This is a genomic window from Limnohabitans sp. 2KL-3 (assembly GCF_001269405.1).
Lineage (GTDB): Bacteria > Pseudomonadota > Gammaproteobacteria > Burkholderiales > Burkholderiaceae_C > Limnohabitans_A.
Map to the genome: position 1 here is coordinate 456408 of NZ_CXON01000003.1, position 40682 is coordinate 497089.

At 59.1% G+C, this 40682-nt stretch carries 40 protein-coding genes (1 of these 40 only partly in view); 15 read left to right on the forward strand and 25 right to left on the reverse strand.

Translation table 11 applies throughout. The annotated features are described in order from the left end of the window. Positions 1-244, reverse strand: partial view of a type II toxin-antitoxin system ParD family antitoxin gene (locus AMM41_RS06865; RefSeq protein WP_089955050.1) — the 5' portion only. It extends 20 nt beyond the left edge of the window; the window shows 244 of its 264 coding nt (coding positions 1-244); the start codon lies at positions 242-244; its stop codon lies off the left edge, out of view. 60 nt (positions 245-304) lie between these two features. After that, on the reverse strand, positions 305-1027 hold the full coding sequence (locus tag AMM41_RS06870) for an SOS response-associated peptidase family protein (RefSeq protein ID WP_089955054.1): 723 nt from the start codon (positions 1025-1027) through the stop codon (positions 305-307). 122 nt (positions 1028-1149) lie between these two features. On the opposite strand from AMM41_RS06870, the gene AMM41_RS06875 reads away from it, so the two are divergent. The 3 genes from AMM41_RS06875 (at position 1150) to AMM41_RS06885 (ending at position 3393) form a co-directional block, all read left to right on the forward strand. Continuing rightward, positions 1150-1680, forward strand: a complete 531-nt coding sequence (locus tag AMM41_RS06875) for a pseudouridine synthase (protein ID WP_089955058.1) — start codon at positions 1150-1152, stop codon at positions 1678-1680. Between the two features lie 89 nt (positions 1681-1769). Then, positions 1770-2408, forward strand: a complete 639-nt coding sequence (locus AMM41_RS06880; RefSeq protein ID WP_089955062.1) for a nitroreductase family protein — start codon at positions 1770-1772, stop codon at positions 2406-2408. A 298-nt stretch (positions 2409-2706) separates the two neighbouring features. Then, complete coding sequence (locus AMM41_RS06885) at positions 2707-3393, forward strand: RluA family pseudouridine synthase (protein ID WP_089955065.1); 687 nt, start codon at positions 2707-2709, stop codon at positions 3391-3393. 4 nt (positions 3394-3397) lie between these two features. On the opposite strand, the gene AMM41_RS06890 is transcribed toward AMM41_RS06885, so the two are convergent. After that, complete coding sequence (locus tag AMM41_RS06890) at positions 3398-4288, reverse strand: DMT family transporter (RefSeq protein ID WP_194944639.1); 891 nt, start codon at positions 4286-4288, stop codon at positions 3398-3400. Positions 4289-4559: 271 nt separating this feature from the next. Between AMM41_RS06890 and AMM41_RS06895 the strand changes: the two genes are divergently transcribed. From AMM41_RS06895 to AMM41_RS06905, 3 genes are all read left to right on the forward strand, one after another. Further along, entirely contained in the window at positions 4560-5756 is a 1197-nt protein-coding gene (locus AMM41_RS06895) for a nuclear transport factor 2 family protein (RefSeq protein WP_228769130.1), read from the forward strand. 164 nt (positions 5757-5920) lie between these two features. Next, positions 5921-7111 (forward strand): L,D-transpeptidase family protein, encoded by a 1191-nt coding sequence (locus tag AMM41_RS06900; protein WP_228769131.1) that lies wholly within the window; start codon positions 5921-5923, stop codon positions 7109-7111. A 67-nt stretch (positions 7112-7178) separates the two neighbouring features. After that, on the forward strand, positions 7179-7439 hold the full coding sequence (locus AMM41_RS06905) for a 2Fe-2S iron-sulfur cluster-binding protein (RefSeq protein ID WP_228769132.1): 261 nt from the start codon (positions 7179-7181) through the stop codon (positions 7437-7439). A 9-nt stretch (positions 7440-7448) separates the two neighbouring features. Here the strand turns inward: AMM41_RS06905 and ntrC are convergent, their stop codons facing one another. The 9 genes from ntrC to AMM41_RS06950 all read right to left on the reverse strand — a co-directional run bounded on the left by ntrC (position 7449) and on the right by AMM41_RS06950 (position 17064). After that, positions 7449-8960, reverse strand: coding sequence for a nitrogen regulation protein NR(I) (ntrC, locus tag AMM41_RS06910; RefSeq protein ID WP_089955316.1), 1512 nt, complete (start codon positions 8958-8960; stop codon positions 7449-7451). 35 nt (positions 8961-8995) lie between these two features. After that, positions 8996-10060, reverse strand: a complete 1065-nt coding sequence (glnL, locus tag AMM41_RS06915; RefSeq protein ID WP_089955086.1) for a nitrogen regulation protein NR(II) — start codon at positions 10058-10060, stop codon at positions 8996-8998. Further along, positions 10057-10623, reverse strand: a complete 567-nt coding sequence (locus AMM41_RS06920) for a hypothetical protein (RefSeq protein WP_146186288.1) — start codon at positions 10621-10623, stop codon at positions 10057-10059. The genes glnL and AMM41_RS06920 overlap by 4 nt, the downstream gene beginning before the upstream one ends. A 119-nt stretch (positions 10624-10742) precedes the next feature. Next, entirely contained in the window at positions 10743-12158 is a 1416-nt protein-coding gene (gene glnA, locus AMM41_RS06925) for a type I glutamate--ammonia ligase (protein ID WP_089955094.1), read from the reverse strand. A 287-nt stretch (positions 12159-12445) separates the two neighbouring features. Further along, positions 12446-13270 carry a competence/damage-inducible protein A gene (locus tag AMM41_RS06930; RefSeq protein ID WP_089955097.1) on the reverse strand — a complete coding sequence of 275 codons (825 nt, stop codon included), beginning with the start codon at positions 13268-13270 and terminating at the stop codon, positions 12446-12448. 22 nt (positions 13271-13292) lie between these two features. Continuing rightward, a complete protein-coding gene (locus AMM41_RS06935; RefSeq protein ID WP_089955105.1) occupies positions 13293-14216 on the reverse strand; it encodes an EI24 domain-containing protein in 924 nt (307 codons plus the stop codon). 48 nt (positions 14217-14264) lie between these two features. After that, positions 14265-15227 (reverse strand): sterol desaturase family protein, encoded by a 963-nt coding sequence (locus AMM41_RS06940; RefSeq protein WP_089955108.1) that lies wholly within the window; start codon positions 15225-15227, stop codon positions 14265-14267. A 3-nt stretch (positions 15228-15230) separates the two neighbouring features. Further along, positions 15231-16067, reverse strand: a complete 837-nt coding sequence (locus AMM41_RS06945; protein WP_089955111.1) for a polysaccharide deacetylase family protein — start codon at positions 16065-16067, stop codon at positions 15231-15233. Further along, complete coding sequence (locus AMM41_RS06950; RefSeq protein WP_089955114.1) at positions 16051-17064, reverse strand: YncE family protein; 1014 nt, start codon at positions 17062-17064, stop codon at positions 16051-16053. Before AMM41_RS06950 ends, AMM41_RS06945 begins: the two co-directional genes overlap by 17 nt. Positions 17065-17191: 127 nt before the next feature. Here AMM41_RS06950 and AMM41_RS06955 point away from each other — a divergent pair, with 127 nt between their 5' ends. Beyond that, positions 17192-17914: an alpha/beta fold hydrolase gene (locus AMM41_RS06955; protein ID WP_228769133.1), complete on the forward strand. Its 723-nt coding sequence runs from the start codon at positions 17192-17194 to the stop codon at positions 17912-17914. Positions 17915-18244: 330 nt separating this feature from the next. Here AMM41_RS06955 and AMM41_RS06965 read toward each other — a convergent pair whose 3' ends face one another. Further along, complete coding sequence (locus AMM41_RS06965) at positions 18245-18964, reverse strand: pseudouridine synthase (protein WP_089955319.1); 720 nt, start codon at positions 18962-18964, stop codon at positions 18245-18247. A gap of 167 nt (positions 18965-19131) precedes the next feature. Here AMM41_RS06965 and AMM41_RS06970 point away from each other — a divergent pair, with 167 nt between their 5' ends. Continuing rightward, complete coding sequence (locus AMM41_RS06970; protein WP_228769140.1) at positions 19132-19329, forward strand: hypothetical protein; 198 nt, start codon at positions 19132-19134, stop codon at positions 19327-19329. A gap of 541 nt (positions 19330-19870) precedes the next feature. Here AMM41_RS06970 and ettA read toward each other — a convergent pair. The 3 genes from ettA to AMM41_RS06985 form a co-directional block, all read right to left on the reverse strand. Beyond that, a complete protein-coding gene (gene ettA, locus AMM41_RS06975; protein ID WP_089955127.1) occupies positions 19871-21532 on the reverse strand; it encodes an energy-dependent translational throttle protein EttA in 1662 nt (553 codons plus the stop codon). A gap of 201 nt (positions 21533-21733) precedes the next feature. Beyond that, entirely contained in the window at positions 21734-22906 is a 1173-nt protein-coding gene (locus tag AMM41_RS06980; RefSeq protein ID WP_194944641.1) for a 3'-5' exonuclease, read from the reverse strand. A 196-nt stretch (positions 22907-23102) separates the two neighbouring features. Continuing rightward, on the reverse strand, positions 23103-24104 hold the full coding sequence (locus AMM41_RS06985; RefSeq protein ID WP_089955131.1) for a Bug family tripartite tricarboxylate transporter substrate binding protein: 1002 nt from the start codon (positions 24102-24104) through the stop codon (positions 23103-23105). A 436-nt stretch (positions 24105-24540) separates the two neighbouring features. Between AMM41_RS06985 and AMM41_RS06990 the strand changes: the two genes are divergently transcribed. Further along, positions 24541-26388, forward strand: a complete 1848-nt coding sequence (locus tag AMM41_RS06990) for a DEAD/DEAH box helicase (protein ID WP_089955134.1) — start codon at positions 24541-24543, stop codon at positions 26386-26388. A 95-nt stretch (positions 26389-26483) separates the two neighbouring features. On the opposite strand, the gene AMM41_RS06995 is transcribed toward AMM41_RS06990, so the two are convergent. After that, positions 26484-26876, reverse strand: coding sequence for a cupin domain-containing protein (locus AMM41_RS06995; RefSeq protein ID WP_089955137.1), 393 nt, complete (start codon positions 26874-26876; stop codon positions 26484-26486). A gap of 135 nt (positions 26877-27011) precedes the next feature. Between AMM41_RS06995 and AMM41_RS07000 the strand changes: the two genes are divergently transcribed. Further along, positions 27012-28001, forward strand: a complete 990-nt coding sequence (locus tag AMM41_RS07000) for a 2-hydroxyacid dehydrogenase (protein ID WP_089955140.1) — start codon at positions 27012-27014, stop codon at positions 27999-28001. Positions 28002-28049: 48 nt separating this feature from the next. Here the strand turns inward: AMM41_RS07000 and AMM41_RS07005 are convergent, their stop codons facing one another. Then, entirely contained in the window at positions 28050-28874 is an 825-nt protein-coding gene (locus tag AMM41_RS07005) for an undecaprenyl-diphosphate phosphatase (protein ID WP_089955144.1), read from the reverse strand. 206 nt (positions 28875-29080) lie between these two features. Between AMM41_RS07005 and AMM41_RS07010 the strand changes: the two genes are divergently transcribed. The 5 genes from AMM41_RS07010 (at position 29081) to AMM41_RS07030 (ending at position 33360) form a co-directional block, all read left to right on the forward strand. Next, positions 29081-29506 (forward strand): DUF2306 domain-containing protein, encoded by a 426-nt coding sequence (locus tag AMM41_RS07010; protein WP_228769134.1) that lies wholly within the window; start codon positions 29081-29083, stop codon positions 29504-29506. Positions 29507-29528: 22 nt separating this feature from the next. Next, positions 29529-30047, forward strand: coding sequence for a DUF6622 family protein (locus AMM41_RS07015; protein WP_089955148.1), 519 nt, complete (start codon positions 29529-29531; stop codon positions 30045-30047). Positions 30048-30167: 120 nt separating this feature from the next. Beyond that, positions 30168-31280, forward strand: coding sequence for an alpha/beta hydrolase family protein (locus tag AMM41_RS07020; RefSeq protein ID WP_194944642.1), 1113 nt, complete (start codon positions 30168-30170; stop codon positions 31278-31280). A gap of 47 nt (positions 31281-31327) precedes the next feature. Next, a complete protein-coding gene (locus AMM41_RS07025) occupies positions 31328-32410 on the forward strand; it encodes a sensor histidine kinase (RefSeq protein ID WP_228769135.1) in 1083 nt (360 codons plus the stop codon). Between the two features lie 113 nt (positions 32411-32523). Continuing rightward, positions 32524-33360 carry a LytR/AlgR family response regulator transcription factor gene (locus tag AMM41_RS07030; protein ID WP_089955158.1) on the forward strand — a complete coding sequence of 279 codons (837 nt, stop codon included), beginning with the start codon at positions 32524-32526 and terminating at the stop codon, positions 33358-33360. A 744-nt stretch (positions 33361-34104) separates the two neighbouring features. Here the strand turns inward: AMM41_RS07030 and AMM41_RS07035 are convergent. From AMM41_RS07035 to AMM41_RS07065, 7 genes are all read right to left on the reverse strand, one after another. Then, positions 34105-34356 (reverse strand): BrnA antitoxin family protein, encoded by a 252-nt coding sequence (locus AMM41_RS07035; RefSeq protein ID WP_089955161.1) that lies wholly within the window; start codon positions 34354-34356, stop codon positions 34105-34107. Continuing rightward, positions 34349-34663 (reverse strand): BrnT family toxin, encoded by a 315-nt coding sequence (locus AMM41_RS22360; protein ID WP_368664965.1) that lies wholly within the window; start codon positions 34661-34663, stop codon positions 34349-34351. Before AMM41_RS22360 ends, AMM41_RS07035 begins: the two co-directional genes overlap by 8 nt. Positions 34664-34674: 11 nt before the next feature. Continuing rightward, positions 34675-35007 carry a helix-turn-helix domain-containing protein gene (locus AMM41_RS07045; protein ID WP_089955166.1) on the reverse strand — a complete coding sequence of 111 codons (333 nt, stop codon included), beginning with the start codon at positions 35005-35007 and terminating at the stop codon, positions 34675-34677. After that, positions 35004-35252, reverse strand: a complete 249-nt coding sequence (locus AMM41_RS07050) for a type II toxin-antitoxin system RelE/ParE family toxin (protein ID WP_089955169.1) — start codon at positions 35250-35252, stop codon at positions 35004-35006. The genes AMM41_RS07045 and AMM41_RS07050 overlap by 4 nt, the downstream gene beginning before the upstream one ends. A 245-nt stretch (positions 35253-35497) precedes the next feature. Then, positions 35498-35995: a hypothetical protein gene (locus AMM41_RS07055; protein ID WP_089955172.1), complete on the reverse strand. Its 498-nt coding sequence runs from the start codon at positions 35993-35995 to the stop codon at positions 35498-35500. 50 nt (positions 35996-36045) lie between these two features. After that, positions 36046-36981, reverse strand: coding sequence for an Rpn family recombination-promoting nuclease/putative transposase (locus AMM41_RS07060; RefSeq protein WP_089955175.1), 936 nt, complete (start codon positions 36979-36981; stop codon positions 36046-36048). Positions 36982-37440: 459 nt separating this feature from the next. Beyond that, the coding region (locus AMM41_RS07065) for an FG-GAP repeat domain-containing protein (protein WP_194944643.1) at positions 37441-40682 on the reverse strand (3242 nt) is incomplete at its 5' end.

The window sequence follows — 40682 nt, forward strand, 5'->3', positions numbered from 1 at the left end:
CACGGCCTCGCGCCTTGATGGTGGCCATGTCCATCGGCTTGACGCGTCCTGCTTTGACGTCCTCCATGCCACGCTCAATGTCAGACTTGAGGGCCACCAGACTGGACTGCTGAACAGACTGATACGCCTCAAAGAGCCTGAGCGCCTCTCGTATGACTTCGCTGGCGGAACCATACATGCCCGAAGCAACATGCTGGCGAACCCGGGCCTCGAGCTCCATGGGCAAAGATACATTGAGCGCCATTTGCTTCCCCTTTGATGCCAAAGATTGCCATATTACGGCATTTGCCAACAGCGCAACGGGTCAGCGTTTCTGCACCGGATTGGCCAACAGCAAGTGGGCCGGGTAGGCCCGCATGAACTCGCGGGCTTTGTCGATGGGGGCGTTGAGCCACGCGCCATACGCGCCTTCGTTCAAGATGGCGGGCATGCGTTTTTCGTTGCCGTTTTGACCGTAGCGGTTCATCAGGGCGTGGCTGTTGGCGTTCACCGTGAGCAGGGTGAAGCTGACGATCTCTTCTTCGCCTTGCGACCAGCGCTCCCACAAACCGGCCACCCCCATGGGCTGGCCATCTACGCGGGCGATGCGGGTGGGCACGGCTTTGCGGCTGCGCCAGTCGTCTTCCAAAAATGCCTGCATGGGGATGATGCAGCGCTGGCCTTTGAGCCAGGTTTCACGCGTGGCCGTGGCGGTGCTCATGGTTTCATAACGGGTCACGGCCAATTTGGTGGACCGCAGTTTGGCGTCTGACGCCGACTTGACCCAGGTGGGCACCAGACCGAATTGGCCTTGGACCAGTTCCATCACCAAGGGGCTGGCGGGGGCTGACGGGGAGGTGACTTCGGTTTCAGGGGTGGTTTCAGAGACAGACGCCAAGGTTTGCTCTGCCGCCACAAACGCTTTGCGGATGAAAAAACCCGGTTGGCGCGGCCAGACTTCTTTGCCCATCAGGGCTTGGGGCGGGGCGATGCCAAAGGCCTCGGCGTACAGGTCAGGGCTTTTCAGACATTCGTATTGGGTGCTCATGCGGTCGATGCTAACCGACAGGTGTGGGCCAGTCAGCTCTTGTCGGACCTGAAGGTGCCGACCTACAAATCCGGACCACCGACCTGATACGCTCAGCGCTCGATTACAAGACGTGCTGGCCCATGCTGATCCGCTTCAACAAACCTTATGGCGTGCTCAGCCAGTTCACCCCCGAGGGGCGCTGGCAGGGGCTCAAGGACCACATCGACCTGCCCGGCGTGTATGTGGCCGGGCGCCTGGACGCCGACAGCGAGGGATTGCTGCTGCTCACCGACGATGGGAAGGAGCAGGCCCGCATTGCCGACCCGCGTTTCAAGATGGAAAAAACCTATCTGGTGCAGGTGGAGGGCGTGGTGAGCGACCAAGCCCTGACCGCCTTGGCCCGGGGCGTGACGCTGAACGACGGCCCCACCCTGCCCGCACGCGCCCGCGCTGTGGAGCCGCCTGCCGACCTGTGGCCACGCAACCCGCCCATCCGCGAGCGGCAAAGCATTCCCACCTCGTGGCTGGAGTTGTGCATACGCGAGGGCCGCAACCGACAAGTGCGGCGCATGACCGCGGCGGTGGGCTTGCCCACGCTGCGCCTGATCCGCACCGCGATTGGCCCTTACACCCTCGACACGCTGCCCACGGGCACTTGGCAGCAAGTCTGAGCCTTTCACGGTGTCTTGCGCCAAGGCGACGCGAGAGCCCGGCGTCTTCCTGCACAATCGCGCATCTTTCAACCCCTGAGGTAACCCGCATGTCTGACTTGCTGAACAAACTCGAATGGCGCTATGCCTGCAAAAAAATGGACCCGACCAAGGTCGTGCCGCAAGACAAAGTCGACCGCATCGTCGAAGCCGCTCGCTTGGCACCGACCTCCAGCGGTCTGCAGCCTTTCGAAATCTTCGTGGTGACCAACCCCGGCGTGCGCGAGCAAATCAAACCCAAGGCCTGGGGCCAGGCGCAGATCACCGACGGCTCGCACCTGCTGGTGTTTGCCGCTTGGGACAACTACACGGCCGAGCGCATCAACATGATGTTTGACCTGACCAACGCCGAGCGCGGCGGCACCAACGAAGGCTGGGAAAACTACCGCCAGATGTTGCTCAAGAACTATCCCGCCCGCACACCCGAGGTGAACTTCGAGCACGCCGCTCGCCAGGCCTACATCGGCTTGGGCGCTGCCTTGATCGCCGCCGCTTTCGAAGAAGTGGACGCCACGCCCATGGAAGGTTTTGACCCCAAAGCCGTCGACGAAATCTTGGGCCTGAGCGCACGCGGTCTGCGCAGCGTGGTGATTGTGCCCCTAGGCTACCGTGCAGCAGAAGGCGATTGGCTGGCGAACCTGAAAAAAGTGCGCCGCCCCACTGCCCAGTTTGTGACCGAAGTCAAATAAGGGCCGCGCCCGCTGCAAGCGGGGCCGCTTGATACCGCCACAAAGCCGCAGATTCTGCGGCTTTGTGCTTTAACATCAAGGGCTTCCCAAACCGGGATGTCTATCCAAGGAACCAACATGGCCAAAGGCGAACAACGCAGCAACAAAATGGCCAAGAAGCCAAAGAAAGACACGTCACCCCCAAAGACGTTTACTTCCGACCGTCCCATGGCCCCGTCCACCTTTGTGGCGCCTCGCGGCAAAGTCAAAGACAAGTGATTTTTTTGGCCAAGCGCCCTGCTCGCCTGGCCCGCCCTGCATGATCCCGATCCACGAAGACGAGCACCTGCTGGTGCTGGAAAAACCCAGCGGCTTGTTGTCGGTGCCCGGTCGCGGCCCGGAAAAGCAAGATTGCCTGTCCAAACGGGTGCAGGACCGCTACCCCGAAGCCCTGATCGTTCACCGCTTGGACCAAGACACCTCGGGCCTGCTGCTCATGGCCCGGGGCATCGAAGCGCAGCGCCGCCTGAGCAAGCTGTTTGAAACACGCCAGGTCAAAAAACGCTACGTGGCGGTGGTGGCGGGCCAGCCTTCGCAATCCCAGGCGGCCATGGAGACTGACGAAGACGGTTGGCGCACCATCGACGGCCCCATCCTGCTCGACTGGGAACGCCGCCCGCTGCACATCATTCACCCCGACGGCAAAGCCAGCCGCAGCCGCTGGCGTGCCCTGCAAACCAGTGACAGCGCCAGCCTGATCGAGCTCGAACCCGTCACGGGCCGCACGCACCAGCTGCGCGTGCACATGCAAAGCATTGGCCACCCGATGCTGGGTGACTCGCTGTACGCGCCACCCGACATCAAGGCGCTCAGCCCCCGCTTGCTGTTGCATGCGCAAGAGCTGGCCTTTGTGCACCCCTTCACCGAACAAGCTTTGGCATTCAAGGCCTCGGTCGAGTGGTCTGCCCTATCGCCATACTTGGCCGTTCATCACCCCCAGCCCTGAGCGATCAGGTCTTGGCCGCGCCCTTGATGCGGCCCGCGACCACACCACACAGAACAACCAGGCCCATCCCCGTGAAGGCCAGTGCATCGGGAATGTGGTCAAACAGCCACCAGCCCATCAGCGTGGAAAAGCCGACCCCGGTGTAGAGAAAAGGCGAGACCACCGAGGCCGGGGCTTTGGAAAAGGCCACGATCAGCAAGTATTGGCCCAGCGTGGCGGCCAGGCCCACCATGAGCAACAGCCCCCATTCGTGCAGGCTTTGCGGGGTGACCCAGGCATTGAACACCAGCAGCGTGCTCACCGCCCAGCCCACCCACCCTGTGTACAGCTGCATCACGGCCGGGTCTTCGGTGCGCGTCATGTGGCTGGTCACGGCCTGGAACACGGCATAAGTCACCACCACCGTGAGCGCCATCCAGCCCACCGTGCTGTCGACCTGGCCACCCGGGCGGATGACCAGCAAAGCCCCGATCAGCCCGCCCACCACCATGAGCCAGCGCAGCGCAGAGACTTGTTCTTTCATGACAAAGCGGGCCAATGCCGTGAGCACCAAGGGTGTGAGCATGACGGTGGCGGTGAACTCGGCCACCGGCATGCGCTGCAGGCAATAAAAAGCCAACAAGCTGCAAGACACCATGAGCAAGCCGCGCAGCAACTGCCAGCGCAGGCTGTGTGTGCGCCACATGGCACGCCCACGCAATGGGGCCAGCACCAGCGCGGTGCCCACGGCCTGCACCGCGTAACGGAACCACAGCACCATCACGGGCGTGACGCTGAGCATGACCCATTTGCTGGTGGCGTCGCTGAAGCTCAGGCTGGCCATGGCTGCCACAGCCAAAGCAATGCCCACACCCCTTCGCGCGGGATCATGAAACTCAAAAGGGGAAGTGGACATGGATTTCAAACGACTTCGTGTTGAAGAACTATTTTTGCATGCGGCTTTCAAAGGAGATGTCACGCATTCACGGTGACCCCATCCATCGCCACACCCAATCCAGTCACATTCCGGTGCGAATTCTGACCAAGACATCCATCCTCAATCGATCAACCGATAAAATAGATAAGTTCGAACTTTTTAGCAGGCCATGTCGTTTTTTGAATCTCTGCGGTGGCGAGCTGCACCCAAGTCTTTATTCCATCAAATGGTTTCTGGGTGGACCATTGCCATGGTCGCAGCGCTGTGCAGCACGGTGATGGCCCAATCGAGTCCGAACGCCCAAGAATCCATCAAAAAAGCCCTGCAATCAGGACAACTTGATTTGGCGGCCAAACTGGTCCAACAAGAGCGCGAACGCAGCCCCAAAGATGTCCAAATGCGCTTCATGGAAGGGGTGATCCAAGCCCAGCAAGGTCAAACCGACAAGGCCATCGACACCTTCAAAAACATCACCCAATCACACCCTGAGTTGTCAGAGGCTTACAACAACCTCGGTGTTCTCTACGCTGCCAAAGGCCAACTCGAAGAATCCCGCAGCTACCTCGAAAAAGCCCTTCAGACCCACCCCAGTTACGCAGCAGCTCACCGCAACTTGTCTGACGTCCACAGCCAACTGGCCAAGCAAAGCTATGCCAAGGCCTTGCAAGTGGACCCCAAAGTCAAAAGCAGCCCCCCCCAATTGACTTTGCTGGGCAGCATCGGTCCTGAAAAACGCAGCCAAGCTGCGTCATCACCCGTGGCCGCCAAAACACCGCCCACAACCACTGTGGCCGTTGCCTCCACGCCCACCACCGCTTCTGCGGTTCCTGCTGCCAAAACAAGCGCCCCCACACCGGCACCTGCGTCCTCAGCACCTGCCCCCTCTAAAACACAGACGCCCGGCACACCACCGGTGGTCAGCAGCAGTGCAAGCCCCACCGCCAAGCCAGCTTCTCAGACCTCGGCATCGGCATCGGCATCGGCATCGGGCAGCATGACCCAAGCCAGTGCGTCCGCGCCTGCCGAGAAAAAACCACTGGTCCCAGAAGCCGCCCAGCCCAAGGCCCAAGCCCCAACGGCGAACAAAGTCGTCCCAGCTGCCAACAAAGCAGAAGAAGCGGCCATCCAAAGTGCGATTGCGATTTGGGCAAAAGCCTGGAGTCAAAAAGACATGCCGCGTTATTTGTCAGCCTATGCTGACAATTTTGTGCCGTCCGAAAAAATGTCGCGTGCCAAGTGGGAAAGCGACCGCCGTCTTCGGATCGTTTCCAAAAAGTCCATTTCGGTCGGGGTCAGCCAAGTTCAGATCACTCTCCAGGGCCAAAAGGCCACTGTCCGCTTTCAGCAAATTTACGAATCGGACAACTTCAAGGGCAACAGCCGTAAAACGCTGGAAATGTCCAAGCAAGGGCCACGCTGGCTCATTGTGCGCGAGACCGTGAATTGAACCTCAAAGAAGCTCCCCCCTTTGATGCACTGAACCACGCCCAACAAAAAACACCCCCAAGCCGACGTTGGGCATGGGTCGCACTGGGCATGACCTTACTGGCCATGTGTGCTTGGTTTTTTTCGGCCCCCTTGGTGAGCAGCGTTCGAGAACAAGCACAAGACTTGAACTCGAAGCAAGCGATGCCTTTCCGCCTGGAATTTGAACTCAATGATGAACAAGTCGTTGCGGCCTCGCATGATCCGGAACATCTGGTCAGGCAAATCTATGCTGCATTGGGCGATGGTGACCGCGCCAAAGCTTTGGCACTGGCTGGCGTACTGGCACGACAGTTTCCAACATTTCAGCTGGGGCAGTTGCTGTATGCCGACTTGCTCAACATCAGCACCAACGCCCCGGTGGCCTTGCCCGAAGTCGAGGAACAAGACAAGCCATCTTTGACCCGTCGTTTGAATGAGTTGATTTTGGAATCCAAACGACGACTCAATCGTCCCAATGCCCACAGTTTGCAAGGGCGTGTTCCCTCGGCGCTGCTGAATTTGAGCCCTCAACAAGCTTATGTGGCCGCAGTTGATGCCTCTCAGTCACGCCTTTACTGGTTCGAAAACCAAAGCTCAGGGCATGGGCCAGTTCAACTCAAACTGGTTCGAGAGTCGTACATTTCAGTCGGCCTCAACGGCGTCGGAAAACAGCTCGAAGGTGATGGCAAAACACCCACCGGGATTTATTTTGTTCAGAAAAATCTCCCGGGCGAAACCCTTCCAGATCTTTTTGGTATCGGCGCTCTCACCTTGAATTACCCCAATGCGCTGGATTTGATGAACAAAAAAACAGGTTCTGGAATTTGGTTGCATGGCACGCCCAGCGCCCAATACGCGCGAGCGCCAGAATCGACCGATGGCTGTGTCGTGCTGGCCAATCCCGAAATGGGTCAATTGCTCAATTTATCCGGTCTGCGCATGACGCCCGTGATCATTTCTGAAAAAATCGACTGGGTCACCCCGGTTGAATCGGCCGAGGCCTTCAATGCATTCAAACCCAGTCTCGATGCCTGGTTGGCTGCACGCAATGGCACCGATGCCGACGCCTTGAAACGTCACTACAGCGAACGCTTTGAGCGCGATGACATGGGTTTGAACCAGTGGTGGCCCAGACTGGCACAAACCACCTTGGGTCACCATGTCAGCAAACCACTGGAATTGATCTCTGCCCTGCAATGGAAAGACTCCGCTCAAACCATGGTCGTGACCCTGAAAGACCCCAACCACAAAGCCTCAGTCCCCCCTCAGTACCTGCGAACCTATTGGCAAAAAGAGGCAGGCCAATGGAAACTGGTGTTTCAGGGGCCGACCTGATCAATCGGGTCTTTTGTCAAGCCAAGCAAGGACCATGCAACAAGCCTTTTCTTGTTCCATCTTCAACATGACACCAGAGGGTGAGCATTGGGTTGTGAGCCCCAAGCTCACACTGCTGCAATCCCTCGAGCAGCACGGTGTGACATGGCCCAGTTCTTGCCGCTCTGGCACTTGCCGCACATGCACAGGTCAATTGCTGTCGGGCCAAGTTCGTTATGACATGGCCTGGCCTGGGCTGAGCGCTGAAGAAAAGGCCGATGGATTTATCTTGCCCTGTGTGGCCTTTCCTGCCTCGGACCTCGTGCTCAAAGACCCGCTTGCGGACTGATCCGCCGCTTCAGTCGTCCAAGCCCAACTCTTGGATTTTTCGGGTGATGGTGTTGCGCCCAATGCCTAATTTTTGAGCGGCCTCAATACGTCGACCCCGGGTGATCGCCAAAGCCGCCTGAATCAAACTGCTTTCAAAACGCCGGGTCAACACATCCCAAACATCGGTGCGGCCTGATGCCAACAAACTCAGCGCCTCCTCCTCCAAGCCAGGCTCCCAGGTTTTGACAACCGCAGGGGCCACCCAACCCACCGGGCTTGAAGAAACACCCACAGTGTCATCGACACCCTGCACGGCATGGGCCCCGGGCAATGGGTTGGCCGTGACAAGGCCAAGGGCGGCCTGTGGCGGTGTCTGGGTGTCCAAAACTTCCGGGGGCAGGTCTTTTTCCTCCACCACCTGAGCTGGCGCCATGACGGTCAACCAATGGCAGATGTTTTCCAGCTGACGCACATTGCCCGGAAATTGAAAAGAAGACAGGCGCTCCAAAGCTGCCTCAGAAATCCGCTTGGCTTCTACCCCCAACTGCTGTGCACTGCGCTGCAAAAAATAGCGGGCCAGCACAGGCACATCTTCGCGGCGCTCTCTCAATGCGGGCAGGCGCAATCGAATGACGTTCAAGCGGTGAAACAAGTCCTCGCGAAAAAAGCCTTCTTTGACACGTTGCTCCAAGTCCTGATGCGTCGCAGCAATCACGCGCACATTGGCCTTGACGGCACTGTGTCCACCCACGCGGTAGAAATGGCCATCGGACAACACACGCAGCAGCCGGGTCTGCAGGTCAAAAGGCATGTCTCCAATTTCATCCAGAAACAGTGTGCCGCCATCGGCCTGCTCAAACCGTCCACGCCGCGAAGCTTGTGCCCCCGTGAAAGCACCCCGCTCATGACCAAAAAGTTCACTCTCCAGCAAGTCCTTGGGAATGGCTGCCGTATTGATGGCCACAAAGGGTTGATGGGCACGCGGCGAATGTTTGTGCAAGGCGTGCGCCACCAACTCTTTGCCCGAACCCGACTCGCCCGTGATGAGCACCGTGACATGGCTTTGCGCCAAGCGACCGATGCCGCGAAACACATCCTGCATGGCAGGGGCCTGGCCCAACATCTCCGGGGCATCGACCATTTTTTCTTCGGCCACATCCTCGCGTTGACTCTCGCCCACTGCACGGCGAATCAACTCAACCGCCTTGGGCAGATCAAATGGCTTGGGCAGGTATTCAAACGCACCGCTTTGAAAAGCCGACACAGCACTGTCCAGATCGGAAAAGGCGGTCATGATGATGACGGGCAAGCCGGGCATGCGCTGCTTGATGGCCGCCAGCAAATCCAGGCCAGAGCCGCCTGGCATGCGAATGTCACTGACCAGGACTTGAGGCCCGGCACTGTCGCCTTCAGACTCCAGGGCCTTCATGACCTCTCGTGGATTGGTAAAACTGCGCGTGGGCAAACCCTCTCGCAAGAGTGCTTTTTCAAGCACAAAGCGAATGGATTGGTCATCGTCTACGATCCAGATTGGCTTCATCAACGTGGCGCTTTCATTGTTCACAGGCATGAGCTTCAGGGCAACGGAATCAAAATTTTGAAATCCGTACGACCGGGCTCGCTGTCACACTCGATCATGCCGTGGTGTTGCTGAACAAAGGTTTGCGCCAATGTGAGCCCCAAGCCAGACCCCCCTTCACGCCCCGAGATCAACGGGAAGAAAATTCGGTCCTTGATCGAGTCTGGTACACCAGGCCCGTTGTCAATCACATGCAATTCCAATGCCAGGCGATAACGCTGCTTGCCAAACGTGACTTGCCTCAAGATCCGGCTCTTGAGCGTGATTTGCGCATCGCCTTGCAAAATGCGCTCATGCAAAGCTTGCGCCGCGTTGTGAGAAATGTTGAGGACCGCCTGAATCAACTGCTCACGGTCGCCGCGAAACTCGGGAATCGAGATGTCGTAGTCCCGCAGCACTTTCAAACCCCTTGGAAACTCGGCCAAGATCAAGGTTCGGACCCGTTCGCACACTTCGTGAATGTTGACATCACTGACCACATGAGGGCGGCGGTGAGGTGCCAACAGACGGTCCACCAGCGTTTGCAGCCGATCGGCTTCTCGGATGATGACCTGGGTGTACTCCGACAACTCTTTGCTGTCGAGCTCCATCTCCAGCAATTGGGCAGAGCCACGAATCCCCCCCAAGGGATTTTTGATCTCATGGGCCAAATTGCGAATCAACTCCTTGTTGGCCTGCGCTTGCTCCAACAAGCGCTCCTCACGCTCTTGACGGGTTTGCTGCTCCACGGGCAGCAACTCCACAATCACTTCATCGGTTTGATCTGACGGCGCCAAAATCACATGCACGGGCAAAGCGTCGTTGTGCAAAATTCGCCGCAACTGCGCCTCGTATCGCAAGGCTGCAAACTCATTGGACTGCGCCCCCACCAAGGCCGTCACCATGGGCTGGGGATCCACAAAGTAATCGGGCAAATAAACCCCAAACAAAGAGCGCCGCGACAAACCCATCGCGTCTTCCAAAGCGGCATTGACAAAGCGAACCATGCCTTGACCGTCCAGCACGGCCACGGGCGTGGCCAGCAGGTCCAAAGCCAGAAATCGGGACACAGGACTGTTCATGGCGTGGTGGTCCTGGCCAACAGGGGGCGACGGGCCAGTTCACGTTGCAAGCTGTCGATATCGCGTTCTGTTCGCGCCATGGCCGCTTTGAGTGAGGCCACACGGTCCAGGTATTTTTGATGGTTGCGAGCCTCTGCAGCCCATTTGACAGGCTCACCCTCGTTGTACTCCTGCGTCAGTTGCTGAAGCTGCTGCCGGGCTTTTTCCAACTCCTGAACCACCAGGGTGCGGGCTTGCGCATCGCGCTCAGCTTGCTCCGGTGGCACGGCCCGCGCAGGCTCTGATTTGGTGCGCTCAGGCTGAACTGGGGCGACATCGGGCACCACAGGGCGGCGTGCGGCCAAGGCGGTGCCTGACGGCTGTGTTCCGGGAACCACCATGATGGCCTGTGTGGACAAGGGTTCACATTGGGTGGTGCTGCGTGGTGCATTGGTGTATTCCTGGCCACACCGGTAAATCACCGCTTGAGCTTGAGCTGAAGCGCCCACCATGCTCAACACCCAAGCCAAGCACAGCGTTACCCACTTGACCCGATGTCCCTCAAGAAAACGCCAATGCATCATGGACAAACTCCTGCAAGCAAAACCGGCCATCTTGGCCACTGTCATTTTGAATCAAAAAAAAGGACGGCCTCAGCCGTCCTTTTTTTGCACTGCGCTGTGCAATCCGTGCATGAGCCGGATTACAGCGAGTAGTACATGTCGTACTCGACGGGAGACACTTCCACACGAGCGCGGTTGACTTCTTGCATCTTCAAGTCGATGTAAGCGTCGATCCACGAATCGGTGAACACGCCGCCTTTGGTCAAGAAAGCGCGGTCAGCGTTGAGGGCTTCCAGAGCTTGGTCCAAGCTAGAGCACACAGTGGGCACCAACTTGTCTTCTTCTGGAGGCAGGTGGTACAGGTCTTTGGTCGCTGCTTCGCCGGGATGGATCTTGTTTTCCACGCCGTCCAGGCCCGCCATCAACAAGGCAGCAAAGCCGAGATATGGGTTGCACAATGGATCGGGGAAGCGGGCTTCCACGCGGCGGCCCTTGTCGCTGGCGACGTTGGGGATGCGGATCGAAGCGGAGCGGTTCTTGGCCGAGTAAGCCAATTTCACTGGCGCTTCGTAGTGAGGCACCAAGCGCTTGTAGCTGTTGGTGCCAGGGTTGGTGATCGCGTTCAGGGCGCGAGCGTGCTTGATGATGCCGCCGATGTAGAACAGGGCGAATTCAGACAAACCAGCGTAACCGTTGCCCGCAAACAGGTTCTTGCCGTCTTTCCAGACGGACTGGTGAACGTGCATGCCGGAGCCGTTGTCGCCAGCGTAAGGCTTGGGCATGAAGGTGGCGGTTTTGCCATACGCGTTGGCCACGTTGTGGATCACGTACTTTTGCATCAGGGTCCAGTCGGCACGCTCAACCAAGGTCGAGAAGCGTGTACCGATTTCGCACTGACCCGCGCCAGCCACTTCGTGGTGGTGCACTTCGACCGGAATGCCAATGGATTCCAAAATCAAAGACATCTCGCTGCGCATGTCGTGCGTGCTGTCCACGGGAGGCACTGGGAAGTAGCCACCCTTGACGCGGTTGCGGTGACCGCTGTTACCGTTTTCCATCTTGGTGCCGCTGTTCCATGGGGCTTCGGCTTCGTCGATGGCGTAGAAGGTGTTGTTCGGCTCGGTGCTCCAACGCACGTCGTCGAACAAGAAGAATTCGGGTTCTGGACCGAAGAAAGCGGTGTCGCCCAGGCCAGCTTGCTTGAGGTAAGTCTCAGCACGCTTGGCAATGGAGCGTGGGTCACGCTCGTAGGCTTTGCCGTCGGTGGGTTCGATCACGTCGCAGATCAAAACCAGAGTGACTTCTTCGAAGAAGGGGTCAATGAAGGCGCTGTTGGCGTCAGGGATCAACAGCATGTCGGAGGCTTCGATGCCTTTCCAGCCAGCGATGGAAGAGCCGTCAAAAGCTTGACCGTCTTCGAACTTGCTTTCGTCAAACTGCGACACGGGCGCAGTGATGTGCTGCCATTTGCCACGGGTATCGGTGAAACGGAAGTCAACGAACTTGACTTCGTTCTCTTTCACCATCTTCATCACGTCTGCGACGGTCTTGGCCATCAAATTCTCCTGAATGGAAAGGGGTTAAAAAGCTAACACAGAGTTCTTGCAGTTTTTGTGCCAACTTGACTCAGTCAACCACATTTGAACAAGCTGCAATTGTGCCTTGAGCTGAGCCCATTGGCCCTGCATCACTCGGAAAAAAGCCAGTATCACAAGGGACCCGGCTTGAGGAACAGGGCCTCGATCAGTCACTGTTGCCCCGAAACGGGTTCCAGAGACGCCCAACGGGGCGACATCAATGCACCCGAACGATGCATAAATGCACTTATTTGGTGCAAATAAATTTATCGCACCAATTCAGGGCCATACGTCAAAGAAAAGGAAGACAGCCCCTCACGCAGTGCTCGGTAAGCCGCATCGGCCAAATCCGGTTCACCTTTGACCCCCAACTCAATGTGACGGCCCCATTGAGGATGATCCACACTGGGCAAACTGAACACTTTGACGCCGGGATGCGCAACCTCAATCGACTCCATCAAAGGTGTGAGCGTGGCCTCCATGGCCCCCAAAATGATCACGGATTTTTCGACATAGGCGCCCTGTCGAAAAAAAGCACTGTATTGGCTGTCCAGAACCGACTCGATCATGGGCCACGCCATGACCGGAAAACCCGGCACAAAGTGCACCGCCCCACCTCCGGCCCCCAGACAACTGAAACCAGGGATCTTGTTGTAGGGATTGCGGATGATGGCTGCGCCTTGCGGAAACACCCCCATGTTCAGTCGATGGACGTTGTCTGGCCGATCAGGGTCGTAGACCGTGCCCTGCTCTTTGGCCGTGTCTTGCATGCGCTCTTGGATCAAGAGCTTGGCTTGCGGGTGCAAGGCCAAGGGCACAGACAAAGCCTGAGCGGCACACTGGCGGGTGTGGTCGTCGGGTGTGGCACCAATGCCGCCGCAACTGAACACCACATCCGATGATGCAAACGCCCTTTGAAGGGTGGCCGTGATGCGCTCGGGTGAATCACCCACGTATTCAGACCACGACAAATTCAGGCCCCGCGCAGACATCAGCTCGATGACTTTGGGCATGTGCTTGTCTTGGCGTTTGCCTGACATGATTTCATCGCCAATGATGATCAGGCCAAAAACTGGGCTTGTGGAGGTCATGGGTCAAATCCTTCAGAGTGGATCAATCAGCGGCGCGGGCCTGGACATCGGTCACATCATGGACCGGCTTGAACTCGGAATTTCCAAAACGCGCAGAACTGTGTGGTGAAGTCGGCGCCAAGGGCATGGAACCGGCCAAGTCGTCCAAGGGTGGCTCGCTGCGCAACTGGTGCAAGGCCAACAGCACAAAATGGGCAAACCACAGTGAGGAAAATGCAAACACCAAGGTGTAAATCCAAATGGCGATGGGCACCAAAATCACAAAAGCGGCTGCAAACAGCGCCCCCGAGGCCCACACCAAACTGGGTGCAGCACCCATCAAGCCCGTGAACACGCCCATGCCTAAAAGACTCATGCGGTGGCGTGCCATCAGGGTTTGCCGCTCTTGGGCGCTGGCAAATTCGGCCAACACATCAAAAGCCATGACGCGGTAGGTCAGCCAGCCCCAAATGCAAGCCGGCAAGACCATGGCCAATGGGGGGACCAGCCACATGGGCAATGTCAACAACAAGGCCCCCAGCGCCAGCATCAAAGACAAAACAGTCCACCACAAACTGAACAAAAAACTGCCGCCTCGTTTGCGCTCAAGACCGGGAAATCGCCGATCGGCCACCAAACGGGTCAACGCAGGGGTCATCAGCAAAGACACCGCCACCAAGGAAGCTGCCACCACCAAAGGGGTGACTGAAAAAATCACCAACAAGGGGGCCACCACGGTTTTCAATTGCGGCAAGCCAATGCCTTCGAGCCAACGCCACACCACCTCCAACCAACTCGAGGCATCCAGCCAAGTGCGGACCCAAGTCACGGCAAGGTCCCAATAAAAATAACCCAGCAACCAAGACAGCGCCACGATCAGCACCAAGGGCAAAAAGGACAAGCCAATCACCCGGGGGTAGAGGCAATACACCGCAGCACGCCAAAAGGAGTCCATCAACAATTTCATGGATGAAAGCTTAACAGCACTGCGCCAAAGCCGAACCGCCCCAAGCCATCAGGCTCGCCCCCACAAGCGCCGCCAACCCTGGCGCTGCTGCGCCCAAAACCCGTCACCGTAATCACGCCCCTGCTCCACTTGGTCACGCACCCCCGTGGGGTCGTAGCGCTGCTGAAAATCGGCGGTCCCGAACAGCACGTCCCACCAAGGCAGCAAGACACCAAAATTGCAGCCCCCCAACACTTTTTGGCCCTTCACATCAAACTCATGACCGATGCCAATGCTGTGGTGCCGCCGGTGAAAGCGCGGACTGACCCACAGCCGCTCACCCCAAGGGCCAAACCCAATGCGCAAATTGGCATGCTGAAAGCTTTCGCTCAACTGGCTGATGGCCACCAAGGCGACAAACTGCCCCGGGCCCACGCCCAGAAGCACCGCCACAGTCGACAGAATCAAACTGGTCACCATGTCATCGAGCAAGTGGTTGCGGTTGTCGCTCCACATGGTCATTTGCCGCTGCGAATGGTGCAAGCTGTGCAAAGCCCACCAGGTGTTGGACTGATGCTGTGCCCGATGAAGCCAGTAGTGAACAAAATCGAAGAACACCAGGTACAGAACAAAACTGACCAAGGCCTGATCGGTCACACCGGGCCACAGCGCATCCAGGTGAAAAGTCGGCCAGCCCATGGCGCGCAGCAAACCCCAGCCTTGCTCAAACGCATGGTCCAAAGTGAAAAACATCACCAATTTGAACAAACCCAGGCGATGGATCAAGGTGTAGACCACATCCACCCTGATGGCCTTTGGAAACACCACAGGCTCAGCGGGCCAAAGGCGTTGGAGTGGACCGATGACCAGCACCAAGATCAAGATTTGCAACAAACCCACGACCAACCAACCGGCCCCTTCAAAGGCCTTGTCGAGCAAATGCCCTTGGCCCATGCCAAAAACCAAAGGCTGCACCCAGGCTTCAAAAAGCGTCTGTTGCAGAGTGGCAAAAGTTTCAATCAGAGCGTCCATGCCTCATTTTCCTGAAGGTTGAACGCCCGTTCCACTCAGGGGTTGTTGCGCCATGACGGCACGGTATTGCGGGTGTTCGCGCAAAGTTGCAAAACAAAACCCTTTGGCCTTCAAACCCACGATCAGCGGCTCCAAAACGGCGGGTGCCCAAGGGTCTTGGCGCGACCAAATGCCCAAATGGGCCATCAGCACATCGCCAGACCGAATGTTTTTTAATGCTTTTTGAAGCAATGCGGCATTCGGATGGCTGTCGCTGGGCAATTCATCTCCCAGAAAACCAGCAGCCGACCAACCCACATGGGTCCATCCACAAGCCTTGGCGGCAGACAACAAAGCGGGAGACGTTTTGCCGCCGGGTGCCCTGAACAAGGGCAAAGGCGCTTGGCCCGTCAGCGCCTGCAAGCGTCGTGCTGCACGTTGCAAGTTTTCGCAATACACAGCGGGTGTCCACACCAAATTCTGGCCCACTTGCTCACCCGAACTGGGCCTGATCTTGAACAAGGGCTTGTCGGGCGTGCCCAAGTCACCTCGCCAATAGGCATGGTCCCAAGTGTGCGTCGCAAACGCATGCCCCTCCAGTGCACGCTCACGCCACCAAGGGGCCCAATGCTCACCCAAGGAGCCATCGCCTTGTTGGGTCTTTTCGTGGGCGGCAAAAAACGTGACCCGCACGTCCTGCCGCTTCAAAACCTCGGCCACCCATGGCGCCACGCCCATGTGTCCGGTGTCAAAGGTCAAGTAAACCGCTTGTTTACAAGATGCAGCACCGGCCAGCAGCGGCAAGGCTGCCCCTGCAGCCAAAACCACACACCTCACCCAAATTTCAGTTGCGCGGTGCATGGTCCAGCGTCCACACCCCGTGTGGCGATTTACCGACGGGAATCTGACGCACCACTTTGCGTTCAGCAATGTCAATCACGGTCAATTTTTTAGCCCATCTGGAGGCCACCAAAATGTATTTGCCATCGGCCGTGATGTCCATGCAGTCAGGTCCTGAGGGGGCAGGCAACTGAGCCACCACGGTCATGTTCACATAATCAATTTGGCTGATGGTGTTGGCCACGCGGTTGCTCACAAACACATGGCGCTGGTCGCCTTTGGCCCGAAAAGCATGGGCTCCCTTGCCGGTCACCAATTTTTTGACCCATTTGGGCTGGGCACCAGAAATGTCGTACACCTCGACACCATCACTGCCCGTCAAGCCGACAAGCAAAAACTTGTCGTCTGGCGTGCCAAACACATCGGCGGGAACCGAGCCCACCCGGGTGCGGCTCTTCACAGTCTGGGTCCCCAAGTCGATGGCAACAATTTCATCACTGTCTTGCATGCTGGCCCAAACGATCTTGCTGCGGCTGTCAATCCACAAATGGCTGGGGGTTTTGGCGGTGGAAATGCGCTTGGACAAATGCGCGTTTTGGCCATCCCAACGGTAAATGTCCACATGGTTCAATCGGTTAGCAGCCGTGACAAACCACTTCATGTCGGGCGAAAACCGCAGGTGGTAGGGATCCAGAATGCCCGTCACAGTGCGTTGAACTTGGGCCGTTCTGGGGTCAATGAAGGTCAGCGAGTCGCTCATGGCGTTGGCCACAATGACCGATTTTTCATCGGGCGTCAGATAAAGGTGGTGGGGCTCTTTGCCCGTTGGGATGCGTTTGTTTTCTTTCCAGGTGAGCGGATCGATCACACTGACGTTACCTTCGAGTGAATTCAATACAAAAATAGGTGCCGGGGGTTGAGCCGAAACACTGAGAAGCTGAAACCCTAAAAAAGTCAAAGCTAAAAAACGAATGACAGAGAGAAAAGAAATCACAAAACCGCTTTCAAAATCACTCATAAGTGTAATCGGCCCCTCCCCAGGAACTTCGATGCAAATCAAACCCCTCTCAAAAATAAGCATTCAAGGTGTGAATCTTGAATTCCAGACCCTTCACACCCAGGCACAACAAAGCCCCGGTCCCACCTTGGTTTTCCTGCACGAGGGTTTGGGCAGCATCGCCATGTGGCGCGACTGGCCCACACGCTTGTGCCAACAGCTTGGCTGCGCGGGTCTGGTTTATTCGCGTCAAGGCTATGGCCAGTCCGATCCGGTGGCCGATGTGCGCGGTCCCGCCGGGCAAACCGGAGGGCGCAGGCATGGCCGTTTAAGCCCTGATTACATGCACCACGAAGCCCTCGAAGTGTTGCCAGCTTTGCTGACGGCCTTGGGCATGGAGCGGCCTGTGCTGCTGGGCCATTCAGACGGCGGCACCATTGCACTGATCCACGCCAGCCATCACCCCGTGGCAGGCTGCATCGTCATGGCCCCACATGTGATGGTCGAAACCATCTCACTGCAGGCCATCACGGCCGCCCGTGATGCCTACGAAAACGGCCCCCTGCGCCAGCGCCTGTCCCCTTTTCATGCCGATGTGGACTGCGCCTTCTGGCAATGGAACGATGTCTGGCTGAGCGATGGTTTTCGCGCGTTTGACATCCGCCCCGAACTGCAGGGCATCACTGCCCCCTTGCTGGCCATTCAAGGCGAAAACGACCCCTATGGCACCATGGCCCAGATCGACGACATCGCCCTCGCTGTGCCACATGCACAGCGGCTCAAACTGCCAGATTGCGGACACTCACCCCACCGAGACCAGCCCGAGGCTGTTGCGCAAGCCGTGCAAAAGTTTGTGGGTCATCTTTATTGATCCAGCCGAATGCGGTTTGCATCAACGCTTTTTTTTGTGAGCGACGCCCTCGTCGCGATCAAGCCTTGCAGACCACCCCCCATCGCCCCGAGGGCGGGGCTCCCACAAATGCAAGCCGTTCCTTGTGCCGGGCTCCCACAAAATGCAGGACTTCCCCCGTAGGCGCGACGCCCTCGTCGCGATCATGCCCTGCAGACCACCCCCCATCGCCTTGGGGGCGGGGCTTCTATAAAAACACATCGCCCATGATGCGGAGCGTCCACACGGATCGCAGCATTTGGCTTGGGTCAAGCGCCGCCTTAGAAAACGTGCCAACCCTGGACAGCCTGCTCAGGGCTTGAGCAAGGCCAGGTCTTCGTTTGTCAACCAACGCCATTGACCTGGGGCCAGATCGGCCAGCACCAAGCCGCCGATTTGCGAACGGTGCAAGCCCTCAACCCGGTTGCCCACTGCGGCCAACATGCGTTTGACCTGGTGGTATTTGCCCTCGGTCAGGGTCAGCTTCATGTGCAATTCGCCCACAGCCTCGCAGGCGGCGGCTTTGACCGGCTTGGGGTCATCGTCGAGCACCACGCCAGACAAGAGCTTGTTCACCATCTCGGGCGTGATCGGGTGCTTGGTGGTCACCTCGTACACCTTGGGCACATGGTGCTTGGGCGAGCTCATCTTGTGAATAAACTGGCCGTCATCGGTCAACAACAACAAACCCGTCGTGTCCTGGTCCAGTCGGCCCACCGCCTGCACGCCCTGCACGGCGGCCTTTTGCGGACGCTGACGCAGGGGTGCGGGCAACAAGGTGTAAATGCTCGGCCAAGTCGAAGGTTTTTGCGAACACTCGGTTCCAGAGGGCTTGTTCAGCAGCACATAAGCGTGCTCTTTGAATGGCCAATCGGTGCCTTGCACTTTGAAATGCAGACCCTGCAGGTCAAAAAATTCGCCCGAATCGGTGGCAGGTTCACCGTTGACTTGCACGTAACCTTGCTGCACGAGACCGGCACACACCCGGCGGGTGCCAAAACCCTGGCTGTACAAAATGTCTTCCAGGCGCATGGGTTTGAGAGATTTGGCTTTCATGGGGCATGATTGTCGCCGCGAATTCGCCCCCTGAAACCCCACCTTGCCGGAGACCTTTGCCCATGAATGCCGCCCTGGACACCCTGACCCGCATGACCGACACGCTGGCAGCCTGCCAACAAGGCGGTTTGCCGCAAACCGACATGATCCGCCAGTGGCGCAGCGATGCGGCCAGCTTGCCATTGCCGGAAAAGTTTGGCCTTGTTTTGGGCGATTTGCTGGACCGCATCGAGTCCAGCGCCTTGTTCAGCGGCGAAAGCTGCTCGTTCAGCCAAAAAGACTTGCTCGACAACCTGCAACTGTGGGCAGACAAGGCTCGAGCGCGGCTGTCCAGCCTGTAGCCGGTTGGCTGGCAGCTTCCGCTGTGAAGCGCATGACTTGTTGATCCGGCCTCACGATGTTGGCGTCAATGCTTTTTTGACCGCAGTGGCCTGGCCGCGATAAAGCCTTTTTGACCACCCCATCGCCCCGGGGGCGGGGCTCCTACAAAGGCAGGCAGTCCCTTGTGCGGGGCTCCTGCAAAGGTGCAGGCTTTCCTTGCAGGAGTGGCGCCCTCGCCGCGATCGAGCCTTGCAGACCACCACCCCATCGCCCCGGGGGCGGGGCTCCTACAAAGGCAGGCAGTTCCTTGTGCGGGGCCCCTGCAACGTGCAAGCTTTCCTTGCAGGAGCGGCGCCCTCGCCGCGATCGAGCCTTGCAGACCACCACCCCATCGCCCCGGGGGCGGGGCTCCTACAAAGGCAGGCAGTTCCTTGTGCGGGGCTCCTGCAACGTGCAGGCTTTCCTTGCAGGGGCGGCGCCCTCGCCGCGATCAAGCCTTGCAGACCACCCCTTAATGACAACGGGCCCCGAAGGACCCGTTGTGGTGGTGCAAGCTGCTAATTACTTCAATGCCTTGAAGCGCACGCGCTTGGGCTTGGCACCTTCTTCGCCCAGACGGCGCTTCTTGTCGGCTTCATACTCTTGGTAGTTGCCGTCAAAGAACACCCACTGGCTGTCGCCTTCGGCGGCCAAAATGTGTGTGGCAATGCGGTCCAGGAACCAGCGGTCGTGGCTGATGACCATGATGGAGCCCGCAAACTCCAGCAGCGCATCTTCCAAGGCCCGCAAGGTTTCCACATCCAAGTCGTTTGATGGCTCGTCCAGCAACAAGACGTTGCCGCCTGCAATCAGGGTTTTGGCCAGGTGCAAACGACCGCGCTCACCCCCCGACAACATGCCAACCTTCTTTTGCTGGTCGCCCCCGTTGAAGTTAAAGCGACCGCAATACGCGCGGCTGGCCATCTGGAACTTGCCCACGTTCAAGATGTCCAAGCCCCCCGAGACGTCTTCCCACACGGTTTTGTCATTGTTCAGGTCATCGCGGTTTTGGTCCACAAAGGCCATGCGCACGGTCTGGCCGATCTTGACCTCGCCGCTGTCAGGCTGCTCTTTGCCGGCGATCAACTTGAACAAAGTCGATTTACCGGCACCGTTGGGGCCAATGATGCCGACAATCGCGCCCGCAGGCACCTGAAAACTCAGGTTGTCGATCAACAAACGGTCACCAAAAGACTTGCTGACGTTTTTGAACTCGAACACCTCATTGCCCAAACGCTCGGCCACGGGAATGAAAATTTCCTGCGTCTCGTTGCGCTTTTGGTAATCGTGGTCTGACAACTCTTCGAAGCGGGCCAAACGCGCCTTGCTCTTGGCTTGGCGGCCTTTGGGGTTGGAACGTGCCCACTCCAATTCTTTCTTCATGGCCTTGGAGCGAGCGTCTTCGGTGCGCTGCTCGGTGGCCAAACGGGCGTCTTTTTGCTCCAGCCAGCTGGAGTAATTGCCTTTGTAGGGAATGCCGGAGCCCCGGTCAAGTTCCAAAATCCACTCGGCGGCGTTGTCCAGGAAATAACGGTCGTGGGTGATGGCCACCACGGTGCCCGAAAAACGCTGCAAGAACAGCTCGAGCCAATCGACCGATTCGGCGTCCAAGTGGTTGGTGGGTTCGTCAAGCAACAACATGTCGGGGCGCGACAGCAACAAACGGCACAAGGCCACACGGCGTTTTTCACCGCCAGAGAGTTTGCCAATGATGGCGTCCCAAGCGGGCAGGCGCAGGGCATCGGCGGCAATTTCGAGTTGGTGCTCAGACGCATCGCCGGCGGTGGAGATGATGGCTTCAAGCTTGGCCTGCTCAGCGGCCAGGGCGTCAAAGTCGGCGTCTTCTTCGGCGTAAGCGGCATACACCTCTTCCAGGCGGGCTTGCGCAGCCTTGACTTCGCCCATGCCGCTTTCGACGGCTTCGCGCACGGTCTGCTCAGGGTCCATGACCGGCTCTTGCGGCAGATACCCAATCTTCAGGCCCGCCATGGGGATGGCTTCGCCTTCGATTTCTTTGTCAATGCCCGCCATGATCTTGAGCAAAGTGGACTTGCCCGAGCCGTTGGTGCCCAACACGCCAATCTTGGCACCGGGAAAGAAAGACAGCGAAATGTCTTTGAGAATGTGACGCTTGGGCGGCACGATCTTGCCAACCCGGTTCATCGAAAATACGTATTGAGCCATGTATACCCGCCTGAAAAAATTACCAACAACCGCACATTATCCCAGCTTGCCATAACGGCGCATCAAACAGATGAGGCAATCCCATTGGAAGACTCTACCTGTAGACGGCTGCCCTTGTTGGAGGCTGCCCCTGTGGGAGCGACGCCCTCGTCGCGATAGACCACTCGCAGACCACAAGCATTCACCCCAAGGGCAAGACCCCTACAAGGGGCGTTCGGTCTGCAAGCCCGGACGGCTGGAAAACTGCACCAAGCTGTCCAAGGCCTCCAGCATCACCCGGGCGCTGCGTCGGCCATACACCTCGTCGCGCAGCCAGTCACATTCGGCATCCAACAAGGCGTCTGAACCCACACTGCACCACCAGACTCGGCCTTCGCCGTCCCAGCGGTAACCCCGTGCCTTGAGCTTGTCCTTGGCCTCAAACGGGGCACCCGTGGCCCGCAATTTGTAACGCGTCTGCCCGGCCCCCGCCAAAAGGCGCGACAAACCTGTCAAACCATCCCCCAGGGGCGAGGCCAGCACCTGAAGCAAGGCATGGCAATCGACTTGGGCCCGGTGCGCATCGTAAAACCAGCCGCGCTCAGCCGCCAAAAACTCCAGCTTGGCCGAGCCGCTGCCCTCTTTTTTCCAGTCAATGCCCAAAAAAGAGCAAGCCCAGGCTTTGCGGGCAAACACCGGAAAGCGAGCCTCGACAAAAGGCCGGTCAAAACCAGCGTTGTGCGCCACGATCAGGTCGGCTTGCTCAACCATCGCCCCCACGGCCGCATCGTCAATGCGCCACCCCTTGACCATGGTGTCGTCGATGCCCGTGATGTCCTGAATGGCAGGCGGAATCGGCTTGCCCGGGTCTTCAAACGACTCGTAAACCGTGACGGGCCCCACTGGCAGACCGGTGGCCACATCCATCAGAACCGACAACATGGCCAGTTCGATGATTTTTTCACCCTTGCTGTCCAGCCCGGTGGTTTCGGTGTCCAGCACGATCACCCGCTGCGTGGCCTGGCCGTGCAAACCGCCATAGTCGGCGCACGGCACCAGACGGCGCAAGACGCGAAAGTCGGGGTGTTGTGCCAGGGCCTGGGCCATGGCTTCGTGGTCGGACATCACACTGAGGGCTTGGGTCGGGGCTTGCAAGGCCGCCTGCACCCCTTGCACCGACGCGGGGGACAAGGCTGGGGTGTCATGGCCAGCCACAGTGGGCGCATCCGCTGGCGGCAGATCCAGCAAAGCAGGCGCGTCGGCCACAGGCCCTGTCGGAACAACCGCACGGGGCCGACTTGGAGCCTGAGCCAGGCGGGGACGCCCTGGCTTTTTGGGCTTGTCCACCCCGCCCGGCTCAAAACCGAAAAAACTCATCTGGTCGCTTTTGTTCATAGGGCGAGATTAAACCGCGACTTCGGGCACATCGGCACCCAAATCGCCTGCAATCAGCTTGAATTGCTCCAGCGCGGCTTGCGGGTCTTCCACGATTGACTGCGCAAACACCGCCGGAGCAGGCAAGTTGTCGCTGTTGGTCGGGCAAAGTGCGGTGATGCCCGCAGTGAAGGTTGGGCGCTTGCAGCGCCTGGATTCAATCCAGCTTGATCCCCAAATCCACCGCCAGCTTGATCCAGACGGGCACCTCGCCTTCCCAGTCCTTGCGCGTGTCGGCCAGGTTTTTGGGCTTGTTGGGAATGGCAAAGGTTTCGCGCAGTTTGGCGGCCTTGTCGGTGTTGGACCACGCCACGGCTTCGTCGGCCATGCGTTTGAGGATGGCTTCAGGTGTGCCGGCGGGGGCCACCAAAGGCAAGCCGCCTTCAAGGGTGACGAGTTTTTCGGTGTTGCCTTGCTCGGTCAGGGTGGGCACATCGGGCAATTTGGGCGAGCGGTAGCTGCCGGTCACGCCAATGGCACGCACACCCCGGGTGGACACGGTGTTGTAAGCCTGAAAACTGCCCACAGCGATTTGCAACTGACCCGAAGCCACATCGAGCCACATGGGCGCTTCGCCCCGGTAGTGCACCGACTGAATGCTGGTGCCCTGCTGGCGGTTGGTCTGGTCAGCCACCATATGGGGGTAAGAACCCGGTGCATACGTGCCCATGGAGGTCGGGTTCTTTTTGGCCCAAGCCACGAACTCGGCCATGTTTTTGGCCGGGATCTTGTCGTTGATGCCCACGACCAGTGGGCCGGACGGGAACACGGTCACGGGCGTGAGGTCTTTGTCCAAGTTATAGGGCAGCTTGGAATAAAGGATGCGGTTTTGCCAGTAGGTGCCCGAGGTGCTCATGCCAAAGGTGTAACCATCGGCAGGCGACTTGGCCACTGCGTCAATGCCAATGATGGCCCCAGCACCGGGTTTGTTTTCAATGACCACCGGCACCCCCAGCTTGCCCGAGAGGTATTCGCCGTAATTGCGGGCATAGGCATCGGTCAGGCCGCCGGGCGGAAAGGCCACAACGATTTTGATGGGCTTGGACGGCCATTTGGCCGCTTGAGCCCAAACGGGGGTCAAGATGCTGCAGGCGCACAAGGCCGCTGCGGCCAATGCCGAAGCTTGAACAAAGGTACGACGTGGGTGTGTGGACTTCATGGTGTGGTGCTTGCAAAGATAAAAATATGCCTTTCAGTCTAGGGGGCACAGCGCATTCATTGAATTGGGGTTTAAACCCATGCCCCCCAAATGACGTCAGACGCTTGTTGTGGGCAGAGGGATCAGGGCGGTGCTCCATGAAGGCACCCTGCCATCGAGGCGGTGGGTGTGGGTCTGCAAGGCCCCATCGCGACGGGGGCGTCGCTCCCACAAAAACATGCGGGGAAGCGACTCGCACAACTTGTGCGACAATCGCACTCGTTGCGGCCTCCAGTTGCTGCAACATCAGCACTCCTGCTGGGGCCTGACCCAGGCAACGCTCAAAACAAGCGCCTGTGGTTTCCATGCCCACCTTAAGACTTATCGGCCAACACTGGACACTGCCAACAGCAGTTGAATGAGCCGATGCCTGCGCCGGACATGGCGCTCTGTAAAAATGAACTTTGAAGAATTGAACCTGGCCCCGGCCATCATGCAAGCGGTGCGTGAGCTCGGCTACGAAACCCCCACCCCCATTCAAGCCCAGGCCATTCCTGCCGTTCTGGCTGGACAAGACTTGTTGGCCGGTGCACAAACCGGCACCGGCAAAACTGCCGCTTTCACCTTGCCTTTGCTGCACAAGCTGAGCCTGAGTGAGCCCGGCAAAAACCGCTTTGGCGGCAAAGCCATTCGCGCTTTGGTACTCACCCCCACCCGCGAATTGGCCGCCCAAGTCGAAGAGTCGGTGCGCGACTACGGCAAATATCTGCAGCTCGACTCCACCGTGATCTTTGGTGGTGTGGGCATGAACCCGCAAATCAGCAAGGTCAAAAAAGGCGTGGACATTCTGGTGGCCACACCCGGCCGTTTGCTCGACCTGCAAGGCCAGGGCTTCCTGGACTTGTCCAGCATCGAAATTTTGGTGCTTGACGAAGCCGACCGCATGCTGGACATGGGCTTCATCCATGACGTGAAAAAAGTGCTGGCCCTGGTGCCCAAAGAAAAGCAAAGCCTGCTGTTCTCGGCCACCTTCAGCGACGAAATTCGCGAATTGGCAGGCAACCTGCTCAAGAACCCGCAAAGCATTCAAGTCACGCCCAGCAACACCACGGTGCAGCGCATCACGCAGGTGATCCACCCTGTGGGCCGCAGCAAGAAAAAAGACGTGTTGTTGCACATCATCCAAAAGCACGACTGGAGCCAGGTGCTGGTGTTCACCCGCACCAAGTTCGGCGCGAACAATGTGGCCGACTTCCTGACCAAAAATGGCGTCAAGTCCATGGCCCTGCACGGCAACAAGAGCCAGACCGCCCGCACACAAGCGCTGGCCGGTTTCAAGAGCGGCGAGATCCGCGCTTTGGTTGCCACCGACATTGCCGCTCGCGGCATCGACATCGAAGACTTGCCACACGTCGTGAACTTTGAAATCCCCAACGTGTCCGAAGACTATGTACACCGCATTGGCCGCACAGGCCGCGCGGGCGCCAGCGGCGAGGCCGTGAGCCTGGTCTGCTTGGACGAAGAAGGCTTCATGATGGACATCGAGCGCTTCACCAAGCAAGAGATTCCAGTCCAGTTGCTCGAAGGCTTTGGCCCTGAGCCAGGTGAAGTGGCCGAGCCCATCGCCATGGGTCGCCAGACCCTGTGGGGCGGCGCAGGCAAGCCCCCAAGCCGTGATGTGATGGCCGCAGCCGCCAAGGCCGCACGCCAAGACATGATGCAACGCATCCGTGACAACAAAGTGGCTGTCGGTGGCGCTGGCGGTCCGCGTCAGGCCCGTGGCGAAGGCCAAGGCCCCGCACGCGCTCCGCGCAACGGCCCCGCACCCTCACGCCGCACCGCCCCCCAAGGCGCACCGCGCTTTGAAGGCCAAGGCGACGGTCGCCGCGAAGGCATGAACCGTGACGGCGGTCGCGGCCAAGATCAACGCAGCGACCCGCGCTTTGACAACCGGGGCGATGGCCAGGGTCGTCCCGCTCCGCGTGGTCCACGTCCTGAAGGCCGTGGCCCGAACCGTGGCCCACAAGGTGGCGGCCAAGACCGTCGCAACCACGATGACGAGTTGCCACGTCACATTGACCCCCTGAAAACAACGCAGTTTGCACGCCTGGACTTGCCCAACCGCAAGCCGGTTCGCACCAGCGGCCAGCCTGACCCCACACGCACCAGCATTGACAGCCTGGCCAGCAGTGGTCGACGCCATGGCGGCGGCGGTGGTGGGGGTTACGGCGGCGGCAATGGTGGCGGCCGTGGTTTTGGCGGCGGCGGCGGTGGCGGCGGCAATCGCGGTGGCTTTGGCCGCTGATCCAGCGTTTTTCAAGTCCCTCCAAGAGCCTGCCGATGCAGGCTCTTTTTTTGCCTGGGGCTCATGCTCCCCAGCACGCCAGACGCGCTATCGCCTCAAAGCGCACCGTCTCGCACAAACAATGTCACCAAGGGGTCCGCCCCCACTTGGCGGCTCCAATGGCCGTGCACCGTGGCGTCAAAGATCGCACCCTCGGGCAAGGTATCGGCCGAATAGAAAAACTCGCCCGGGCCAAAGACACGCGAAGTGCCATCTTGCAAAAAGATTTCCATCTGACCGCCCAAAACAAACAACCACTGCGGGCTGCCCGTGCAATGAAAGCTGCTGCGAAAGCCCACAGGACTTTGCCGCAACTGACAAGCACTCGCGGCCATCAAGGCTGACAAACGGCTTTGCGGCGTGCCTTCAGTCAAAGGAACCCATTCGTCGCGAAAACGTGCGCGGCCATCGGTATCGGTGAACAAAACAACTTTTTTCAACTGGGTCATGGCCTAGAGCCTCACAAAAACAAGGCCCCATTGTCGCTGACGGGTCGCACCCGCAACACGCACCTCGCTTGGAACTTGGGGGTGTCTGGCATAGTTCAAAGCCACTCAACCTCATCACACCCTCCCAAAAACGCCATGAACCCCCAACCCTTGAAAATCGTTTTTCACGGTCAAAACGCCGCCAATTTTCGGCCGGGCTTTGAATCACTCATTGGCCCTGAACACACCATTGCAGACCTGAGTGACGCGCTCGATCAGCCGGGCGAACGGGCCCAGTACGAAAACGCGGATGTGGTCATCGGCATCCAATTGCACAGCCACATGCCCGTGCCGCACAAGGCACGCCTGTTCCATGCCCCGGCCGCAGGCACCGACGCGATCAACACCGCCTTGCTGCCCACCCACTGCACCTTGTCCAATTGTTTTGGCCACGAGAACGCCATCGCCGAATACGTCATGGCCGCCTTGCTCATGCGCCATGTGCCTTTGGCTCAAGCGGACCAAGACCTGCGCCAGCAACGCTGGACCTATTGGGCCGGTCGCCCTGACGCCCTGCGCACCGAGATGGGGGCGCAAACCTTGGGTTTGTTGGGCTTTGGGCACATTGCCCAAGCCATTGCCCACCGCGCCAAGGCCTTTGGCATGCGTGTGCATGTGGCCAACCGCAGTCCCATCCGCCATGCGCATGTCGACCAAAGCTGGACGCTGGACGTCCTGCAAGACTTTCTGGCCAGTGCCGACGCCGTGGTGGTGAGCTTGCCGCTCACCGACACCACGCGAGGCTTGGTAGACGCACAAGCCCTGTCGGCCATGCGATCAGACAGTTGCTTGATCAACGTCGGTCGCGGCGCGGTGATCGATGAACAAGCCCTGTACAACGCTTTGGTCTCGCGGCAAATTGGTGGCGCAGTGATCGACACTTGGTACCAATACCCCACACCCACACAAAGCGAATGCGCCCCGTCCCAATTTGACTTTGCGGCGCTGGACAATGTGCAAATGACGCCCCACATGTCGGGCTGGACAGAGGGCACCGTGCGCCGCCGCCAAAACACTTTGGCCGACAACATTGGGCGATTGAGCCGGGGAGAGCCCTTGATCCATGTGCTGCACGGCCCTGCCTGAACCCGCTCATCCACCAAGACAAGCGCCCGCACCAAGGCCTCAAAGGACTCAAGCGGCCCAGCTCACCAACCCAAAGTAGCTCGTGCCCAGCACCACCAGACCGAACACGATCCGGTACCAGGCAAACACCTCAAAGCTGTTGGTCGAGATGAACTTGAGCAGCCAGCGCACACACACCCAGGCGCTCAAAAACGAGAACACCAACCCCACTGCAAACATCGGCGCATCGGCCAGGCTGAGCAGTGCGCGGTCTTTGTACAGGCTGTAAGCCCCCGCGCCAATCAGCGTGGGAATGGCCAAGTAAAAAGAAAAGTCGGTCGCCGCCTTGCGCGACATGCCCAGCAGCATGCCACCGATGATGGTCGCGCCGCTGCGGCTGGTGCCCGGAATCATGGCCAAGCACTGCACCAAGCCCACCTTGAGCGCGTCTTGCCAACGCATGTCTTCCACTTCGCCAATGCGCACGGCGCGGGTCTGCCTGCGCTCGGCCCACAAAATGATGAAGCCGCCAATGATGAAACTGGTTGCCACCACCTCGGGTGTGAACAGGTTCGCCTTGATGGCCTTGCCAAACAGCAGTCCCAAAATCACAGCAGGCACAAAGGCGATGAACACATTGAGCGCAAAACGCTGGGCATCGGCACTGTGCGGCAAAGCGCGCACCGTGCTGCTGATCTTTTGCCAATACACAATGATCACCGCCAAAATCGCGCCCGTCTGGATGGCGATGTCGAACACCTTGGCCTTGTCATCGTCAAATCCCAGCAAAGCCCCCGCCAAAATCAAATGCCCGGTCGACGAGATCGGCAAGAACTCGGTCAAACCCTCGACCACGCCCATCACGGCGGCTTTCAGCAACAAGATCAGATCCACAAACGCTCCTCGGAAAACTGGGGGGATTATCGTTGCTTGGGCATGACGCCTTCCATAAATTCGACGCAAACGCACATTGGCGTGCGCCATTCACACCCGCCCATGGCATCTCGCGCCGCGTGAACTGCCAGCTGTCGCAAACGCATGGCAATCGGGCCATTGACGCGCCACAGTGCAGGCACAAGTAAAAATTCAGGAGTAAAAACGTGCCACCACCCTCATCCCTGACGCCCACCATCGCCGTCCACCTGAGCCTGGCGCTCAGCGCCGTCGCCATCGGCCCCTGGGTCCTCTGGGCCCGCATGGGCGCCACCCTTCGCCCCCAACTGCACCGCGCCCTGGGCTACGCCTGGATCACTTGCATGCTGGGTGCCGCGCTCACGGGCTTGTTCATCCGCGACTTCCGGCTGCCCAACCTCTGGGGCTACACGCCCATCCATTGGCTCATTCCGCTGACCCTGTTCAGCCTGTTCCGGGCCTTCCGGTATTTGGCCCAAGGCAACATCACCGGCCACCGCAAAACCATGCAATGGCTGTATTTCTGGGCCTGCATCGTCACAGGCATGTTCACCCTGCTGCCCGGGCGTTATTTGGGCCAACTGGTTTGGGGCCAGTGGCTGGGTTGGATTTGAAACCTCAAGAAAGCACAACACCATGCAAACACTTCAACACATCCCCGTCTGGGTCTTCGCACTGTTGATCGGCCTGATCGCTTTGGGTTGGCTGCAAACCCGCACACGGCAAATGCTCAAGCGTCGGCTTTTGGGCGTCAACATCGCGCTGACGGTGTTCACGCTGGTAGGGGTGGTCCAGCAGTGGCAGCCCACGCCTTGGTTGGCACTGGGCCTGTTCAGCTGGGCTGCCAGCTGTGCACTCGTGGCTTGGGCCTTGGGCCGGGGTGCTGCCCCGGCTGGCGCAAGCTACAACGCAGACACACGCCGCTTCACCGTGCCCGGAAGCTGGCTGCCCCTGGCCTTGTTCATGGCGATTTTTGCCTGCAAGTTTGGGGTGGGCATGCTGACAGCCACCGCACCAGAGCACATTCACAGCCTGAACGCAGCCATCGGCATCAGCGCCGTGTATGGCTTGTTTTCGGGGGTGCTCAATGGCCGGGCGTTGCGTTTGCTGAAACTGGCCACACGCCAGGACCCGCGTGTCCCTTTGTCCCCGTAGGTCGGCGGCTTCAGCCCCGACATGAAACCTTGGCCAAAGCCAGCACTGTCGGCGCTGAAGCTCCGACCTACAAAGGAAGGCCATCGTCTTGCCGAAACCCATCTCCTTGAAAGAAACCCCATGCCCCTCTTGAACACCCTCACCCGCCTGGCGTGCGCCTTCAGCTTGCTGGCCGCCAGCGCCAGCCAGGCCCAAGTCACCTCTGTGGGCATGCGCCAGATTCAGTCGAACGGCATGCCCATCACCTTGGTCTACCCCACGGCGGCAGTGGCTCAAGACGTCACTTACGGCGCATTCACCGTCCCCATCGCCAGCAACGCTGCGCCTTTGCCAGCAGATTCAACAGCGGCATCGGGCAAACGGGCGCTGATTGTCTTGTCGCACGGCACCGCAGGCAGCGCCCTGCCCGAACACACCCTGGCCGCCACACTGGCCCGCGCCGGTTTTGTGGTGGCCCAGCCCGAGCACCGGGGCGACAACTGGCAAGACTTCAGCAAAGCAGGCCCCGAGAGCTGGAAAACCCGCCCACAAGACGTGAGCGAGACCATCGACGCCGTGGCGCGTGACCCCGAGCTGGCACCGCTGGTGGACACCCGCCGCGTAGGCGTGCACGGCATGTCGGCGGGCGGCGTGACCGGCTTGGTGCTGGCCGGGGCGCAATGGCGCATGTTGAATTTGATCCAGCACTGTGCGCAGAACCTGGACGAGGACATCGGCTTTTGCCTCAATGGCGTGGCCACACAACCGAGCGTGCAACTGCTGCGCAAAAGCCAATTTGCCATGGGCCGCATGCTGACCGAAACCACTGCACCCACCCGCTTCAAAACCCTGCACGGCGGTGCAAGCCCCAGCGCATCCTCAGACCCGCGCCCCGACCCGCGTGTGGTCGCCGTCAGCCTGGCCGTGCCCGTCGGGGCCATCTTCACCCCCGAAAGCCTGGCACGCATCCGCATCCCCGTGGCCTTGAGCACATCGGGCGATGACGGTGTCCTGCTGCCCCGCTTTCACAGCCAGCATGTGTTGCAGCATTGCAAAACGTGCACAACCCTGAGCGATCACCCCCAAGCGGGCCACTTTGACTGGCTCTCGCCCTGGCCTGCCAGCGTGGCCCAAACCGTGGCTGCCACCCAAATGCGCGGCGGCCTGCCCAAGCCCGAATTCACCGACGCCGACCGCCAAAAAGCCTTCGACCAGATCGCGGTATTCTTCAAACAAAAGCTCTCTCGGCCATGAACACAAACACCCTGCTTGCCTGGCTCCCGCCCCAACACCGTCGCCCCATGCTCCAACGCTTGCTGATCGTGTGGGGTGTGGCTTTGCTGATCGGCTTGGCCACCTGGAATGGCAACGTGGCCAAAGGACACCCCAGCGCCTTCGATGTGTCGCTGGTTTACGCCTACGCCATCTCAACTTTCATTTGGCTGCTGACCGATGTGCCGCGCTTTGCCTTCAAACGCCTGCTGCGCTCACCCGCGCCCTACTACTGGCCGCCTGCGCTGCCCGCCACGCTCATGCTGTTGGTGTGTATACCGCTGGGCTATGTGTTAGGCACGCTGGTGGGCGATGCTTATTCAGGCAAGTCGACTTGGGAGTTGTGGTATTTCAACCGCAACCGCTTTTTGGGCCTGATGGTCAGCGCCCTCGCCCTCAGCGCCGCCTTCGTCGCGTTTTTCCACCAACGCGGCAAGGCCGAATCATTGGCCAACGAGGTGACACAAGCGCAGCTCATGCTGCTGCAGTCGCAGCTGGAGCCACACATGCTGTTCAACACCTTGGCGCATTTGCGGGCCTTGATCGGGCAAGACACCGCACGCGCCCACGCCATGCTCGACCACCTGAACGACTACCTGCGCACCACACTGCAGGCCACGCGACTGCCGATGTACCAAGCGCTGCACCCGCTGGGCGACGAGTTCTCTCGTCTGGGCGATTACCTGAGCCTGATGGCGATCCGCATGGGGCCGCGCATGGCGTTTGAGCTGGACTTGCCGCCCGCATTGGCCACAGCGTCCGTGCCGCGCTTCATCCTGCAGCCGCTGGTGGAAAACGCCATCCGCCACGGCCTGGAGCCCCAAGTCAGCGGCGGCCACATCGAGGTGCTGGCCCGCGCCGAAGGTGCGCAGCTGCTGCTGACGGTGCGCGACAACGGCAGCGGCATCAGCGAACTGGCGCTGGCCGATGCAGCCCGCCCTTTGACGCCCGCCGCCGAACGACCCAGCGCATCCTGGGGCCTGAGCCATGTGCGCCAGCGCCTGCACACCCTGTATGGCCCACGCGCCGGTATGCACATCAGCCCCATGCCCACGGGCGGCACCTGCGTGGTGTTGACATTGCCTTTGCACAACCCGCACGCCAACGCCTGAATGCTGGCCCCCACCTTCCCCGTAGGTCGGCGGCTTAAGCCCCGACGCAGCGCACCCGCCAACATGTCGGGGCTAAAGCCACCGACCTACAAAACCTCAGAAACACCCACCCCATGAGTACCCCCGCTACCGCCCTGATCGCCGAAGACGAGCCGCTGCTGACGCAAACCCTGGCGAACGAATTGCGCGCCTTGTGGCCCGACATCCACATCGCGGCCACCGCAGGCGACGGCCTGAGCGCCGTGCAGCTGGCGCTGCAACACCGACCCGACGTGCTGTTTTTTGACATCCGCATGCCTGGCCAAAGCGGGCTGGAAGCCGCCGCCGAACTGGCCGAAGAATGGCCCAGCGGCACGCCCTTTCCGCTGCTGGTGTTTGTGACCGCCTACGACCAATACGCCATCCAGGCCTTTGAGGCCCAGGCCGTGGACTACGTGCTCAAACCCGTGCGGGCAGAGCGACTGCGGCAAACCGTGACGCGGCTGCAAAACGCCCTGCAGCAACGTGCCCAACACACCCCCACACCCAACCTGCAACAAGACCCGGTGCTGGCCCAACTGCGCGCCTTGCTTAACTTGCGCACCGAAACCAACCACCCCCAGCACCCCGAGGCCACCTTGCCCCCGCTGCAACTGCTGCAAGCGAGCGTGGGCAAAGCACTGCGCATGGTGCCCGTGGCAGAGGTGCTGCGCCTCGAAGCCGCCGACAAATACGTGCGCGTGTTCACGCTGGACGGCAGCGAAGTGTTGCTGCGCACCCCGCTCAAAGAACTCATGCAGCGGCTCGACTCGCAAGTGTTCTGGCAAATCCACCGGGGCTCTGTGGTGCGCGCCAGCGCCATCGACAGCGTCACCCGCGACGACACGGGCCGCTTGAGCCTGCGCCTCAAAGGCCATGGCGACACTCTGGCCGTGAGCCGCCTGTACGCGCATTTGTTCAAAGCCATGTGAACGTGCCAAAACGCAAAGCCTGCCGGGATTCATCGCGACGAGGGCGTTGCCCCAACAGGAGGCAATCTGCATTTTGTAGGAGCCCCGCCCTCGGGGCGATTCTTGGTGGTCTGCGAGGGTGATCGCGACGAGGGCGTCGCTCCTACTAGCAACCCCGCATTTTGTGGGAGCCCCGCCCTCGGGGCGATTCTTGGTGGTTTGCGAGGGTGATCGCGACGAGGGCGTCGCTCCTACTAGCAGCCCCGCATTTTGTAGGAGCCCCGCCCTCGGGGCGATTCTTGGTGGTCTGCGAGGGTGATCGCGACGAGGGCGTCGCTCCTACAAGCAGCCCCGCATTTTGTAGGAGCCCCGCCCTCGGGGCGATTCTGGGTGGTCTGCGAGGGTGAACGCGACGAGGGCGTCGCTCCTACTAGCAACCCCGCATTTTGTAGGAGCCCCGCCCTCGGGGCGATTCTTGGTGGTCTGCAAGGGTGATCGCGACGGGGGCGTCGCTCCTACTAGCAACCCTGCATTTTGTAGGAGCCCCGCCCTCGGGGCGATTCTTAGTGGTCTGCGAGGCTTTTCGCGACGAGGGCGTCGCTCCTACTAGCAACCCTGCATTTTGTGGGAGCCCCGCCCTCGGGGCGATTCTTGGTGGTTTGCGAGGGTGATCGCGACGGGGGCGTCGCTCCTACAAAAAATGTCTGGGTTTGCGCCCTGCCTAGGAACCATGGCCCACGGGGTGGGCTTGTGCAAAGACTTCCGTTAAGCCGCTAGCGCAAAGCGTTCGTCAAGCAAGGTGCGCAAGGCACGAAGAGAAACTGGGGCTGCCTCTGGGTCGATGGCGTTGCGCAGCGCATCGTTGATGAGGGTTTGATAGCCGCGACCAGAGGCTTCGGCTTTGGCTCGAAACGCCTCAATCACGTCATCGTCCAGCATGATCGTGATGCGTGTTTTGCCAGTTGAAGGCAACACAGCGCCTCGCTTTGCCGCCTTGAAATCATATTCTTTACGCATGGTAATTCCTTGCCTCATTGGGACTTGCTTTTCGAGCAGAAATCAAACGCCTTCGTTCATCGCGTTGGGTGTGGCACACCACGAGCACACGGCCTAAAGCATCCATACCCAAAGTCAAAAATCGCTGCTCACCTTGAGCGTCTGGATCATCCATCGTCAAGCCATATTCGTCGCGCAAAGCTTGCTCTGCGTGCGCAAAACTGACCCCATGCTTTTTGAAACATCTGCTGCAAACCGAACGAAATTCGACAAGGTAGCGGGCTTCATTGGCAAAGAGGACGCTGGCTTTGATGCCAAAAATTTCGATGAGTCAATTGTTCAACTAACCGACAACTGCACACGCTTGCCAGTTCGCGCCAGCATATCGACCAACGCGTCAATCGTAAACTTCACGGTTTTCTTATTCATCACATCTGACACGCGAGGACGCGTCACACCCAAAATTTGCGCGGCATCGGATTGTTTTAAATGCTGCTCATTCATCCACACCGCCAGCTCGCTCATCAACGATTCTTTAATGGCCAGCTTTTCCGAAATCACACGGTTCGACTCGGCTTTCAACAAAGCTGCTTCTTGGGCATCAAAACCCAAGTCGGCAAATACATTACCGCCAACTGGTGTTTTGTGCATTGATTTGGTATTGCTTTTCATTTTTTACTCCGTTCCTGAACCACCGCTTTATAGCGTGCGGCAGTAATCTCTTTGTCTTGCTTGCTCGTCGTGCTTGTCTTTTTCTTAAAGCAGTGCAACACATAAACTGCCTCCGGAAATTTTGCGACATACATCACACGAAACCAACCGTCGTTCAAGCTGATGCGAATCTCTTTTGTGCCCGCACCCACCACGTCAAAAGGTTTCCAATCATCAGGATCTAACCCAACCTGAACTTGGCTCAACTGCCGTCCAGCCTCTCCAAAGCCTCCTCAGTGTATCAAAATTTATACACACTTGTTTGTAGGAGCCCACCCCTGTGGGCGATTTCATGCATACCGCCATGGCATGCCAATCGCCCACGGGGTGGGCTCCCACAACAAAACCATCGCCCACAGGGTGGGCTCCCACAAAGGCAATGAAGGCAATCGCCCACAGGGTGGGCTCCCACACAACAAAAAAAGGGCCGCTTGTGGCGGCCCTTTTTCGTTTAGCTGGTCTGGTGAGACTGCAGCATGTGCTGGTCAATCAGCAGTTGCGCTGACGGGTCGGTGGTGCCGGTGTAGACGGCGTAGTTGCTGCCGTTTTGGTTGACCACGTTGCCGGTGTCGGTCCACTCGCCTTCGGTCAGCATGACCTTGTCGTTGGCGGCGCCAGACAACACCAGCTTGTATACACCGTCGGTGGGCGGCATGCTCAGCACGTCGGCCAGGCTCAGGGACACCACGTTGGCGGCGGTGTCGGTGGCCATGTCCACTTGCTCCAGACCCTTGACGATGCCGTTGAAGCTCATGTCCTTGAGCACCGTGGTCAGGTCCAGGCTCTGGCCGTTGCTGAGCGAGTAGGTGCTCGATTCGGCAGCGGGAAGGCAGACCTCGGGTGCGGGTGGCAATTCGCTGGACACCTCAGAGATCGCGTTGATCGCTGCGGCAACGCCCGTCTCTGTCAAGCCCGGCGATGCAAGCTGTTCAGAGAAACCGGTGGGCATGGGCTGTGTTCGTTGTTGGGGTGATGTAAGTCAGTGGCGTGGTGAGGTCATCACAAGGCCAAGATTTCGGCAACTTGTTGCACGCTCAAACCAGAGAACTGGCTGATTTGCGCTACACCCATACCACTGGCGTGCATGGTCCGGACAATCTCGGCTTTGCCCTCTGCTTTGCCCTCTGCTTTGCCCTTTGTAATACCCAAGGCTTCGCCTTCTGCCTTGCCCCTTGCAATACCCAAGGCTTCACCCTCTGCTTTGCCCTCTGCCCGCGCATCCTCCAGCACCGTTGACTCAATGCGCGCCTTGTCAATCTGGATGTGGTACGCCTCCAGCTCTTGCTCGGTAAACGCCGCTGCCTCCACCAATTCCAGGGCCTGGGCGATGTCGGGATCTTCGCGCCAGCTGGCGTCTGGATCGGGTTTGCTGCCCGAGGTCTCTCCCACTTCGCTCATGAAACGCAGCCACTTGACCTGCATCCGCTTATCGGTGCGGCTTTGGGGGGCAAACTTGGGCAGCTCGATGAACACAAACTCCAGCCCGTCTAACACCCGCCTTGGCTCATGCTGGCGAACAATCTGGTAGTGGTGGTAATACTCCGGTGTTTTACGGTCAAACACCTGGCTGGTCAGAGCCAAGGCGTACACCGGCTGCAAGCTGGCGTAGTTCTGACCCGCGTGCAGCTGCTTCACATAAGCCTGGCTGGCAGAAAACAAAATGCGCTGCTCAAAACTGGTGCTCCACAGCATTTGCATCTCCACAATGAAAGTGCGCCCCCGGGCATCTTTGCACTTCACATCAACAATAGAGTTTTTGAACAAACCCGGCAGCTCGGGCACTTGTTCGGGCGTGAGGTACTCCAGGCTTTCAATCTGGCCATCGTCGGGCAGTGGCAGCAAAGCATTCAAAAAACTGCGCAACAGGTGCTCATGCTCACCAAACACGCGTTTGAAGGCGAGGTCCACTTTGGGGTCGAGGTAGCGGGTGGGCATGATGGTGTGTGAGGTTAGGGCAACTCTGACATTTTAGGGCGGCAGTCGCGGGGTTTGCCTGCATTTTGCAAGAGACCCGCCCTCGGGGCGATGGGTGGTGGTCTGCAAGGCTTCATCGCGACGGGGGCGTCGCTCCTACAGGAGGCAAGCTGCATTTTGTAGGAGCCCCGCCCTCGGGGCGATTCTTGGTGGTCTGCGAGGGTGATCGCGACGGGGGCGTCGCTCCTACAAGCAACCCTGCATTTTGTAGGAGCCCCGCCCTCGGGGCGATTCTTGGTGGTCTGCGAGGGTGATCGCGACGGGGGCGTCGCTCCTACAAGCAACCCTGCATCTTGTAGGAGCCCCGCCCCCGGGGCGATTCTTGGTGGTCTGCGAGGGTGATCGCGACGGGGGCGTCGCTCCTACAAAGAAGGACGTGCATGTAACAAAAAAGGGCCGCTTGTGGCGGCCCTTTTTGGTTTAGCTGGTCTGGTGAGACTGCAGCATGTGCTGGTCAATCAGCAGTTGCGCTGACGGGTCGGTGGTGCCGCTGTAGACCGCGTAGTTTTGGCCGTTTTGGTTGACCACGGTTCCGGTGTCGGTCCACTCGCCTTCGGTCAGCATCACCTTGTCGTTGGCAGCGCCAGACAACACCAGTTGGTACACACCGTTGGTGGGCGGCAGGCTCAACACATCGGCCAAGGTCAACGACACCTTGTTGGCACTCGTGTCGGTGGCCATGTCCACTTGCTCCAAGCCCTTGACGATGCCGTTGAAGCTCATGTCCTTGAGCACGGTGGTCAGGTCCAGGCTCTGGCCGAAGCTGAGCGAGTAGGTGCTCGACTCGGCAGCGCCCGTGCACACAGCAATGGCGGCGGCCACGTCTTCGGGGGTGATGTCCACGTTGGTGGCTTCAACCAGCGCTGGCTCGACCAGAGGACGCGCACCCACAAAGAACGCCTCATCGATGAGTTGGGCTTCGTTGAGGGTCACTTCGATCACATTGGCGTCTTCAGCTTGCGCGGTCTGGCCCAGCGGGTTCAGTGCAGCCAGCTCTTCGTCGCTCAGCATGTACGGCTTGTTGTTGAACTCGGTCACGATGTCGGCGGGCAGCAGTTCTGCTGTGGTGGACTCTGCCGACGTGGCATCGCCTGCAACCGAAGTGTCTGCTGCCAACTTGGCGCTCGACAAGGACGAGGCCGTTGCATAAGCAAAGGCAACGTCGGCAATCAGCATGCTGGTGCCGTCGGCCAAAGTCGCCGTCGACTGACCGGCTTCGAACACGCCATCTTCAGGCGTGCGCACCACGCCGTCGCTGACCAGGTTGATCTCGGTCACACCCAGATCCGCCAAGCTGCGCACTTCGCCGACTCCGCTGATGCCGTCTTGGTTGGCGTCTTGCCAGACCGAGAACTGCGCAAACTTTGCGTCGGCGGCGTTGAACTTGCCGTCTTGGTTGGTATCAAAGGCATCGGCCAAGCCTTCCAGATCGGTTGCCGTGCGGGCGAAGCCCAAGGCATCCATGCGGTACGTTGTGGCGTATTGGCCAAACGCATACTGGCTGTTGTTGTACACCAAACCGTCTGCAAACTTGTCCCACACCAACACGCCGTCTTGGGCACCGGCCCAACGGGTCAGGTCCATCAGACCGTCGCCGTTGACATCCATCGTCACCTGGCCGTAGCTCAACATGCCGTCGCGGTTCAGGTCCAACACCACAGGTGCTGTCACAGCAACGCCCACGGTGTCAGAGGTCAGGCTGAACTGCGCCTTGCCGCCGCGTGGCGTGGTGTCGGTGTACACGCCTTCGGTGATGTTGGCCGTCACGTCCCATGCGCGGAAAGTAAAGGCGTCTGTCACCGTACCGGCCGTGGTGGTTTTGTAGAACACACGGGTGTTGCTGTCAGCGGCCAAGAGCAAAGCGTTGGTCTCGCTCACACCTGTGGCCGTGAGCCAAGTGGTGCCGCCGTCGACTGTGTAGTACAGCGTGGCACCGGCACGGACACCCGTGATCGCAATGCCTTTGGCCACACCCGCGCCATCGGCATCGGTGATGCCGCCGACCAGTGAGCTGACCAAGTCACCGGCGGTGGTGTTGCCGTTGACTGGTGCTGCTGCAGCTGCCGAAACGCTGGTCAATGTGGGCGATTGGGCAGCGTCCAAGACTGGGGCTGCGTTGGACCCAACAACCTGTAAAGCAGTTAACCAAGGATTTGTGTCAACCAAACTGGAAGTCGAACCATCAGTACCCATACCTACGTGCGTCGTTGCACTGGTTGATGTTGCAGCCATATAAAGACCACCACGCCATCCAGCAGGTACGGCATTGTTTCCTGAATTTATTGGAGCGTTATCCCAAACCGCCAACAATTCATCATAAACAGAGTTGTTCGTAGCCCCTCCGCCTGTGGCGGCTGTTTGGCCATTTTGCAATCCGCCAGTGGCATAAGAGGTTATGTTGCCATTGATTGTTGGCACAGATACCTGCACGCCATTGATGGTTGCGTAACGGTACACGTCATTGGTACCTGTTCCAGCGTTTGGATTTACCACACCGTTAATGTCTTGATTAAAAATCGCATCCAAAGAATCATGTGTGGCGCTGTCCGCACCGCCGTTCAAGCTACCCACATCAGCACTCGTGCCATCCCCCGAACGATCCCAGTAGTAATACCACTTGCCTTCCACCTGCACAGGTTTGATCAACTTGCCGCTGGCACCCAGATCAATCACCGACGAACCTGCTGGTGACGAATCCTTGTTGTCCACCACCACGCTCTTGTCCACAATCACTTGTGAATTGGTGTCGGTGTTCTGGAACACAAAGTAGTTGGTGGTGCCATTGCTGACTTCACCCACGTTGGCCCAGTAACCATTGCCCACTTCCAGCGTCAGCTTGTCCGCGCTGGTGCCGTCCACCACCACTTGGTGGAACTTGGTGGTGGCGCTCAGGGCGGTGCCCGTCACGTTGGTCCAGGTCTTGCCGTCGTCGCTGGTGGTGCTGGTGCGGATGGCATTGAAGCCCGCCATGTCGTTGACATCTTTGGCCGAGAGGGTCAGCGTGTTGGCGCTGATGTCGGTGGCCATGTCGATGCGTTCGATACTTTCGATTCGGCTGTTTTCTTCCAGACCCATCGCGCCTGCATTGGTCACGGCCGTCAGGTCCAGCGTCATGCCTGCGCTCAAGCGGATCGTGTCGAAGCCTTCACCGCCATCCACCAAGGTTCGCGTAGCGCCAGTGTTGGTCGACAAGTTGCTCGCGTCAGACGCTTGCAACACCATCGTGTCGTTGCCACGGCCCGCATAGAAACGGTCCACGCCACCGTTGCCGATGAGGGTGTCGGCATTGATCGTGCCCAGCACCGTCTCGCCAGCCGACGTACCAGTCAAGCTGACGGCATTGCTCAGTGTTTGTGGGCTGCTCATGACCAGGTAATAGGCACCCTTGCTGCTGTCACGTGAATAATCGCCAACGATCAGGTCGCTCAAGCCATCGCCGTTGAAGTCACCAGCGCCCGATGCTGTCGCGCCAAAGGTGTAACCCAAACCGTCGTCTGTGATCTTGAAGCCCTGAGAGGCTGCCAAGATGCCGCTGTTGAAGTCCAACCCTGTACCGGTGGCGTTGCCATAGATCACAAAAGCCGCTTTACCGACGCTAGGAGCCGATGCGTCACCAAGCAAGAGGTCCGACAGACCGTCCCCGTTGACGTCACCCAAGCTGG

Bases quoted from the DNA above. Each gene is read 5' to 3' on its own strand.
- AMM41_RS06870 (WP_089955054.1), bottom strand. From the start codon at position 1,027: ATGAGCACCCAATACGAATGTCTGAAAAGCCCTGACCTGTACGCCGAG.
- AMM41_RS06875 (WP_089955058.1), top strand. From the start codon at position 1,150: ATGCTGATCCGCTTCAACAAACCTTATGGCGTGCTCAGCCAGTTCACC.
- AMM41_RS06880 (WP_089955062.1), top strand. From the start codon at position 1,770: ATGTCTGACTTGCTGAACAAACTCGAATGGCGCTATGCCTGCAAAAAA.
- AMM41_RS06885 (WP_089955065.1), top strand. From the start codon at position 2,707: ATGATCCCGATCCACGAAGACGAGCACCTGCTGGTGCTGGAAAAACCC.
- AMM41_RS06890 (WP_194944639.1), bottom strand. From the start codon at position 4,288: ATGTCCACTTCCCCTTTTGAGTTTCATGATCCCGCGCGAAGGGGTGTG.
- AMM41_RS06895 (WP_228769130.1), top strand. From the start codon at position 4,560: ATGGTCGCAGCGCTGTGCAGCACGGTGATGGCCCAATCGAGTCCGAAC.
- AMM41_RS06905 (WP_228769132.1), top strand. From the start codon at position 7,179: ATGACACCAGAGGGTGAGCATTGGGTTGTGAGCCCCAAGCTCACACTG.
- ntrC (WP_089955316.1), bottom strand. From the start codon at position 8,960: ATGAAGCCAATCTGGATCGTAGACGATGACCAATCCATTCGCTTTGTG.
- glnL (WP_089955086.1), bottom strand. From the start codon at position 10,060: ATGAACAGTCCTGTGTCCCGATTTCTGGCTTTGGACCTGCTGGCCACG.
- AMM41_RS06920 (WP_146186288.1), bottom strand. From the start codon at position 10,623: ATGATGCATTGGCGTTTTCTTGAGGGACATCGGGTCAAGTGGGTAACG.
- glnA (WP_089955094.1), bottom strand. From the start codon at position 12,158: ATGGCCAAGACCGTCGCAGACGTGATGAAGATGGTGAAAGAGAACGAA.
- AMM41_RS06930 (WP_089955097.1), bottom strand. From the start codon at position 13,270: ATGACCTCCACAAGCCCAGTTTTTGGCCTGATCATCATTGGCGATGAA.
- AMM41_RS06935 (WP_089955105.1), bottom strand. From the start codon at position 14,216: ATGAAATTGTTGATGGACTCCTTTTGGCGTGCTGCGGTGTATTGCCTC.
- AMM41_RS06940 (WP_089955108.1), bottom strand. From the start codon at position 15,227: ATGGACGCTCTGATTGAAACTTTTGCCACTCTGCAACAGACGCTTTTT.
- AMM41_RS06945 (WP_089955111.1), bottom strand. From the start codon at position 16,067: ATGCACCGCGCAACTGAAATTTGGGTGAGGTGTGTGGTTTTGGCTGCA.
- AMM41_RS06950 (WP_089955114.1), bottom strand. From the start codon at position 17,064: ATGAGTGATTTTGAAAGCGGTTTTGTGATTTCTTTTCTCTCTGTCATT.
- AMM41_RS06965 (WP_089955319.1), bottom strand. From the start codon at position 18,964: ATGCGCCTGGAAGACATTTTGTACAGCCAGGGTTTTGGCACCCGCCGG.
- AMM41_RS06970 (WP_228769140.1), top strand. From the start codon at position 19,132: ATGATCCGCCAGTGGCGCAGCGATGCGGCCAGCTTGCCATTGCCGGAA.
- ettA (WP_089955127.1), bottom strand. From the start codon at position 21,532: ATGGCTCAATACGTATTTTCGATGAACCGGGTTGGCAAGATCGTGCCG.
- AMM41_RS06980 (WP_194944641.1), bottom strand. From the start codon at position 22,906: ATGAACAAAAGCGACCAGATGAGTTTTTTCGGTTTTGAGCCGGGCGGG.
- AMM41_RS06985 (WP_089955131.1), bottom strand. From the start codon at position 24,104: ATGAAGTCCACACACCCACGTCGTACCTTTGTTCAAGCTTCGGCATTG.
- AMM41_RS06990 (WP_089955134.1), top strand. From the start codon at position 24,541: ATGAACTTTGAAGAATTGAACCTGGCCCCGGCCATCATGCAAGCGGTG.
- AMM41_RS06995 (WP_089955137.1), bottom strand. From the start codon at position 26,876: ATGACCCAGTTGAAAAAAGTTGTTTTGTTCACCGATACCGATGGCCGC.
- AMM41_RS07000 (WP_089955140.1), top strand. From the start codon at position 27,012: ATGAACCCCCAACCCTTGAAAATCGTTTTTCACGGTCAAAACGCCGCC.
- AMM41_RS07015 (WP_089955148.1), top strand. From the start codon at position 29,529: ATGCAAACACTTCAACACATCCCCGTCTGGGTCTTCGCACTGTTGATC.
- AMM41_RS07020 (WP_194944642.1), top strand. From the start codon at position 30,168: ATGCCCCTCTTGAACACCCTCACCCGCCTGGCGTGCGCCTTCAGCTTG.
- AMM41_RS07025 (WP_228769135.1), top strand. From the start codon at position 31,328: ATGCTCCAACGCTTGCTGATCGTGTGGGGTGTGGCTTTGCTGATCGGC.
- AMM41_RS07030 (WP_089955158.1), top strand. From the start codon at position 32,524: ATGAGTACCCCCGCTACCGCCCTGATCGCCGAAGACGAGCCGCTGCTG.
- AMM41_RS07035 (WP_089955161.1), bottom strand. From the start codon at position 34,356: ATGCGTAAAGAATATGATTTCAAGGCGGCAAAGCGAGGCGCTGTGTTG.
- AMM41_RS07045 (WP_089955166.1), bottom strand. From the start codon at position 35,007: ATGAAAAGCAATACCAAATCAATGCACAAAACACCAGTTGGCGGTAAT.
- AMM41_RS07055 (WP_089955172.1), bottom strand. From the start codon at position 35,995: ATGCCCACCGGTTTCTCTGAACAGCTTGCATCGCCGGGCTTGACAGAG.
- AMM41_RS07060 (WP_089955175.1), bottom strand. From the start codon at position 36,981: ATGCCCACCCGCTACCTCGACCCCAAAGTGGACCTCGCCTTCAAACGC.